Below are 57671 nucleotides of genomic sequence, written 5' to 3' on the forward strand. Positions count from 1 at the left end.
TTCAAAGCCTTCTATGCTGCACTCGCGGCTCGCTCCGGATCAAAGAAACTCGCCATCGTCGCTGTCGCCAGAAAACTTCTGATCACTCTCAACGCCATCATTCGAGACAAAACCGCATTCGCATGAACACAGTTGCCATGCCGTGACGTTGACGTGTCGCAACGGTGGAGACGCAGCTCCTGCGCGACCCCCTTGGTAACTATCGGGCAACTCGCCGCGATGTTGTCCTGAACCGCAGCATTCTTCGGCTAATGTTACGGCATGGATCCCAGGGTCTCCGCGACGGAGCTTCGCTCCTGCTCTGCCCAGGGATGACAAAGTTGGGGAGGCTTCGGCCAATCTCGAAGGTTTGCGACAGCGCCGTACAGCCGCGGATGGATTGATCTTACCGCCTCTTGTTATCGGCTCGGGCGTCGGCGTCCCGATGTCCCGCAATGCTCCCCAAGCAAGCTGATTTGCCTGCCGTGTGGACCTCCTCTCCTGATCTGAATCCTGCAGCATCCGTCGAAATGCTGGTTGAAATATTTTTCAAATGGAAATAGGAATGTTCAAAGGATGATTGCGACGCAGCGGCGCGTCAGGAACTGGAGGAAGCGACATGTCCCATCCGCAATTCGCAGCGGAACTCTTGCAGCGCGCTGAGAAGCAGGGGCCGATCACCATCGGCCTGGCCGGCGCCGGGCAGATGGGCACCGACATCGTCGTCCAGGTCGCGTTGATGCCGGGGATGCGCATCGGCGCCATCTCCGAAGTCCGGCCGCAGGCGGCGATCGACGCGGCACTGCTTGCCGGCCATGACCGTTCCGACATCGTCCAGGCGCCCAATGCCGCGGCCATCGACCGCGCCATCGAGGCCGGCAAGATCGCGGTGACCGAGGACCTGCATGCGCTGGCCGCCGCCGGCCGCATCGACGTCATCATCGACGCCACCGGCAATCCCAATATCGGCACGCTGTTCGCGCTCGAAGTGATGAAGAACGGCAAGCATATCGTCATGCTCAATGTCGAGGCCGACATCACAATCGGGCGCTTCCTGAAAGAGGAAGCGCGCAAGGCCGGCGTCGTCTACACCGGTGCGGCCGGCGACGAACCAGCCTGCACGCTGGAGATCATCGGCTTTGCCAAAAGCCTCGGCTTCAACATCATCGCCGCCGGCAAGGGCAAGAACAACCCGCTGAAGATCGACGCCATGCCCGCCGACTACGAGAAGGAGGCCAGCGAGCGCAACATGAATGCGCGCATGCTGGTCGAGTTCGTCGACGGTTCGAAGACGGCGATCGAGATGGTGGCGATCGCCAACGCCACCGGCCTGGTGCCCGACGTGCCGGGCATGCACGGCCCGACGGCGACGCTCGAGGAACTGGCCAGCGTGCTCTGCCCACGCGAGGATGGCGGCGTGCTGCACCGCAAGGGCGTGGTCGACTATTCGATCGGCAAGGGCGTGGCGCCCGGCGTGTTCTGCATCATCGAGACGAAGCATCCGCGCGTGCTGGAGCGCATGGTCGACCTCAAGGTCGGCAAGGGTCCCTATTTCACGATCTTCCGGCCCTACCACCTGACCAGCCTTGAAGTGCCGCTCTCGGCGGCGCGCGCCGTGGTCTACAAGCGCGCCGACATGGAGCCACTCGACCATCCGGTGGCCGAAGCGGTGGCGGTGGCCAAGAGCGACCTCGGCACCGGCCAGTCGCTCGGCATGATCGGCGAGAACGACTATCGCGGCTTCGCCATGACCTGGGAGGGCGCGCGCGCCAAGGGAGCGCTGCCGCTCGGCCTCGCCGAACGCGCCAAGGTGGTGAAGCCTGTGAAAACCGGTGAGTTCCTGACCTATGAAAATTGTGTACCCGACGATTCGATGGTGATAACCCAGATCCGCCGTCGTCTCGACCAGTCGGACGGACGGTTCGTTACCAACGCCGCCTGATCTCCACCGGATTCTCGCCTGATGGACGATGTCGTAATCGGGATCGACGCCTCGACGACGGCCGTGAAGGCGATCGCCTTTGCGCGTGACGGCGCTGAGCTTTTTCAGGCGCGCGAGATCTATCCGCTTTCCAATCCGAAGCCCGGCCATTTCGAGCAGGATGCGGAGCACTGGTGGACAGCGCTTGTCACTGCGCTGAAGCAGGTCGCCGACAAGGTCGGCGCCGAGCGCGTGGCGGCGATTTCGATCGCCCATCAGCGCGAGACCTTCACGCTGATCGACGGCCCCGGCAAGCCGCTCATACCGGCGATCCTGTGGCTGGACGAACGCGCCCGCCCGCAGGTGGCGCGGCTTTCAGCGGAGCTTGGCCGCGAGGCGATCCGCGACTGGAGCGGCAAGCCGCCGGACCCGACGCCGGCGCTCTACGCCGTCGCCTGGCTCGCCGAGCACCAGCCCGAGGTCTTGGCCAAGGCGGCGGCACTTGTCGACGTGCATGGCTTCTTCGTGCACCGGCTGACCGGTCGGCTGGTCACCAGCACGGCAAGTGCCGATCCGCTCGGGCTGCTCGACGTCGCGACAGGCGCCTGGCATCCCAAGCTCATCGAAGCCGCCGGGCTTCAGCCGGATCAGTTGCCGGAGTTGATCGGACCGGGCGAAATCTGCGGCGGACTGGCCGAGAGCGTTGCCGGGCTGACCGGCATGAGGGCCGGGACGCCCATCGTCGCCGGCGCCGGCGATGGCCAGGCGATGGGCCTGGGCATGGGCGTCTACGGTGCAGGCAAGAGCTATCTCTCGCTTGGCTCCGGCGTCGTCAGCGGCTGCTATTCCGGCGCCGTCACCACGTCGGACGCGTTCCGCACCCTGGTCTCGCCGACCGGATCCGGCTTCATGCTGGAGACGGTGCTGCGCTCGGGCATGCAGCTGGTCGACTGGATCGTGCGCACCACCGGTTCGGCCTCGGCGGCGGTGCTGGAGAAAGCGGCGGTCGATGTTACTGCCGGCAGCGACGGGCTGCTGGTCATGCCCTATTGGGCGGGCGTCATGAGCCCCTACTGGGACGGCGCTGCGCGTGGCGCCATCGTCGGCCTGTCGCTTGACCATGAGCCCAAGCATCTTTTCCGCGCGGTGCTGGAAGGCATTGCCTTCGAGCAGGCCATCGCCAGCGAGGCGATGGAAGGCCAGACCGGCGGCAAGCCGGTGGCAATGATCGCGGCCGGCGGCGGCACCAATTCGGCGCTGCTGATGCGGATCATGGCCAGCGTGCTCGAGCGGCCACTCTCCGTGTCGCCGGTCAACGAAGCGGCGGCGCTAGGTGCCGCGATGCTGGCGGCGTCGGCCGTCGGATGGTTTGCCTCGCCCGAGGCCGCGGACGAGGTGATGACCGCGGCGCCGACCAGACATGTCGATCCCGTCGACAAACTGGTCCCGGGCTACCGCGCCCGCAAAGCGATCTATCGCGACCTCTATCACGCGACGCGTGACATCCACGCACGGCTCGCCAACGCTTCGGCGTAGAGTCGACGGCGCTAGTTTTCCAGATCCAGAACTTCCGGTGTTCTGTCTGCCAGCGGAGCCACTTTTGCGTCTTGTCCGGCCAATGCTAGATTTGCGGCCATGAAGACTGCATCTCATCTCGCGGCCCTGTCCTGGATTGTCGCCTTTGCCACAATCCCGATGTCCGCGTTGGCCGAGAGCGAACCTACCGAACCGCCATTCGAGGCTGCGCTCGACATCGACTCTGACGGCCAAATGGATCGAGCCGTGATCGCGCAGGATGCCGACAACGGGCAAGCGGAGCTCTCCATCTATCTGGCTGCGGGCGACGGAAAGCTCGACCCTTCGCGCAAGCCGAGCTTCGTCAAGAAGTCGCTTACGGAGGACCGGATTCTCGCGCTCGAAAGCAAGGGCAAGGGATCGCTTGTCATCACCTCCTGCTTCGGCTGCGGCGCCAACAAATCGACGGAAGCCACGCTGACGATCGTCTATCGCCAAGGCAAATTCCTGGTCGCCGGCTACAGCCGCAACTGGGACTGGAACGTGCAGAAATCCGATGGCACGGTCGAGACGACGCTCGGCGGTTGCGACATCAATTTTCTCACCGGCAAGGGTGTCGCCTCGCAGGATCTGAACGACGGCAAGCCGGTCGAAGGAACGTTCGCGCCGATCGCCCTCGCGGACTGGTCCGACGACAGCCGCCCCAAACCCTGCGAGTTTTGACCGGCTGAGCCACTTGCCGAGACCTAAATCAGTGCCAGACCTCAGCGACCAAGCAGGCCCTTGGCCGCGTCCTCATCGGTGATCAGTACCGATATCTTGGTGTTGGCGAGCGCAGCTCGCATGATGGCCACCTTCTCCTGCCCACCCGAAACCAGGATGATGTTCGGAATGTCCGACAGCTCCTGCAGCGGATAGGCGCAGACGCGGCGGTTGACCTCATGGTCGACCGGGCGACCCTCGGCGTCGATGAAATGGCAAAGAATATCGCCGACGGCGCCGGCCGCCTGCAACTCCTCGAGCTCGCTCGGCTTGATGAAGCCGTAATTGGCGATCGGGCTGTCGTTGGAGAACGAGCCGACGCTGAGCACGGCGATGTTGGCGCGGCGCGCCCGGAAGACGACGTCCTGGACGCTGCGCTGGCTCATGAAGGCGTCGCGCTGCTCCGGCTTGTCGGCATAGACCGGCACCGGCAGCAGGAAACATTCGGCGCCGATCTTTTCGGCGAACTCCCAGGCGCTTTCGGTCGGATTGAGCGGCTGGGCATGGGTGAGGCCGCCAAGCATGGAGACCACCGTGGTCCTGGCGATCGGCCGCCTGGGCAGTTCCTTGATGGCGAATTTCAGCGTGCGGCCCCAGCCGAGCGCAATGACATCGCCGATGTTCACATTGTCGGCCAGGTAGGTAGCGGCGGCATGGCCGATCATCAGCGGCGCATTGCTCCTGTCGGCGGCCGAGGGCACGACCACGGCCTGGCTGAGGCCGAAGCGCTGCTTCAGGCTCTCCTCGAGTTGCACGCATTCGACGACGCTGTCGCGGATGCGGAACTGGACGACCCCCTCCTCGCGGGCGGCGGAGAGGATGCGATGCACCTTGATGCGGCCGATGCCGAGGATCTCGGAGATCCGCTCCTGCGTCAGGCCCTCGACATAATAGTGCCAGGCGGCGCGGGCCTTCAGTTCGGCGTCCGGAAAGCGCGATGCCCTCTCGTTCTCCATGGTCGCCATGTTTCTTGCCCTCCCGCAACAAGCTTCCCGTAAGGCAAACCGCATTGCCGCGCAAACCGCTGTCGAATGCGTTCGCGGCACTTGACAATTTTCTGATGAACAGTTTAGCTGAACAAAATTGCATATCAAAGATAAATTGTTCACAGGGAGGTGCCTGGTGAACAAGGGCGAACGGCAAGCCATCGCCGGTTCGCTGACGGAGGAGACGAAGTGACCGTGAGCAACGATGCAAGCGATCTGAAAGCCACGACCGGCGCTCAAGGCGCGACCGGCGCGAAGCTTTCGGCGCTGTTCGCCGGAACCATGGGACCGCTGATCGGCCTGGTGCTGCTCTGCCTGGCGCTGACGCTGACCACCGACACCTTCCTGACGGTGCGCAACATCCTCAACGTGCTCGACCAGATCACGGTGCTGGGCATCATGGCGATCGGCATGACGCTGGTCATCCTGATCGGCGGCATCGACCTGTCGGTCGGCTCGGTGCTGGCGCTGGCTTCCATGGTGATGGGTTTTGTCGCCCATCCCGACTATCTCAATCTCGGCCTGCCCGCCGGCATCGCCGCAGCACTCGTCGTCGCCGGCTTGTGCGGCCTGGTCTCGGGCCTGCTGGTGACGCTCACCAAGCTGCCGCCGTTTATCGCGACGCTGGCGATGATGTCGGTGGCGCGCGGCCTCGCCAACATGATCACCGACGGCTCGCAGATCGTCGGCTTTTCCGACTGGTTCACCAACCTGTCGATCGTCCGCCATTTCGGCTTCCTGTCGGTCACCGTCGGGTTGATGATCGTGCTGGCGATCATCTTCGCCATCTTCCTCAACTACCGCGCCACCGGCCGCAGCCTCTATGCGATCGGCGGCAGCGCCGAGGTCGCGCGGCTGTCGGGCATTCCGGTGAAGTCGCTGACCAACTGGGTCTATGCGATCTGCGGCGTGCTGGCCGGTCTCGCCGGCATCGTGCTCGCCGCACGGCTCGATTCCGTGCAGCCGAGCTCGGGCCTCGGCTACGAGCTGGATACGATCGCGGCGGTGGTGATCGGCGGCGCCAGTCTCTCGGGCGGCGTCGGTTCGATCGGCGGCACCGCCGTCGGCGTGCTCATCATCGGCGTGCTGCGCAATGGGCTGAACCTGCTCGGCGTCTCGCCCTTCATCCAGCAGGTGGTGATCGGCGTGGTGATCGCGCTGGCGGTCGCCACCGACACCTGGCGGCGGCGAGCGCAGTGAAGAGTGGGGCGCAATGAGATTCGCCCGGCATCCGGGCGGAAACGGATCGGTCGATCCGAAACTGGGAATGTTCGGCCAAGGGGCGCTGAGCTGCGCAGGCGGGACAGATTGAATATCAACGGAGGAAAACCATGCTGACCAAACGTTCACTCTTGCTTGCCGCAGCCGCCGTCATTCCGCTGCTCGGCCTCACCGACATGGCTTCGGCCAAGGAGGCCAAGAAGCTCGGCCTCGCGGTGGCCAATCTGCAGGCCGACTTCTTCAACCAGATCAAGCAGTCCGTCGAAGCCTATGGCAAGGAGAAGGGCATCGAAGTCGTCACCGTCGACGCCAAGGGCGACTCGGCAACGCAGGTCAGCCAGGTGCAGGACCTGATCACGCAGAACATCGACGCGCTGATCTACATCCCGGCCGGCGCCACTGCCGCCACCGTGCCGACCAAGACGGCCAAGGCCGCCGGCATCCCGGTGGTCAATGTCGACCGCAACGCCGACGGCGCGCCGGGCGACACCTTCATCGCCACCAACAGCGTCGCCTCGGCCCAGGCAGTGTGCGACTACATCGCCAAGCAGGCCGGCGGCAAAGGCGAGCTGATCATCATCCACGGCCAGAAGGGCACGACGCCGGAAGTCGACCGCTCGAAGGGCTGCGGCGAAGCGCTCAAGGGCTACCCTGATATCAAGGTGGTCGGCGAGCTGTGGAGCGAAGGCTGGCACCAGGACGAAGGTTTCAAGCTGACGCAGGACCTCTTGCAGTCGCATCCCGACGTGTCGATCGTCATCGGCCAGGCCGATGCGCTGGCGTTGGGTGCCGCGCAGGCGGTCAAGGTCGCCAATCCCGGCCACAAGGTCTGGGTTGCCGGCTTCGACGGCGACGTGGCAGCGCTCAAGGCGCTGAAGGACGGTGTCTTCGACGTCACCGCGACGCAGCAGACGCAAGGCATGGGCCGGCTCGCCGTCGATGCGGCGATCAAGCTGGTGGCCGGCGAGACAATTCCCGCCGAGCAGCTGCAGGACGCGACGCTGACCACCAAGGACAATGTCGAGCAGTTCATCGCCAAGCATCCCTGAAACCCGGCATATCTGAGAGTTGACGAGCGCAACGATGTCGCCTGATCCCCGCCAAAGCGAAAGCCCCCACAACGGGCTGTTCGTCAACGGCCTCTGCAAGAGCTACGGACCGGTCCAGGTCCTGGCCGATGCGAGCTTCGAGGTGCGGCCGGGCGAGGTCGTCGCGCTGCTCGGCGAGAACGGCGCCGGCAAGTCGACCGTCTCGAACATCATCGCCGGCGCGACCAAGTCCGATGCCGGCTCCATCGTCTGGCGGGGGAGGCCTTATTCCCCCGCCAATCCCGCCGCGGCCATCGAGGCCGGCGTCGGCATGATCCATCAGGAATTGAAGCTGCTGCCGGACCTGTCGGTGGCAGAGAATGTCTATGTCGGGCGCCTGCCGATGCGCGGCGGCCGCATCGACCGCGCGACCATGAATGCAAAGGCCTCGGCGCAATTGAAGCGACTCGGCCTCGACGTCTCGCCGGAGCGCAAGGTGCGCACACTTCGCATCGCTGCCCAGCAGCAGGTCGAGATCGCCAAGGCGCTGACGCTGAATGCCGAATTGCTGATCTTCGACGAACCGACGGCAGCTCTCGGCGGCGAAGAGACGGAACTGTTGTTCCAGCAGATCCGCAAGCTCAAGGCCGAAGGCATGTCCTTCATCTATATCAGCCACCGCCTCGACGAGATCGCGCAGATCGCCGACCGCGTGGTGGTGATGCGCGACGGGCGCATCGTCGCCCGGCACGAGCGCGCCGACATCCCGGTGCGCACCGTGGTCGAACAGATGGTCGGCCGCAGCGTCGAGCGGATGTTCCCGACGCTGTCGCCGCCGGGCACCGACACCTTGCTCGAGGTCGAGAACCTGTCCTCGCCGGAGCGCAGTTTCAATGATGTCAGCTTCTCGGTGAAATCGGGCGAAATCCTCGGCATTGCCGGGCTGATCGGCGCCGGCCGCACGGAACTGGTGCGGGCGATCGCCGGCGCCGATCCGATCTCGTCGGGCTCAGTGCGTGTCGCCGGCAAGACGGTGCATCTCAGCGGCCCGGCAGCGGCGATCAAGGCCGGTGTCGTGCTGGTGCCGGAAGACCGCAAGGCGCAAGGCGTGGTGCTCGACCAGACCATCGGCGAGAACCTGGCGTTCGGCAATTTCGACCATGTCGCGCCGAAGGGCTGGGTGTTTCCCAAGGCGGTGCAGAAATTCGCCGAGGCCGGCATTTCCAGGCTTGGCGTCAAGGGCCGGCCGAACCAGGCGGTCTCAAAACTTTCCGGTGGCAACCAGCAGAAGGTGATCATCGCCAAATGGGTGTCGCGTCCGCCCAAGGTGTTCATCCTCGACGAGCCGACGCGCGGCATCGATGTCGGCGCTCGCGCGGCGATCTACGATGTGATCGCCGACCTCGCCCGCTCCGGCATGGCGGTGGTGGTGGTGAGCTCCGACCTCGAGGAGGTGCTCGGCCTCTCGCATCGCGTGCTGGTGCTGAGCCGTGGCCGCCAGCGCGGCATCCTCGAGCGGAGCGAAGCCAGCAATGTCGCGGTGATGGAGCTCGCGACGAGCTAGAAAGCAATCGGAACAAAGCGCAGCAGGTGATACCCTCCCAGGCACCGGACCGCGCGGGGCGCCAGCAGACTGGCGCCCCTTCACTTCGAGGAATTCCGGCGGTTGGAGGAGAGGAACCGACGATGACACTATTCGATCTTCGTGGCGATGTGGCGCTGGTGACCGGCGCCGGCAGCGGCATCGGCCAAGCGATCGCCATCGGGCTTGCGGAAGCCGGTGCCGATATCGCCTGCTTCGGCCACACCTCCAAGGGTGGGCTGGACGAAACGGCGCAAAGGATCACCGCACTCGGCCGCAAGGCGCTGGTGCTGACCGGCACGGTGACCTCGGAAGACGATCTTGCGGCGGCGGTCGAGCGTACCGAAAACGAACTCGGGGCACTGACGATCGCCGTCAACAATGCCGGCATCGCTGGCGCCGAACCGGCCGAGACGCTGCCGCTGGAGACATGGCAGAAAATCTACGACGTCAATGTCAGCGGCGTGTTCCTGTCCTGCCAGGCCGAGGCGCGCACGATGCTCAAGCGGCGCAAGGGCTCGATCATCAACATCGCCTCGATGTCGGGGTCGATCGTCAATCGCGGCCTGACCCAGGCGCACTACAATTCCTCGAAGGCCGCCGTCATCCACATGTCGAAGAGCCTCGCCATGGAATGGGCGGATCGCGGCCTGCGCGTCAATGTGGTGAGCCCCGGCTACACGCTGACGCCGATGAACAAGCGGCCGGAAGTCGCCGACCAGGTCAAGATCTTCGAGCGCGACACACCGATGGGGCGCATGGCGATGCCGGAGGAGATGGTCGGCCCGACCGTGTTCCTGGCCAGCCGCGCTTCGAGTTTCGTAACCGGCATCGACCTGATCGTCGATGGCGGCTTCGTCTGCTGGTAGGAGAACAAGAAGTGCAGCGTTTTGAAGGAAAGACGGCGGTCATCACGGGCGCCAGCGGCGGCATTGGCGCGGCCATGGCCAAGCGTTTCGCGGCCGAAGGTGCGGCGGTCGTCGTCAGTGCCATCGACCCGCGCGTCGACGAAGTCGCGGCCAGCCTGAAGGCGGCGGGCGCGAAGGTCGCTTCGATGCGGATGGACGTGACGAAGAAGGACGAAGTCGCCGCACTTTACGATCTCGCCGAGCAGCAATTCGGCCGCGTCGACATCTCGGTGCAGAATGCCGGCGTCATCACCATCGCCCGGATCGAGGCGATGACCGAGGCCGAGTGGGACAAGGTGATGGCGGTGAACACCAAGGGCGTGTTCCTGTGCTGCCAGGAAGCGATCGCCCGCATACGCAAGCATGGCGACGGCGGCCGGCTGATCAACACGGCGTCGGGCCAGGCGCGGCAGGGTTTTATCTACACGCCGCATTATGCGGCATCGAAATTCGGCGTCGTCGGCATCACCCAGAGCCTGGCCAAGGAGGTGGCCAAGGAGAAGATCACCGTCAACGCCATCTGCCCCGGCATCATCGACACCGACATGTGGGCCTACAACGATGCCGCCTGGGGCAGGCTGATGGGCGACTACAAGCCGGGCGAGTTGATGGCGGAATGGGTGAAGAACATCCCGATGGGCCGCGCCGGCAGCGGCGAGGACGTCTCCGGCCTGGTAAGCTTCCTGGCAAGCGACGATGCGACCTACATCACCGGCCAGACCATCAATGTCGATGGCGGCCTGATTATGTCGTGAGCAGGCTGATCGTGCCTTGAGCAACCGCCGGTCGGCAAGCCAGTGACGGGTCGCCAATCGCACCCCTAGCTTTTGTTTATCTCTGCCGCCATCATCGTGGCATGCGCATCGAGGACGACATCGCCAGGGTCGAGCAGTACATCCGCGAGCTCGAACAGCGGATAGAGCATCAGCAAGAGGTAATCGCCCAGGCAGAGGCGAGCGGCCTGTCAACAGACAGGGCGCGCGTGTTCCTATTGTTTCTCAAGCAAACGTTGGGCATGAGCCGCGACCATCTTGCGAGGCTTCTGACGGATGAGATTCTGGCGAGCAGATCGCGGGACGGCGGCACCGACCTGGGTCAGTGAATTTCAAACCGAGACACTACCGAGGGGCTTTATGCGTTGCGCGGCATGAACGTTGGTATATATAATTTCATCCTATGAAACTGGTGCGGCAAGCCGGACGGCGTGCGGTGCTGGTGGCTGGGGATTGTGGGACCATCTCGATGGTTGGGACGTTTCGGAGCGCCGCGGGAGTGGCGATCGACCCGTTGATGACTGCTTCGGCAGCAGCCCGCCGGCAGTCATGACGGCGTCCCTCGGCATGCTCCGGAATCCAATTTTCACCAATCCCCGCGCCTGCCCGACAATCGATGCATCGGTGCCTTGCGCGCCTGCCGCTTTTGCCAACACAATGAAATCAAAACACAAGAAGACGGGAACGAGCGATAATTTCCACACGGCTTGACAGGAGAACGAGCATGTTACTTCGCAGCGTGATTTCGAAATTCTCAATGGGAGCACTTGCGCTTGCCGCGGCAAGCGCGCTGACACCACCGGCCCAGGCAGCGGCGCCGGAATCCAACGACCCGATCAAGATCGCGCTGTTCGACTGGACCAGCGTCAACCTCAACGCCAAGATCCTTGGCGGCATCCTCGAAAAGCTCGGCTACACGGTCGAATATCCGACCGCCGACTACCTCTCCAGCCTGACCACCGGCCTGACCAATGGCGATCTCGATGTCGGCCTGGAATTCTGGGACACGACCGCCGGCGAGGCCATGAAGGCCTCCGACGCCACCGGCCAGACCGAACGCCTCGGCGCGCTCGGCCCCAAGGCCAAGGAAGAGTGGTGGTTCCCCGAATACATGAAGGAGAAATGCCCGGGCCTGCCGAACTGGGAAGCGCTGAAGGACCCGAAATGCGCCGAGGCCTTTTCGACAGCCGAGACGACGCCGAAGGGGCGCTATCTCGGCGGCCCGGTGACCTGGGAAGGCTTTGACGACGAACGCGTCGAGGCGCTGAAACTGCCCTTCACCGTCATCCATGCCGGTACCGATGCGGCGATGTTCGCCGAGCTGGACTCGGCCTACCAGCGCAAGGCGCCGATCATGCTGTGGATCTATTCGCCGCACTGGGCGCCGGCCAAGTACAAGGGCGAATGGGTGCAATTCCCCGAAAACACGCCGGAGTGCTACACCGACCCGAAATGGGGCACGAACCCGGACGCCAAATATGATTGCGGCAAGCCGCATGGCGAGATCTGGAAATATTCCTGGGCCGGCATGAAGGACAAATGGCCGGTCGCCTACAAGGTGGCCAAGGCCTACACGGTCGACACCGACGAACTCAACAAGATGAGCGGCGAGATCGATCTCGGCGGCAAGACGCCGGAAGAGGTCGCCGCTGCCTGGATCGCCGCCCACGAAGCCGACTGGAAAGCCTGGGCGCAGTGATCGTTCCAACTGGAAGCCACGGGACCCGGCCCTAGCGGCCGGGTCTCTGTCCCATTTTCCAGAAGGACCATTGGATGACGGAAGCGACTGAACCGCAGGCGGTTGGCGTGCCGAAGGATGCCCGTCCAATAAAACTTGCCTGCCGCAATGTCTGGAAGCTGTTCGGGTCGAACGCGGCCGATTTCATTCGCCAGCGCGACGGCAAGGCCAGCCCTGCCGACATTGCAGCGGCCGGCCTGGTCGGCGCTGTGCGCGCCGTCGATCTCGAAATACGCCAGGGCGAGATCTTCATCATCATGGGGCTTTCGGGGTCGGGCAAGTCGACGCTGGTGCGCTGCATGTCGCGGCTGGTCGAGCCGACCCATGGCAAGGTCGAATTCGAAGGCAAGGATCTGCTGAAGATTTCGGACGCGGCGCTGATCGAGCTCAGGCGCCACCGCATGGGCATGGTGTTCCAGAATTTCGCGCTGCTGCCGCATCTCAATGTGCTCGACAACATCGCCTTTCCCTTGAGCATTCAGGGTCAGGATCGACCGACGCGCGAGAAACGGGCGCAGGAAGTCATCGAGCTTGTCGGTTTGCGCGGCCGCGAACATTTCTATCCACGCGAACTCTCCGGCGGCCAGCAGCAGCGTGTCGGCATCGCCCGCAGCCTCGCCACCAAGCCGGAGATCTGGTTCCTCGACGAGCCGTTCTCGGCGCTCGATCCGCTGATCCGCCGCGAGATGCAGGACGAGCTGATGCGGCTGCAGACGATGCTGCACAAGACCATCGTCTTCATCACCCATGATTTCGACGAGGCGATAAGGCTCGCCGATCGCATTGCCATCATGAAAGACGGCGAGGTCATCCAGATCGGCACGCCTGAGGAGCTGGTGGTCAATCCGGCGACCGACTATGTCGCCGAATTCACCCGCGACGTCGACCGCGCCAAGGTGATCTCGGCGCGAAGCCTCATGCGCGCCTGCGATGGTAGCGAGCACGGCGGCACGGTTTCGCCCGAGGCCAAGATATCGAGCTTTTCGGCAAGCATCGTTTCCGCCGGCAAGCCGTTCGCGGTGGTCAACGGCACCGGCAAGCCGATCGGCGAAGTGACGCCGCAAGCGGTGATCGATCTGCTGGCCGGCATCGAGCACAAGAGAGCCGGCGCATGACGGTGACGGCAAGCGCCAGCGCCGCTAGGCCGCCGGTCCAACGCTGGCTGGCGATCTGGGCGCTCGCGCTGATCGCCGTGCTTGTGGTGTTCCTGCTGCAGGACAGAATGCCCTGGGCCGTCAACTATCCAACCGAAGCGGTTGTCCCGGTCGCCGACTGGGTCAGCGCGCTGATGCGCTGGATAAAGTCGAACCTGTCCTGGTTGACGCGCTCGATCACCGCGGTGCTCGGCGTACCGCTCGATTTCGCGCTCAATCTTCTGGCCAAGAATTTCAAGATCGGCCACGGCGCGGAAGCTTTTGCGCTGCCCCGCCTGTCGTGGGTCGGCGTCTGCGCCGCCGCATACCTGGCCGGGCGCGCCGCCGGCGGCTGGAAGCTTGGCGTGCTGGTCGGCGGCTGCTTTGCCTACATCGCGCTGTTCGGCCAATGGACCAGCGCCATGCTGACGCTCGGGCTGATCTCGATCGCGGTACCGTTCTGCATCGTCACCGGCCTGTTCGTCGGCATTTGGGCCTGGCGCAAGCCTTGGGCCGAGCGGCTCATCGTCTCCCCTGCCCTCGACCTCATGCAGACCATCCCGACCTTCGCCTATTTGATCCCGATGCTGCTTCTGTTCGGCAACAGCCCGGTGTCGGCGATGATCGCCACCGCCATCTTCGCCACGCCGCCGATGGTGCGGGCGACGATGCTGGGGCTGGCGCGCGTGCCGTCGGAGATCGACGATTTCAGCGAGATGGCCGGCTGCACGGCGCGGCAGAAACTGTGGCGGGTGCTGCTGCCCTCGGCGCGGCCGACGCTGATGGTCGGCGTCAACCAGGTCATCATGCTGGCGCTGAACATGGTGATCATCGCGTCGATGATCGGCGCCGGCGGCCTCGGCTATGACGTGCTCCTGGCGCTGCGCGCGCTGAAGGTCGGCGAGGCGATGGAAGCGGGCCTTGCCATCGTGGCGCTGGCGATCGCGCTCGACCGGCTGAGCCAGGCCATCGCCCACAATCATGCGCAGGGCCAGATCTATCAGGCGGCAAGCCCGGACTTCTGGCGCCGCTATCCCAATCTGACGCTGGCCGTCGCCATCCTTGCCGCGACCACCTTGCTCAGCCTGTTCGTGCCGGCGTTCGCCGCGGTGCCGAAGGCGATCACCTTCACCACCGCGCCTTTGTGGAAGGCGGCGGTGAGCTGGGTGACGATCAACTTCTTCGACACGATCGAAGCGTTTCGCGTGGCGCTGATCCTCAACGTGCTGAATCCGGTGCGCGCCTTCTGCGAGGGCTTTCCGTGGCTGGGCGCCGTATTCCTGCTCGGCCTTGCCGGCTACCAGCTGTCCGGCCTGCGCCTGGCCTTCCTGGTTGCGGCGCTGACCGCCTTCTGCGCCATCACCGGGCTGTGGGAAAAGACCATGGCGACGGTCTATCTCTGCGGCCTCTCGGCCTTCATCTCGTGCCTGATCGGCATTCCGATCGGGCTGATGGCGTCACGCAGCGATCGTTTCGAAAAGACCGTGACGCCAATCATCGACACGCTGCAGGTGCTGCCGTCATTCTGCTTCATCATTCCGGTGGTGATGCTGTTCCGGGTCGGCGACGTCACCGCCATGATCGCCACTGTCGCCTTCGCCGTGGTGCCGGCCATCCGCTACACCAATCACGGCATCCGCCAGGTGCCGCCGGCACTGATCGAGGCGGCCAAGGTTTCGGGCTGCACGCCGCGCCAGACCTTCTTTCGCGTGCAACTGCCGCTGGCGCTGCCCGAGATCATGCTCGGCGTCAACCAGACCATATTGATGGCGCTGGCGATGATCATCATCTGCGCCATGGTCGGCACGCGCGATCTCGGCCAGGAGGTGTTCATCGCCCTGTCCAAGGCCGATTCCGGCCGCGGCATAGTCGCCGGTCTCGCCATCGCCTTCATCGGCATCGTCGCCGACCGGCTGTTCAGCGCCTGGACGGCAAAGGCCAGGGCAAGGCTGGGATAGGCCGCTGGGCGCGACGGCTATTCCGCCGCCACGCCCTTCACCTCGAGATAGCTTTCCATCGAATCGTCCAGCGCCTGCAGCCAGGGCGTATGGTGCAGCGGCGCCATCGTGCCGGTCATCAGCGAGCGGTAGGCGTGGTCGCGGAAGCTCATAATGTCTTCCATCTTGTGGTGCTCCCACTCCATGAAGGTGTGGTTGACCGCCTCGACGTCGAAGCCGGGATAGTCGGTCTGGTCCATCAATTCCTTGGTGTAGTCGCCCTGGAACCAGATCATCTGCTCGGCGTCTTCGAGCGTTTCCTCGCGAGCGCGCCATTTCGCGCCATGCGCCGCCATCGCCTCGGCCGAGGGCAATTTGATGCGGCCCATGATCACGTCACGCGCGAACCAGGCCTGCGCGTCGAACATGTTGAAGGTGTAGAACTGGTCCTGCATGCCGATGTAGGAGAGCTTCGGGTTCTTCTCCCAGACGACACCCTCATAGATACCGTCCGGCCACATGCGGTTGGCGGTCTTGAGTTTCAGATCGTCCGTGAGGAACGGGAAGGAATGCAGATAGCCGGTGCACAGGATGATGGCATCGACATCCTTGGTGGTGCCGTCCTTGAAGTGGGCCGTCTTGCCGACGACCTTCTGCAGCAGCGGCACTTCCTTCCAGTTCTCCGGCCATTTGAAGCCCATCGGCTTGGAGCGGTAGCTGGAGGTGATCGATTTGGCGCCGTATTTGTAGCACTGCGAGCCGATGTCCTCGGCCGAGTACGAACGGCCGATGATCAGTATGTCCTTGCCCTTGAATTCCATGGCGTCGCGGAAATCGTGGCTGTGCAGGATGCGGCCGTTGAAGGTCGAAAAGCCTTCGAAATAGGGAACGTTGGGAACGGAGAAGTGTCCTGAGGCGACGACGACGTTGTCGAACTCTTCCGAGTAGGTGACGTCGTTGGTGCGGTCATGCGCGGTGACGGTGAATTTCTTGGTTTCGTCCGAGAAGGTGACCATGCGCACCGGGCTGTTGAAGCGCACCCATTGGCGCAGGCCTGACTTCTCGACGCGGCCCTTGATGTAGTCCCACAGCACGGCGCGCGGCGGGTAGGAGCCGATCGGCCGGCCGAAATGCTCCTCAAACGTGTAGTCGGCGAATTCGAGGCATTCCTTCGGCCCGTTCGACCAGAGGTAACGGTACATCGAGCCATGCACCGGATCGCCATGCTCGTCGAGGCCGGTACGCCAGGTGTAGTTCCACAGGCCGCCCCAGTCGGACTGTTTTTCGAAACAGACGACTTCGGGGATCTCGGCGCCCTTGTCGGCGGCCGACTTGAAGGCCCTGAGCTGCGCCAGGCCGGACGGCCCTGCTCCGATGACGGCAACGCGACTTTTCATGGCGGACCTCCCGTTCCTGATTTCGACTTTTGTCTGACGCAATTCCGGACGGAAAACCGTTTCACACTTTTCCTGGAATTGCTCTTACGAAACAAATTTCACTCACAGGACAGTAATTGGCCCTTCGGTGCTGTCAACAGGCCTTGTGTGGAAAGCGCGTCCGCACAGGCAAGTTCCGGTGAAAAGGCTATCGGTCGAGCGGCAGGCCGGCAACGCACAATTCGGCCGTGGATGGCTTGCCGTGGTGGTTGCTCTTCCATATCGGCAGCGAATATGTTCACCTTGAGTGAAATAAATCCGCGAGGGGCGACATGGCGAAGAAGAGTTCCGATCCCAAGCCTCGTGTCGCGGCGGCCAAGCCGGTGCCGAAGGCCGGCGACGGGCGCGCGATCCGCACGCCGCTGACCCAGAACCCGCACGCCATTCGCGACACACGCGAAAAGGTGCTGGAAGTGGCGATCGGCCGCGAGGTGCGGGCGTTCCGCAAGAAGCTCGGCATCACCGTTGCCGATCTGGCGGTCGCCACCGACATTTCGCTGGGCATGCTGTCGAAGATCGAGAACGGCATCACCTCGCCGTCGCTGACGACGCTGCAGGCGCTGTCCAGGGCGCTCGGGGTTCCCGTCACAGCGTTCTTCCGCCGCTTCGAGGAGGAGCGCAGCGCCGTCTTCGTCAAGGCCGGCGAAGGGCTCGATGTCGAGCGCCGCGGCACGCGCGCCGGCCACCAGTACAATCTGCTGGGACATATCGGTTCCAACACCAGCGGCGTCGTGGTCGAGCCCTATCTGATCACGCTGACCGAGGATTCCGACGTGTTCCCGACCTTCCAGCATGAAGGCATGGAGTTCCTCTACATGCTCGAGGGCGAGGTGGTTTACCGGCATGGCAGCAACCTCTACCCGATGAAGCCGGGCGACAGCCTGTTCTTCGACGCCGACGCGCCGCACGGGCCGGAACAGTTGACGCGGCTGCCGATGCGCTATCTGTCGATCATCTGCTATCCGCAGAGCAGCGCGGGTTAGAGGTTTCTTCCGAACGCTTGCGCCGCCCCTCATCCGCCTGCCGGCACCTTCTCCCCGTAAGAACGGGGCGAAGGGATAAGCTCCAGCGCTGGCGCCCCCCTCTCCCCGTTCTTACGGGGAGAGGGTAAGGGTGAGGGGCAGCGCAAACATCAGTAGGAAAACTCAGTCCGGCCCAAACCCCGGCGACGTCGCACTGCCGTCATCCAGCTTCGACAGCCATTCGACCAGCGTCGGTCGATAGCGCGTCAGGCCCTTGTAGGTGGCGAGTTCCTCGGGCAGGTCGCGGATGACGCGGTGCAGGCGCCGTGCCCATTTCGGCTGCGTCACCAGTTCGTCCATCTTGATCAGATAGCAGCGGATCGGGAAGACGATGCCGTTCGAACGCGGCAGCCTCCAGAAGCTCTGCAGTTCGACGCGCAGATGGACCTTGTCGCCGACATTTTCCGACGTCACCGTGGTCCGGTCCGGACCCCATTTGTGGTAATTCTCCGGGCTGGTGTCGAGACGCGGATTGATGGTCATCGTCCAGTTGAGGCGCCTGGCCGGCTTGCCCTGCTGGATGTTGGTGAGGAACTTCAGCGCACGGATAAAGATCCCCTTCTCATGCGCCAGCGGCACCGGCGCGTGCCATTCGAAGAAGTTCATGCCGATGTCGAAATCGAGCGACCAGTCGGCCTGGGTGGTGACCATGCCGGCATCCATCCACAGATTGCCGTCGCGCTGGTCGAGGATGCAGAAATCGCCCTGGCTCTGGCGGGTGATGTATTCCATCGGGCCGTAAGGCAGCGTGGAGGTGTCGCCGAAGGTGAAGGTGTCGTCGATGCCGAGCGGCCGGTTGATCCAGCGCCAGCGGTCGCCGTCGCGGGTCAGCGTGAAATGCTCGGGATAGCCGAGCGCCTGCTGCTCCATCAAAAGCTCGAGCAGATCCCAGCCGGCCAGCGTCATGTGCGGCAGCGACTGGCAGCGCAGCGGGTCTTCGACCAGCACCAGAGCGCGGTCCTGCATCTCGGCGACATAGTGCTCGTCGACGTCGATCAGGTTTTCGAGCACGCTGCCCTTCGGCCCGACGACATGCGGCTCGATGTTGACGGCGTACATGTAGCTGTCTTCGTGGAACGGGAACGGAAACCGCCTGATGTGCTCCGGGCTGTTCCTGAAGGTGAAATCGTCGCGGAAGGTTTCCTTGCGAAAGGTGATGCCCAAGCTCGCCTCCTATCTTTCCAAGACCAGCGATTTGCCCTCGAAGCGCGACACGCAGGGCATGATCTTGCAGCCGGAGCGGTGGTCTTCCTCGCTCAGCCAGTGGTCGTTGTGGATGAACTTGCCGTCATGGGAGACGACATTGGTCTCGCACTGGCCGCAGACGCCGCCGCGGCAGAGATAGGGTGGATCGACGCCGGCCGCCTCGATCGCCTCCAGGAGGCTCTGCTGCGAGCCGACGCGGATCGTCTTGCCGGTGACGGCCAGCGTCACGTCGAATGGGGCGCCGGGCTGAGGGGCCGCGAAATGCTCGAAATGCACGGTCTCAGACGGCCAGCCAAGTGCGGCCGCGCGGTCGCGCACCCAGTTGATCATGCCGGCCGGGCCGCAGACATAGAGATGCGTGCCGAGCGGCTGCGAGGACAACAGCCGGTCGAGATCGATGCGCTCGTCAAGGTCGTCGTGGTAGAGCCTGACCCTGCGGTCGTAGCGCTGCTGCAGCACATCGGCGTAAGTGCCGAGCGAGGCGGTGCGGCAGGTGTAGTGCAGCTCGAAATTGCCGCCCGACCCCGCAAGCTGCGAGGTCTGCGCCATGAACGGCGTGATGCCGATGCCACCAGCCAGCATCAGATGTTTCCTGGCGCGCAGGTCGAGCGAGAAAAGATTGACCGGATAGCTGATCACCATCTCCAGGCCGGGCTTGACGCTCCGGTGCATGAACAGCGAGCCGCCGCGCCCGACATCGTCGCGGCGCACCGAGATCGTGTATTCGCGCGTGTCGAGCGGCGAGCCCATAAGCGAATAGGGATTGAGCCTGGTGCGCTCGCCGTCGCGCATCTCGACCACGACATGGGCGCCGCCGGAGAAAGTCGGCAGCAGCTCGCCGTCGCGCCGGCGGAAATGGAAACGGGTGACCAGTTCGTTGACCGAGACGACGTCGCTGACCACGACATCGAGTTTTGTTGTGCCGGTGCTCATCGAAAAATCTCCTCCATCGGAGGAATCTCGCTGCGGTCCTCGGCGTTGATGCAGACGCCCTGGAAGGCGGCGAGGCGCCGTGAATAGTGGTCGCGCACCAGAAGCAGCAGGCCGCAATGCGAACAGGTCGCCGGCTGCGTCGTCACGTTCTCGGTGATGCCTTTACAGTGCACGCACTGCATGCGCCGCGCCAGCGAGCCACGATGCTCGGTCTGCATCGAGGTGTGGTCGATGCCGGCTTCCAGCGCCACCTGCATGGCCTGGCCGATCAATCCTTCGGTGCCGGAGAGATAGAGGCGCAGGCCCATATGCGCATTGGTCAGCGTCTGCTTGAGCCTCGGCAGCAGGCTGGCGAAGGACGGGGCCAGATGGAATTGCGCCGGCTTCAGCGCTTCGAGGCCGCCGACATGTTTGCCATCAGGGCCAGGAATGAAGACTATTTCCGCTCCGTCGAAAAAGCCGGCCGGAGCGTTCTTGGCCATCCCAACTATCGCGAGCGCGCCTTCCGCATCCGCCACGAAAAGATGATGCTTGCCGGCCTGTGGAGACAGGGTTCCGTAAACCGGCCGGCTGATGATGCTTTTGGCTGCCATTCTGTCTTTATGCCTCGAGCCCCTCGCTGTTGATCGTGCCTCAGCCTTTGGCGGTGCGCTTGGTCTTCTTGGGGTCGTCGAACGGAAGCGGCTGCGCTGTGGCCTTGATCGAGCCGCTCTTGTTGCGGATCTCGAGCTTGGTGTCCTTGACGGCGCAATCCACGTCGAGCCGGGCAATGCCCATCGATTTCTTGACCAGCGGAGAATACATGGCGCAGGTCACCACGCCAACCTTCTTGCCGTCACGGTAGACCGGCGCACCCTCGTCGGCCGGCTCCTTGCCGTCCAGCAAAACGCCGTAGATCTTGAAGCGCTCCTTGCCCTTCAGGCGGTAGTGCTCCTCGGCGCCGCGGAAGCCGGTCTTGCCGGGGCTGACGGTGAAGTCGAGGCCGAGTTCCCACAGCGTATCGCCGGGGCCTTCATTGTCGAACGGATATTTTTGGGAATTGTCGTAAGGATAGAAAAGCAGGTAGCTTTCGACGCGCAACATATCGAGCGTGGTGAAACGGCAGGGAATGATGCCGGCGCCCTTGCCCTCGTCGAGGATCCTGTCCCAGATCGTGCCGGCATCCTGGCCGCGGCAGAAGATCTCGTAGCCGCGCTCGCCGGTGTAGCCGGTGCGCGAGATCATCACCGGAAGACCGAACAGCTGCGTCTGCATGTGGTGGAAATAGTTGAGGTCGCGAATGCCCGGCACATGCTTGGCCAGATAGTCGACTGCGGTCGGACCCTGCAGCGACAAATCGTGCAGATTGTCGTCGAAGCGCAGCGACACGTCGCGCCCAACCGAGGCACGCTGCAACTCCTCATGGCCGGTGCCAGAGCCGTGCACGACCATCCAGCTATTGGGGCTGATGCGGTAGATGATGCAGTCGTCGGTGAATTTTCCCGCCTCGTTCAGCATGCAGGCATAGGCCGACTTGCCGGGATAGATCTTTTCGACATCGCGCGTCGTGGCGAGGTCGATCAGATGCGCGGCGTGCGGCCCGGTGATGTGTACCTTTTTCAGGCCGGAGACATCCATCAGCCCGGCCTTGGTGCGGATGGCGACGTATTCCTCGTCGGCGTCCTTGTCGTAGGTCCAGGCGGTTCCCATGCCGCTCCAGTCCTCGAGCTTCGAGCCGAGCGCGCGATGGCGATCAGCCAAGGTCGAAAATCTCCAGGATGCCGTCATCCGCTCGTCCTCCGTTCAAAAGTCATTGATGTTCCCTGCTCCTTGCGCGGTGGCCGGAGCTTTGGCCGAATATTGATCGCAAACGCCCGAGCCCTGCAATACCCGCAAGCAAATAATTTCATTGTCAGGCAAAATTCGGAGCACCAAACTAGCGGTTAACCAAACGTAAAACCGTCTTGACAATTCGGCAAATCGGACAGAACTTATGAAAAAAATTTCACTCTCTTGAAAGAACGAAAAGCGCGGCCGATTCGGAAGCCGGCGTGAAAAAAGGGAGAAACCGATGTCCGACCTGCAGCAGCGCATCGAAGCGCTGTACCGTTCCGACGTGCGTGGTTCCGTGCTCCTGATCGTCTGCCTGTGGGCGACGATCCTCTTCGTCCTCGTGATGACATGGCCATACATCCCCCACGGCGGGATCAAGCTCGTCGTCGCGGTCGCCGCCGCCGCGGTGCTGATCTTCAACACGGCTGCCATCCTGGCGATGGTCAACCATTACAAGGAAGACAAGGACTTCATCTACGGGCTCGATATCAAGAACGCCGACGCGTACCGCAACCGCAAGTCCTGAGGGGTAGAAGAGATGTCCCGCTATAGACCGCCGGAGCAAAGCAAGGCCGGACAGGTTTTCGATATCGTCGTGGTGGTGGTCGCCATCTTCGTGGCGCTATGGCTGCCGCTCAAGCTCGGCCTGGCCGGCGCGGCAAAATCCATCGACGCGCTCGACGCCAAGACCTGGGAAGCGTTGGGCCAGAACCCGACCATGGCGTCGATCTGGGAGAAACTCGGCTACACGCCCGAGACCGCGCACGACATCATCCAGAACCGCTTCCACTATATCATCGACTGGCCGACGCTGATCATCATGGCGGCCGTCCTGATCGGCTATTTCGTCTTCCTGTTCCGCGCATCCGACCGCGAATACCGCGACGTCATCAACGAAAAGTTCGACGACAAATAACGAAAAGTTCGACGACAAATAACCGGGGAAGCACGCTCATGTGGATGGCAATCTCTTACGCATGCTGGGGCATCTCGATCGTGCTCGCGCTGTGGATGCTCTACGACTGGTTCAAGGTCGACACGACCTTCTCCGAGGATGTGCTGACCTCATCGCGCGAAGGCGAGCTTGAAGCCGTCTCCGAAAAACACCGGATCTGAGTGTGAGGATTGAACGATGACGGTCGCGGTTGAAACGGCGGAAACGGCAATCCACGGAGACAGGGTTTCGCTGCTTAGGGTGCTCGGGCCCGCCCATGTCTGGGCGCTCGGTGTCGGCATCGTTCTGGTCGGCGAATTCACCGGCTGGAATTTCTCGGCGGACAAGGGCGGTGCGCTGGCAGCGCTGATCGTCTGCTGGATCGTCGGGCTGCTCTACACCTCGGTGGCGATGATCGATTCCGAGGTGACGTCGACGGTTGCCGCCGCCGGCGGCCAGTATGCGCAGGCCAAGCACATTGTCGGGCCGCTGATGGCCTTCAACGTCGCGCTGTTCCTGGTGTTTGCCTACACGATGCTGGAGGTTTCCGATGCCATCCTGCTCGGCGACACGATCGTCGCCAAGGCAGGCGTCGAGGGACTCACCCACAATTCCTTCATTGCCGCCACCATAGTTGTGCTGGCGTGGCTGAATTACCGCGGCGTGCTGATGACGCTCAACGTCAACTTCATCATCACCGCTATCGCCTATATCTCGATCGTCATCCTGTTCTTCTCCGTCAGCCCGTGGACCCAAGGGGCGGTGCTGAAACTCAACGAGCTGGTCACACCCGGCAATGCGCTGCCCTATGGCTGGATCGGCGTGATCGCCGCCTTCCAGTTCGGCATCTGGTATTATCTCGGCATTGAGGGCACGACGCAGGCCGCCGAGGAAGTGCGCTCGCCGGCCCGTTCACTGCCCTACGGCACGATGGCCGGCATGATCACACTTCTGATCGCCGCCGCCATGACCTGGTATGTCTGCGCCTCGATGATGCCGTGGGAATATCTGGGGATTACCTATTATCCGCTGTGGGACGCGGGCAAACTGACCGGCAGCCCGCTGCTCGAGAACCTGCTGTTCATCGCGACGCTGCTGGCCGCACTCGCCTCGGCCAATGGCTGCATCAACGACGCGGCGCGGGCCTGGTTCTCGCTGGGACGCGACCGCTATCTGCCGAGTTGGTTCTCGGCGGTGCATCCGAAATACCGCACGCCCTACCGCTCGATCCTGTTCCTGCTGCCGATCGCGCTGGCCTTCGCCTTCATAGCCGACCTCAACCAGGCGATCACCTTCTCGATCCTGTCGGGCGTGCTGCAGTACACTTTCATGAGCATCAACATCGTTATGTTCAGGAAGAAGTGGCCGTTGGGCTCGATCCGCCGCGGCTACACGCACCCTTTCCACCCGCTGCCGGCGATCGTGCTGTTCTGCCTGTGCGTGGTGACGTTTTTTGCGATCTTCCTCGGCTTCGGCTCGCAGTTGATCGCCATGGTCGCCTTCTATTTCCTGATCTCACTGTGGTTCCACTTCTACCGCTACAAATTCGTGCGCCGCGGCGACCAGTTCACCATGCCGTGGCCGAAGCCGCAGGGCTATTGATCGAGACAGGACAGGCTCGCCCCAAGGCAGGGCGAGCCTTTGCATGACGGGATGTCTGAAGTGACGTCAGCATGGCTCGCCGGGGTGCTCGCCCTGGCTCTCGTTGTTCACATCGCCTGGCTTGCGCGCGCCAGCCGCAACAGGGCCTCGGCAGCACTTGCCGCCGACACAGTCAGCATCCGCACAATCGTCACCGATGCCGTCGACGTGTCGGACGGCACGGCCGGGGTCATCACCTGGGCGGGTTCGTGGACTGGCCAACGGGTGCAGATCCGCACCATCGTCGACACGCTGGCAACGCGAAAACTTCCGGCGCGCTGGCTGAGTGTCTCGATCACCGAGCCGGTCGCGGTACCTGCTACTTTCGACATGATGATGCGGCCGGGATCGCCGACGACATTCTCCAATTTCGATCATCTCGACCATACATTGCCCAAGGTCGCCGGATTTCCCGCCGAGGCGGTGCTGCGGACGGACCGCAAGGGTGTGTCCTTCCCGCAGGATATTATTGCCGGCCATCTCGAACTCTTCGCCGAGGGCCGCGCCAAGGAGTTGCTGATCACGCCGAAAGGCGTGCGCATCGTCTGGCTGCTGGCCGAGGCCGAGCGGGCACGCTACGGCGTGTTCCGGCAGGCCGAATTCGGCGCGACCGGCATTGATCCCAATCTGATCGCGAGACTGCTTACAGCCGCGTCGGCGCTTCGGGATGCCATCAACCAGAGTGAACGGCAGGCCGCATGACCAGTTCGACGACTTCAGCCGCGCCTGCAAATCCGTATCTCGTGCTCGGCGCGGCGATCGTTTTGCCGGCAAGCGGTCATGTCATTCTGGGCGTGCCGGTGCGCGGCCTGCAGTTCCTGTTCTTCTTGATCATCCTGGCCTGGGTGACGGCCAAGATTGCACCAGCCGACGCCAGCTTCATCGGCCGCCATGCCGGCGGCTTCCTGATCTATGCGCTGTCGATCCTGGATGCCTACAAATTGGCGCGCATCCCCCATGCGCAATGGCTTCACAGTACCCGCCGCGACGGCGATGATGCGCAGAGCGGCATTGAGCCGCATACGTAACTAGAGGAAAATTTTTTTCATATGATTGAATTTCGGCAACGCATTCGGTACATCATCTTCTAGCTGCAAACGTCGGAGGCTGACATGTGCGGAATCGTCGGACTTTTCCTTAAGGACAAGGCGCTGGAACCGAAGCTCGGCGCGATGCTGTCGGAGATGCTGATCTCGCTCAGCGACCGCGGTCCCGATAGCGCCGGCATCGCCATCTATGGCGCGCCGTCCGGCAACGAGGCCAAGATCACCATCCAGTCGGCCAAGCCCGAGCGCGATTTCCGCGGCCTCGACGCCGAAGTCGCCAAGGCCATCGGTGCGCCGGTAAGCATCGCGGTGAAGTCGACGCACGCCGTCATCAGGACCACGCCGGCCAAAATCGACGAGGCGCGCGAGACCATCCAGACGCTGCGCCCCGACATCCGCATCATGGGCGCCGGCGACGTGGTCGAGATCTACAAGGAAGTCGGCCTGCCGGAAGCCGTCGTCGATCGCTTCGACGTGCGCTCGATGACCGGCACGCACGGCATCGGCCATACCCGCATGGCGACGGAATCGGCGGTGACGACGATGGGCGCGCATCCGTTCTCGACCGGCGCCGATCAGTGCCTGGTGCACAATGGCTCGCTGTCCAACCACAACAATGTCCGCCGCGAATTGATCCGCGACGGCATGAAGTTCGAGACCGAGAACGACACCGAGGTGGCAGCCGCCTATCTCTCCTCCAAGATGGCGCATGGCAAGAATCTGGGCGAAGCGCTGGAAGGCACGCTCTCCGACCTCGACGGCTTCTTCACCTTCGTCGTCGGCACCAAGAACGGTTTTGGCGTGGTGCGCGACCCGATCGCCTGCAAGCCTGCCGTGATGGCCGAGACCGACCAATATGTCGCCTTCGGCTCCGAATATCGTGCGCTCACCAAACTGCCCGGCATAGACAATGCAAGGGTCTGGGAACCGGAGCCCGCAACCGTCTATTTCTGGGAGCATTGAGCTGATGCCGGCAACCAACGTGTCCAAGGCAACACGCGACCAAAGCCATGCGAGGGTGTTCGACCTCGCCGAACTGTCGCTGCGCGAGCTCAACCAGGCGCTCCACCAGCTGACCCCAGGCTCGAACGAAACGGCCTGGGAAGTGCTCAATCCGAAAGGCAGCCATTCGGTCGCCGTCGGCGTCGACCAGCCGGTCGCCATCGATGTGCGCGGCAGCGTCGGCTATTATTGCGGCGGCATGAATGCCGGCGGCGCCATCACCGTGCACGGCTCGGCCGGTCCCGGCGTGGGCGAGAACATGATGTCGGGCTCGATCACCATCAAAGGCGACGCCAGCCAATATGCCGGCGCTACCGGCCGCGGCGGACTGCTGGTCATCGAAGGCAACGCCTCGTCGCGCTGCGGCATCTCGATGAAAGGCATCGACATCGTCGTGCACGGCAATATCGGCCACATGTCGGCCTTCATGGCGCAGTCCGGCAATCTGGTGGTGCTGGGCGATGCCGGCGATGCGCTCGGAGATTCCATCTACGAGGCGCGGCTGTTCGTGCGCGGCAAGGTCGAGAGCCTAGGTGCGGACTGCATCGCCAAGGAGATGCGGCCCGAGCATATCGAGCTGCTGCAAGGCCTGCTCGACCGCGCCGGCGTCACTGGCGTCAAGCCGTCAGAGTTCAAGCGCTACGGCTCGGCGCGCACGCTCTACAATTTCAATATCGACAACGCCGACGCGTATTGAGGCAAGATGACCTATCGCAACCCGCCGACGACGCCGCGCAAATCCGCGACCTTCGACGACTACACGCTTTCCGAAATCCGCCGCGCCGCGGCGACCGGCATCTATGACATCCGCGGCGCCGGCGCCAAGCGCAAGCTGCCGCATTTCGACGACCTGCTGTTCCTCGGCGCTTCGATCTCGCGCTATCCGCTGGAAGGCTATCGCGAACGCTGCGACACCAGCGTGGTGCTCGGCTCGCGCCATGCCAAGAAGCCGATCGAGCTGAAGATCCCGATCACTATTGCCGGCATGAGTTTTGGCTCGCTCTCCGGTCCGGCCAAGGAGGCGCTCGGCCGAGGTGCTACGCTTTCCGGCACCTCGACCACCACTGGCGACGGCGGCATGACCGAGGAAGAGCGCGGCCATTCGAAGCAACTGGTCTATCAATATCTGCCGTCGCGCTACGGCATGAATCCGCGCGATTTGCGCCGGGCAGACGCGATCGAGGTGGTCGTCGGCCAGGGCGCCAAGCCCGGCGGCGGCGGCATGCTGCTCGGCCAAAAAATCTCCGATCGCGTCGCCGAGATGCGCACGCTGCCGAAAGGCATCGACCAACGCTCGGCTTCGCGCCATCCCGACTGGACCGGACCAGACGATCTCGAGATCAAGATCCTCGAACTGCGCGAGATCACCGACTGGGAAAAGCCGATCTACGTCAAGGTTGGCGGCGCCCGCCCCTATTACGATACCGCCCTTGCGGTGAAGGCCGGCGCCGATGTCGTCGTCGTCGACGGCATGCAGGGCGGCACCGCGGCGACGCAGGAAGTGTTCATCGAAAATGTCGGCCAGCCGACGCTTGCCTGTATCCGACCGGCGGTGCAGGCTCTGCAGGACCTCGGCATGCACCGCAAGGTGCAGCTGATCGTCTCCGGCGGCATCCGCAACGGCGCCGACGTCGCCAAGGCGCTGGCGCTCGGCGTCGACGCGGTGTCGATCGGTACGGCAGCCCTTGTCGCGCTCGGCGACAACGACCCGCGCTGGGAGGCCGACTATAACGAGCTCGGCACCACCGCCGGCGCCTATGACGACTGGCATGAAGGCCGCGATCCGGCCGGCATCACCACGCAGGACCCCGAACTGATGAAGCGGGTCGACCCGATCGCCGCCGGGCGGCGCCTGGCCAATTACCTGAAGGTGATGACGCTGGAGGCGCAGACGATTGCCCGTGCGTGCGGCAAGAACAGCCTGCACAATCTCGAGCCCGAGGATCTCGTCGCGCTCACCATCGAAGCCGCCGCCATGGCCGGCGTGCCGCTCGCCGGCACCAATTGGATACCGGGGAAGAACGGCTTCTAGACACCATCCAAAAATACCATAAGCGAGGAACTATAATGGGGAACGATCTCGCCGCATTCGCCAAGAAGCACGGCGTCAAATATTTCATGATTTCCTACACCGACCTGTTCGGTGGGCAGCGTGCCAAGCTGGTGCCGGCGCAGGCGATCGCCGACATGCAGAAGGACGGCGCCGGCTTTGCCGGTTTCGCTACCTGGCTCGACCTGACGCCAGCGCATCCTGACATGCTGGCGGTGCCGGATCCGGATTCGGTCATCCAGCTGCCGTGGAAGCCGGAGGTGGCCTGGGTCGCCGCCAACTGCATCATGGACGACAAGGAGGTCGACCAGACGCCACGCAACACGCTGAGGCGGCTGATTGCCGAGGCCGCCGGCGACGGCATGCATGTCAAGACCGGCGTCGAGGCAGAATTCTTCCTGATCTCGCCGGACGGCAGCGTGATCTCCGACCAGTACGACACGGCCTCAAAACCCTGCTACGACCAGCAGGCAGTGATGCGCCGCTACGATGTCATCGCCGAGATCTGCGACCATATGCTGGCGCTCGGCTGGGGCCCCTACCAGAACGACCATGAGGACGCCAATGGCCAGTTCGAGATGAACTGGGCCTTCGATGATGCTTTAGCCACCGCCGACAAGCATTCGTTCTTCAAGTTCATGGTCAGGTCCGTGGCCGAAAAGCACGGGCTGCGCGCCACCTTCATGCCAAAGCCCTTCCAGGGCCTGACCGGCAATGGCTGCCATGCGCATATCTCGGTGTGGGACAAGGCCGGCAAGACCAATGTCTTCGCCGACAATGCGATGGAGCTCGGTCTCTCGGCCAAGGGCAAGAACTTTCTCGGCGGCATCATGAAGCATGCCTCGGCGCTGGCCGCGATCACCAACCCGACGGTCAATTCCTACAAGCGCATCAACGCGCCGCGCACCATTTCGGGCGCCACCTGGGCGCCCAACACGGTGACCTGGACCGGCAACAACCGCACCCATATGGTGCGCGTGCCTGGCCCCGGCCGCTTCGAGCTGCGCCTGCCGGATGGTGCGGCGAACCCCTATCTGCTGCAGGCGGTCATCATTGCCGCCGGCCTCGACGGCATCCGCTCGAAGGCCGATCCCGGCAAGCGCTACGACATCGACATGTACCAGTTCGGCCATACGGTGAAGGGCGCGCCGAAGCTGCCGCTCAACCTGCTTGACGCGCTGCGCGAGTTCGACAAGGACAAATCGCTCAAAGCGGCGCTGGGTGAGGAATTCTCGTCGGCCTATCTAAAGCTGAAGCACCAGGAATGGAATTCCTATGCTTCGCACTTCACGCAGTGGGAGCGCGACCACACGCTGGATATTTAGCAGTCCCAGCGGTGTGAGCGGCCTCGGAATGATTTTATGAAATACTCGATCTTCTCGCTCGCCCGCGCCGCCCTTTCCGGCCACAAGAACTGGCAGCGCACCTGGCGCGACGCCACACCGAAGGATCGCTACGACGTGGTGGTCATCGGCGGCGGCGGCCATGGGCTGGCGACCGCCTGGTTCCTCGCCAGTGAGTACGGCATCAAAAATGTCGCCGTGCTGGAAAAAGGCTGGATCGGCTCCGGCAATGCCGGCCGCAACACCACCATCATCCGCTCCAATTACGGCCTGCCCGGCAATACCGGCTTCTACGAATTGTCGATGAAGCTGTGGGAGCGGATGGAGCAGGATCTCAACTACAACACGATGGTCAGCCAGCGCGGCGTCATCAACCTCTATCATTCCGACGCCCAGCGCGACGCTTATGCGCGACGCGGCAACACCATGCGCATCAACGGCATCGACGCCGAACTGCTCGACCTCGCCGCGGTCAGGAAGATGATGCCGTTCCTGAACTTCGACAATGCGCGCTTTCCCGTGCAGGGCGGGCTTTTGCAGCGACGCGGCGGCACGGCGCGGCATGACGCAGTCGTCTGGGGCTATGCCCATGCGGCAAGCGCGCTCGGTGTCGACATCATCCAGAATTGCGAAGTCACAGGTTTCACGCGCGATGCCAACGGCAAGGTGACCGGCGTCGAGACCTCGCGCGGCAGGATCGGCGCCGGCAAGGTCGGCATGGCGGTGGCCGGCTCTTCATCCCGTGTCGCAGCGATGGCCGGCTTGCGTTTGCCGATCGAAAGCCACGTGCTGCAGGCCTTCGTCTCCGAGGCGATCAAGCCGCTGCTGCCCGGCGTCATGACCTTCGGCGCCGGACACTTCTATGTCAGCCAGTCCGACAAGGGCGGGCTGGTCTTCGGCGGCGACATTGACGGCTACAACTCCTATGCCCAGCGCGGCAATCTGCCGGTGATGGAAGACGTCTGCGAGGGTGGCATGGCGCTGATGCCGATGATCGGCCGCGTGCGGCTGCTGCGCCAATGGGGCGGCATCATGGACATGTCGATGGACGGCTCGCCGATCATCGACAAGAGCCCGGTCGACGGGCTCTATCTCAACGCCGGCTGGTGCTATGGCGGTTTCAAGGCGACGCCCGGCTCCGGCCTGGTCTTTGCTCATCTTCTCGCCCGCGACACGCCGCACAAGGAGGCGGAAAAATTCCGCCTCGACCGCTTCCAGCGTGGCGCGATGATCGACGAAAAGGGCCAGGGCGCCCAACCGAACCTGCATTGAAGGCGGCTGAGAGAGCATGCGTATTGTCTGTCCCTTCTGCGGCGAACGCGAACTCGGCGAGTTCAGCTATCTGGGTGATGCCAGGCCGGCGCGGCCGGCGGCAGATGCCGGCGAAGACGCCGTCTTCGACTACGTCTATCTGCGCGACAATGTTGCCGGCGCAATGAGCGAGCACTGGTATCATGGTGGCGGCTGCCGGGCCTGGCTGAAGGTCACCCGAAATACGCTGACGCATGAGATTTCGGCGGTCGAGCCGGCGGCCGGCGCCGGCGCCGCCAAGGTTGGTGCGTGATGGTCGGCGGCCCACAGACACATCGGCTGAGCGGCGGTGGACTGATCGACCGCTCGGCGCCGCTGAGCTTCCGTTTCGACGGCAAGACCTTCGTCGGCTACCAGGGCGATACGCTGGCTTCGGCGCTTGTCGCCAACGGCGTCAAGCTGGTCGGCCGCTCGTTCAAATATCATCGCCCGCGCGGCATCCTGACCGCGGGCTCGGAAGAACCCAACGCGCTGGTCGAGTTGCGCACAGGCGCCAGACGCGAGCCGAACACCAAGGCGACGACGGCCGAGCTCTATGACGGGCTTGAAGCCGCCAGCCAGAACCGCTGGCCGTCGCTGCGCCACGATTTCATGGCGGTCAACCAGCTGTTCGCGCCGATCTTCGTCGCCGGCTTCTACTACAAGACCTTCATGTGGCCGGCGAAATTCTGGGAGGCGATCTACGAGCCGGCGATCCGCCGCGCCGCCGGCCTTGGCCGCGCCGCCGGCATTGCCGACCCCGATCATTACGACAAGGCCTGGGCGCATTGCGATGTGCTGATCGCCGGCTCCGGCCCGGCCGGGCTGGCGGCGGCATTGGCCGCCGGCCGTTCAGGCGCTCGCGTCATCCTGTGCGAAGAGGATTTTGCTCTCGGCGGCCGGCTGCTTGCCGACGGCGGCACCATCGATGGCCTGCCGGCGGCCGACTGGATTTCGCGGACGCTGGCTGAACTCGCAGCCCTCCCCGATGTCCGCATCATGACCCGCACGACGCTGTTCGGCGTCTACGACGGTGGCACCTACGGCGCGATCGAGCGGGTCAACGATCATGTGCTCTCCCCGCCGGAGCATCAGGTGCGGCAGCGGCTGTGGCGCATCGTGGCCAAGCGCTGCGTGGTCGCCGCCGGAGCCATCGAGCGGCCGATCGTCTTTGCCGGCAACGACACGCCGGGCGTGATGATGGCGTCGGCCATGCGGACCTATGTCACGCGCTATGCGGCGACGCCGGCAAAGCGCTTGGCGCTGTTCACCAACAACGAGCATGGCTGGCGCACGGTCGAAACAGTGCTCGACGCCGGATTGCAGATCGCGGCCGTGATCGATGCCCGGGCGGAGGTCTCGCCCGCCCATCGTTCGCTTGCTTCCAGGAACGGCTTCACCGTGTTGCACGGTTCGGTCAGCAGCGTCGACGGTGGCAAGGATGGCGTCCGCAAAATCGCCGTGTCGCTGACCGGCGGCGCGCGCGCCGAAGTCGAAGCCGACGGGCTTGCGGTTTCCGGCGGCTGGAACCCGGCGGTCGGACTCACCTCTTACCATCGCGGCCGGCCGAAATGGCGCGAAGACATCGCCGCCTTTGTGCCGGATGGCGCGCCTCCGGGCATGGTGGCGGCGGGTGCGGCCAACGGCGACTTTGGCCTTGGCGCCTGCCTTCGCGAAGGTTTTGCAGCCGGCGCTTCGGCCGCACGCGATGCCGGGCGTACTGGCAATTCGGGTACGGCGCCGAGCGCTGACGACGAGGCCTTTTCGCTGACCCCGCTCTGGCATGTCGCCGGCAAGGGCAAAGCCTTCGTCGATTACCAGCATGACGTCACCGCTTCCGATGTCGAGCTGGCGCAGCGCGAGGGCTTTGAATCGGTCGAGCATCTGAAGCGCTACACGACGCTCGGCATGGCGACCGACCAGGGCAAGACTTCGAACGTTGCCGGTCTCGCCATCATGGCCGCGGTGTCAGGCAAATCCATTCCCGAGACCGGCACGACGATCTATCGGCCTCCTTACGTGCCGGTCGCCATCGGCGCCTTCGCCGGTCACCACCGTGACGAGACTTTTCATGCGACGCGGCTGACGCCGTCGCATCACTGGGCGGCCGAACTGGGCGCCATCTTCGTCGACACAGGGTTGTGGAAGCGGGCGCAATGGTATCCGCGCGCCGGCGAGAAGGACTGGCTGGAATCGGTGACCCGCGAGGTCAAGGCGGTGCGCGGCGGCGTGGGCTTCTGCGATGTCTCGACGCTCGGCAAGATCGATGTGCACGGACCGGACGCCGGCGCCTTCCTCGACCGCGTCTACATCAACACCTTCTCCAACCTTGCCGTCGGCAAGGCGCGCTACGGGCTGATGCTGCGCGAGGATGGCCTGGTCTATGACGACGGCACGACGTCGCGGTTGGCCGAGGACCGTTATTTCCTGACCACCACCACCGCCAAGGCCGGGCTGGTGATGCAGCATCTCGAATTCTGCCGCCAGGTGCTGTTCCCCGAGCTCGACGTGCAGCTGACCTCGGTCTCCGACCAGTGGGCGCAATTCTCCGTCGCCGGACCGAAGACCCGTGATCTGCTCAAGGAAATCGTCGATCCGGCCGAGGACCTGTCGAACGAAGGCTTCCCGTTCATGGGCGCACGCGAAGTGGCGCTGCGTGGCGGCATCAAAGCCAGGCTGTTCCGTATCTCCTTCTCCGGAGAGATGGCGTTTGAGATTTCGGTGCCGGCGCGTTACGGCGAGGCGCTGGTGCGCAATCTGATGCAGGCCGGAAAGCAATTCGGCGTGACCCCGTACGGCACCGAGGCGCTCGGTGTCATGCGCGTCGAAAAGGGCCATGTCGCGGGACCGGAACTGAACGGCACGACGACCGCCGCCGATCTCGGGCTCGGCAAGATGATGTCGACCAAGAAGGACTTTATTGGCCGCGTCATGGCCGGCCGCGAGGCGCTGATCGCGCCGGACCGGCAGGTCGTGGTCGGCATCAAGCCGACGGACAAGGCGCGCCGCCTGCGCTCCGGCGCGCATATCATTCCGAAGGGCCAGAAGCCTGGCCCGGACAACGACCAGGGCTATGTCACCTCGGTCTGCTTCTCGCCGATGCTCGACCAGTGGATCGGGCTCGGCCTGGTCGAACGCGGCCGCGAGCGCATCGGCGAAATCGTCCATGCGCATGATCCGCTGCGCGGCGAAGATTACGATGTCGAGCTCTGCAATCCCGTCTTCTACGATCCGGATGGAGGGCGCCAGCGTGGCTGAGTTTTCCTGGGAAGTCCGCAGCCCGCTCGAACGGGCGCTCGTCGCAGGGCCGTATGGCGTGCGCGGCGATGCCGGCGTGTCGCTGACCGAGATCCGCAAATTCGACCTCGTCCAGGTAATGGCGCGGCGCGGCAAGGCGGCTGACATGGCAGGGGCTGCGAGGGCCCGCTTTGGTGTCTCTGCCCCGGACAGGCCCAAGGCCGTCAGCGCGGCGGATGCAATGCTGATCTGGTCGGGACCCGACCAGATCCTCGCGCTGTCGAAAGGCGGCAAGCATGCGATGGACGCACTGGGGCAGGCATTCGTGGCCTCGACTTCGCTATCGGACCAGTCGCATGCGCGCGTGCTGATCAGTGTGTCGGGCGCCAAGGCGCGCGCCATGCTCGCCAAGCTGACGTCGATCGATCTTCACCCGGCGACATTCCCGATTGGCGCCGCAGCCGCGACCTCGATGGATCACACCAGCGTCACGCTCTGGCGCGGCGATGACCGTGACGGACAGGCAGTGTTCAACCTTCTGGTGTTCGCGACCTTCGCCGAGAGTCTGTGGCACACGATGCTGGATTCTGCTGCGGAGTATGGCGTCAACATCGGCCATTCCGATGAACTTTAGTTCGATAATTGCAGATCTCCGCGCCGCCCCTCATTGCCCTGCCGGGCATTTCTCCCCGTAAACGGGGAGAAAGACGCTGGCCGCGACGCCGCGCCATCTCTACGACGTTAGAGATTGGCGAAAGCCATGGCGACGTCGTCCTTCGCCCCGTTTACGGGGAGAAGATGGCGGCGGCCAGATGAGGGGCAGCGCCGACGATCGCGAAGCTGATTGGTGAAATTCAACCTGGCCGACCGCGTCCAAAAGGCCACCTCCACCTTGCCAAATCCAACCGCACTGCTATTCTTGCTGCTAAAATAATTTCACACACAGGCAAACTTGTTTCTCGAACCGCAAGGCTGAGATGAGCCAGTCGCCCTACCCTGCCGTGACCGCCGGACCGCCACGGCCGAGCCTGATCCTCAGGCCCGGCCAGATCGCGCTGCCGCCCGGCATGGAGCGCTATACGATCCATGGCAATGGCGCGGTGTTCATCGAGGTCGAGGCCGGCGACACGATCAGCGTGCGCAATGTCGAGGGCGGACAAGCCTGCGAGCTGCTGGCCTGGGACAGAACCGGCGCGACCGATCCCGCTATTCTCGGTGAAAAATCCAACAGCAATGCCGCCGGCATCAAGGCGTTGCTGGTCGACGGCGACGACAGTCTTTCGGCTGTGCGTCGCGGACTCGAGCGCCGTCAGGTGCAGCTCGACCAGGCGAAGGCGGTGCGTGTGTTCGGCGGCGCCACGCCGGCCGGCACCGAGCAGAGTTTTGCCGTCTCCCGCGATGGCGCGATGCTGATTGCCGCGCCCGGCGGGCCGATGCTGGTCGACGGCCATGACACCGCGACGCCGCTGACCGTGATTGTTCGCCGCGCTACGATCCGCCCGGCAGCGAAATCGCAACTGGCCGATCCGCTCGCCGATCCCGTGCTCGACCTGCGCGTCCATTCAGCGACGGCGGAATCCTATTTCGTCAAGGCCGGCGACTATCTGCAGATCATCGACGTCGACGGCCGCCAATGCACCGACTTCCAGTGCTTCTCGGCGCGCAAGCTCGACAAGGGCCGCGATCATCCGCTCGACGTGACGACGACCCGCACGCTAATGGGATCGAGCTATCCGATGCCCGGCCTGCATTCGAAATATTACGACCAGGACATGGACCCGCTGGTCGAGGTGGTGCAGGACACATGCGGCCGGCACGATGCCTTCGCGCTCGCATGTGCCGCCAAATATTACGACGACATCGGCTATCCCGGTCACACCAACTGCTCGGAGAATTTCAATCGCGCACTGTCGGACAAGGGCGTCACCCCACGCGCCGGCTGGATGGCGATCAACTTCTTCTTCAACACGGCGATCAACGCGCATGGCATGATGGTGTCCGACGAGCCATGGTCTCGCCCCGGCGACTATGTGCTGCTCAGAGCCCTGACCGACATCGTCTGCGTGTCCTCCGCCTGCCCCGACGACACGACGCCGGCCAATGGCTGGAACCTCACCGACATCCATGTGCGGACCTATTCCGGCCAGCACAAATTCTCGCGAGCGATCGCCAGACGGATGACGCCCGATTCGGAACCGAAAATGACCCGCGAGACATCCTTTCATTCGAGCTTTGCCAAACACACGCGCGACTTCGTCGAGTACAGGGGCTACTGGCTGGCCAATTCCTTCGCCAAGGAGGGGCCCATCGCCGAATACTGGGCCTGCCGGCAGGATGCCGTCATCATGGACCTGTCGCCGCTGCGCAAGTTCGAGGTCACCGGCCCGGATTCCGAGGCGCTGCTGCAATACACGTTGACCCGCGACGTGAAGAAACTCGGCGTCGGCCAGGTGGTCTATTCGGCGATGTGCTACGAGCATGGCGGCATGATCGACGACGGCACGCTGCTTCGGCTCGGCAAGGATAATTTCCGCTGGGTCGGCGGCGACGATCTCTCCGGCGAATGGCTGCGCGAGACGGCCGAAAAGCTTGGCCTCAATGTGCTGGTGCGCTCGTCGACCGACCAGATGCACAATGTCGCCGTGCAAGGGCCGAAGAGCCGCGACATTCTCCGCGAGGTCATCTGGACCTCGCCGCTGCAGCCGTCGATCGAAGAGCTCGAATGGTTCCGCTTCGCCGTCGCGCGCATCGGCGGCGGCAATGGCATTCCAGTTGTCGTCTCGCGCACCGGCTACACCGGCGAGCTCGGCTACGAGGTCTGGTGCCATCCGCGCGACGCCGAAAAAGTCTTCGACGCGATCTGGGAGGCCGGCCAGCCACATGGGCTGAAGCCGATGGGGCTGCAGGCACTCGACATGGTGCGTATCGAAGCCGGGCTGATCTTCGCCGGCTACGAGTTCTCCGACCAGACCGACCCGTTCGAGGCCGGCATCGGCTTCACCGTGCCGCTGAAGACCAAGACCGACGACTTCATCGGCCGCGAGGCGCTGATCCGCCGCAAGGAACACCCGCAGACGAAACTGGTCGGCCTCGACATCGACGCCAACGTTCCGGTCGGCCATGGCGATTGCGTCCATGTCGGCCGCGCCCAGATCGGCGTCGTCACTTCGGGCATGCGTTCGCCGGTGCTGAACAAGACCATCGCGCTGGCGCGGCTCGACGTCACGCATTCGGCTGTCGGCACCGAGGTCGAGATCGGCAAGCTCGACGGCCATGCCAAGCGGCTGCCGGCGCGAGTCGTGGCCTTTGCTCATTACGACCCGCAGAAGACCAAACCGCGCTCCTGACGGCTGCATCAGGCCCGGAAAATCAGCCCGCCATACGGGATCGCACCGGCGTCGAGGTGGGTGCATGCTCACAGTGATGTGCACATGTCCACAAAACGCTTGACGTGAAAGCGCGCCGGATCAATCTTCACTGTTAAGAAAAAAATACGACTGAGTGGAAACACTGACAGTCGTCGATATCATGTCGGGGGAAGCTTCGCGAAGCCGAGGCGTCGCCGGCGGGGACAACAAAAAGGGGAACACAGACACATGAGCACGGTAACCACTGCCCTGGTGCAGCCTGCCGAAGGGCAGCTGCACCGGAACATCGACTGGCGCGGCGCCTTCTGGGTGGCCAGCGGCGTTCCAGCCCTCGTCCTGTTTTCGATCGGCGGCATTGCCGGCACGACCGGAACGCTGGCCTTCGCGATCTGGACCGTGTCCATGATCATGGGCTTCCTGCAGTCCTTCACCTATGCGGAAATCGCCGGCCTGTTCCCGAACAAGTCCGGTGGCGCCTCGATCTACGGCGCCACCGCCTGGCTGCGCTATTCGAAGTTCATCGCGCCGCTGTCGGTGTGGTGCAACTGGTTCGCCTGGTCGCCGGTGCTGTCGCTCGGCTGCTCGATCGCTGCCGCCTACATCCTCAATGCGCTGGCGCCATTGCCGGTGTTCAGCGAGACCTCGCCGGAAGTCGTCGCCTATATCGCGGCGCATGTTGGAACAGCTCCCGCCGACGCCATCGCGGCGGTGACCGCTGCCGCAACACCGGCGATCCGCACCTGGTCGCTGTGGAGCCACACGCTGGGCCCGGTCTCCTTCACCTTCAATTCAACCTTCTTCATCGGCGCGGTGCTGATGCTGATCATCTTCTCGATCCAGCATCGCGGCATTCTCGGCACGGCCAATGTGCAGAAATATATCGGGCTGCTGGTCATCATCCCGATGCTGATCGTCGGCGTTGTGCCGATCTTCACCGGCCAGATCAACTGGGCGAATTTCTCGCCGCTGGTGCCTTTGGCCGCCGCCTACGCCCCCGAGCCCGGCGCGTGGAACATTGCCGGCTGGACGCTGGTGCTTGGCGGCATGTTCATCGCGGCATGGTCGACCTACGGCTTCGAGACCGCCGTCTGCTACACGTCGGAGTTCAAGAACCCCGGCACCGACACCTTCAAGGCGATCTTCTATTCCGGCCTGCTCTGCATGCTTTTGTTCATCCTGGTGCCCTTCACCTTCCAGGGCGTGCTTGGCTTGAACGGCATGCTGGCGACCCCGATCGTCGACGGCTCCGGCGTTGCCGATGCGCTGGCCGGCATGGTCGGCGGCGGACAGCTGATCCACAGCCTGCTCGTCATGCTGATGATCCTGGCGCTGGTGCTCTGCATCATGACGGCGATGGCCGGCTCCTCGCGCACGCTCTACCAGGGCTCGGTCGATGGCTGGCTGCCGCGCTATCTCAGCCACGTCAACGAACATGGCGCGCCGACGCGGGCGATGTGGACCGACCTCATCTTCAACCTGATCGTGCTGGCGATCGCCTCGGCCGACGCGACGAGCTTCTTCTTCATCCTCGCCGTGTCGAACTGTGGCTACATCATCTTCAACTTCCTCAACCTCAATGCCGGCTGGATCCACCGCATCGACAACGGCCATATCGCACGGCCGTGGAAGGCACCGAGCTGGCTGCTCGGCGTTGGCGCGATCTTCGCCTATGTCAATGCGATCTTCATGGGCGCCGGCGCCAAGGTCTGGAACCCGATGGCGCTGTGGGCCGGACTGATCACGGCGGCGCTGATCATCCCGGTGTTCTGCTTCCGCCACTACATCCAGGACGGCGGCAAGTTCCCGGACCACATGCTGGCCGATCTCGGCATGTCGTCAGCCGATCTCAAGGTCAAAAAGGCGGGGATGCTGCCCTATTTGACGCTGGTCGCCGGCGTTGCGGTGATGCTGCTGGCCAACTGGCTGTTCGTCATCTGACCTCAGCCTCCGACCGGGCGCTGGTCGCAGCGCCCGACTGACCCAAAAGAGATTGCCGGCCGGTCGAGACATCGACCGGCCGGCATTTTTTTCATTCCGCCGCCAGCGCCAGCGCCAACTGCGGCTGTTCGGTGTTTTCCGGCACGGCGTCGGCCGGTTGCTCCTCGGCTCCACGCTTCTTGGGCTCGCGGCCGAAGAACAGAGCGTAGGCTGCCGGCAGCACGAGGATGGTGAGCACAGTCGCGACGAGGATGCCGCCCATCATGGCGTAGGCGAGCGGCCCCCAGAACACGGCGCGCGAGATCGGGATCAGCGCCAGCACCGCCGTCATCGCCGTCAGCACGATCGGCCTGAAGCGGCGCACGGCCGAGCCGATGATGGCCTCCGAGCGTTCCATGCCTCTGGCTATGTCCTGGTCGATCTGGTCGACCAGGATGATCGAGTTGCGCATGATGATGCCGAGCAGGGCGATGACGCCAAGAATGGCGACGAAGCCGAACGGCGCGCCGCTGATCAAAAGCGCCGCCGCCGCACCGATGATGCCCAGTGGGCCGGTGGCCAGCACCAGCATCGCCTTTCCGAAATGCTGCAGCTGGATCATCAAGAGCACGACGATGACGGCCAGCATGATCGGCGCCTTGGCGGCGATCGAAGCCTGGCTCTCGGCCGAATCCTCGGCGCCGCCCTGGATCTCGATCTTGTAGCCGGGCGCGAGGCCATCGCGCAGGCCCTTGATGTCGTTGTACATCTTGGTGACGACATCGTTGGACTGCACGCCGTCCGGCAGCGTGCCGCGCACCGAGATGGTCGGCAAGCGGTCGCGGCGCCATTCGACGCCCTGCTCGAGTACCGGAACGACCTTGGCCACCTGCGACAGCGGCACGAAGCCACCGAAGTCGGTCGGGATATAGACCGAGTCGACTGAGGACAGCAGCTTGCGGCCCGCCTCCGGCTCACGGGCGACGATGGAGACGGTCTCCTCGCCGTCGCGGAAGTCGTCGAGCGGCGCGCCGGACATGGTCGCCTGCAGCATCTGGCGGATGCGCTGCGAGCTGACGCCGAGTGCACGGGCGCGGTCCTGGTCGATGACCAGCTTCATTGCCGGCACCGGCTCCAGCCAGTCGTCGTGGACGGCGCCGAGCAGCGGATTGGCCTGGAATTTCGCCTTCACCTCATCGGCAATGCGACGCACCTCCTGGCGATCCGGACCCATGACGCGCATCTGCACCGGCCAGCCGGTCGGCGGGCCGAGGAACAGGCGGTCGACCTTGGAACGGATCGAAGGGAAATCCTGCGCCAATATGGTACGCAGCTTGACGATCAGCCTCTCGCGGGCCGGCTCGTCCTTGGCCATCACCAGAAGCTGGGCGAAGTTCGGATTGCGCAGTTGCTGGTCGAGCGGCAGGAAGAAGCGCGGCGCGCCCTCGCCGATATAGGTGGCGATGAAGCGCTTGTCCTGGTCGTCCATCATCCTGGATTCCAGCGCCTTGGCCTGCGTCTCGACCTCCTTGATGCTGGTGCCTTCCGGCAGCCAGAGATCGACGAGGATTTCCGGACGCGAGGACTGCGGGAAGAAATTCTGCGGGATGAACTGGAACGCCCACAGGCTGCCGGCAAAGGTCATCAGCGTCATTGCCAGCACGATGATGCGGTGGCGCACGGCCCAGCCGACGGTGGCGCGCAGCCGCCGGTAGAAGCTGGTGTCGAAGGCATCGTGATGATTGCCGGCATGCTTGCGCTGCTTGAGGATCATGTGGCCGAGCCACGGCGTGAAGTAGACCGCGACGAACCAGGACACGACCAGCGCGATGCCGACGACGTAGAACAGGGTGCGCACATATTCGCCGGCCGTCGAGGCGGCGAAGCCGACCGGGATGAAACCGGCGGTGGTGATCAGCGTGCCGGTCAGCATCGGGAAGGCGGTCGAGGAGTAGGCAAAGCTCGCCGCCTCGATCTTGACCAGCCCTTCCTCGAGCTTTCGTTCCATCATCTCGACGACGATCATGGCGTCGTCGACGAGCAGTCCGAGCGCGATGATCAGCGCGCCGAGCGAAATGCGCTGCAGGTCGATGCCGATCTCGTACATGATGGCGAAGGTGGCGGCGAGCACCAGCGGAATGGCGATCGCGATCACCAGACCGGAGCGCCAGCCGATCGACAGGAACGAAACGACGAGCACGATCAGCAGCGCCTCGCCAAGCGCCTCCATGAACTCGTTGACGGCGTCCTTGACGACCTCAGGCTGGTCGGAAATCTGGTCGACCGCAACGCCATAAGGCAGCCCTTCCTCGAAGCGCTGATAGGTCGCCTCGACGTCCTTGCCGACGTCCTTGACGTTGAAGCCCTTGGCCATGACGACGCCGACCTGGACGCTCTCGTGGCCGTTGAAGCGATATTTGCGCTGGTAGGGGTCCTCGAGACCGGAGGTCACGGTGGCGATGTCGCCCAGCCGCGTCACCTGGTTGCCGGCGCGCAGGCGAAGCTCGCGGATGTCGGCAGCCTTGGTCACGTCGCCCTCGACCGAGATGCGCACCGAACGCAGACCGGTGTCGACCGAACCCGCCGGATCGACATTGTTCTGGCCCTTGATGGCGTTCTGCAGGTCGGTGAGCGTCAGGCCGCGCTCGGCGAGCGCCTTGGACGAGACGTCGATATAGAGTTTTTCCGGCTGGTCGCCGATGATGACTGCCTTCTCGACGCCGGGCGTCGTCAAGAGCATGTCGCGCGCCTGGATGGCGAATTTCTTCAGCTCGGGATAGCTGTAACCGTCGCCGCTGATCGAATGCAGCGTGATGAAGGTGTCGCCGAACTCGTCGTTGAAATAGGGACCGAGCAAGCCTTGCGGCAGATCGCCGGCGATATCGCCGACCTTCTTGCGCACCTGGTAGAAGGCATCCTTCACCTGGTCGGCGTTGGTGTCGCCCTTGATCTGGACGGTGATGATGGCACTGCCGGCACGGGTGTAGGAGCGCACGAAATCGAGGTGCGGCGTTTCCTGCAGCTTGCGCTCAATCTTGTTGACGACCTGATCTTCCATCTCCTTGATCGAGGAGCCTGGCCAGACCGCCTGGACGACCATGACGCGGAAGGTGAAATCCGGATCTTCCTTCTGGCCCATGCGCATCAGGCCGAGCGCGCCGGCGATGATGATCAGGCCAAACAGGAAGCGCGCAATGCTCGGGTGTCCGATCGCCCAGCGCGAAAGGTTGAACGGCTTTTTTTCATTCGTGTCGGTGGTCATCGGCGTCAGTCCAATCCAATTGATTGTCGGCGCATGCGCGCGGCATGCTCACGGAATTTCCGATGCTGGCTTCCGGGCGACGAGGCTTTCCGAGCGGAGAGACACTCGTCGCGGTGGGACGCGAGGACGGATGTGGGGGTTACATCGACCTGACGTCTCGACAATCGGGCACTCGTCGCCCGGAAACCGTGACCCACTAAACCCTGAGGCTTTCCGCCTAAGGTGATGACAAGTGGGTTTTCATTTTGCCTGGGCTTCAGCGCAGGCTGCTGGTGGTCTCGCCATCATTCTGCGCCGATGCGGCCTGCTGCGCTGCATCGCCGGAGAGCTTGACCTTCAGGTTCTCGGTCATGAACTGGGTGCCAGCGGCAACCACGACGTCACCCTGCTTCAGACCGTCGGCGACATTGACGCCGTCGGCGGTGAAGTCGCCGACCTTGACCGGGCGTGGATGAACCGTCTCGCTGCTGCGGTCGACGGTCCAGACGATCTTCTGGCCGTCCTTCTCGGCGAGCGCGCTGAGCGGGACCGACACCATCTGCTGCCGGCTCGCCACCGAGGCTTCGATATTGGCGGTCATGCCAAGCAGCACGCGCGGGTCGTTGGGCAGCGAGACGCGAACGGCAAAGGTACGCGACTGCGGATCGGCGCTGCCGGCAACCTCCCGGACCTTGCCGGCAAGCGTCAGCGCATCGTCCGACCAGAAGCTCGCCTTGACGTCCTTGCCCGGCTTGAATTCAGCGATATCCATTTCCGGAACGGCGATCAGCACTTCCTTCTCGCCGTCGACGGCGACCGTCATGACAGGCGTGCCGGCGCCGACCACCTGGCCGACATCGGCAGTGACGGCCGTGACGATGCCGTCCTGGCTTGCCTTGAGATCGGTGTAACCGACCTGGTTGCGGGCCTGGGCAAGGGTCGAGCGAGCCGCATCGCGCGTCGCCACCGCCTGGTTGTAGGTCAGCGTCGCCTGCTCAAGCTGCGACTTGGACGCGAAGTTCTTGGCGTAGAGCTGCTCGGCGCGCTTCTTGGTCAGATCGACTGTCTCGACCTGCCGCTCGGCGGCATCAAGGCTCGCCGCCGCACTCTTGACCGACAAGTCGTAATCGGAGGGGTCGATGCGGGCCAGCACGTCGCCAGAAGTCACATGCTGGCCGATGTCGACGAGGCGCTCGGTAACCTTGCCGGCGACCCGGAAGCCGAGGTTCATCTCGGTGCGGGCGCGCACCGAGCCGGAATAGTCGAGCTCGCGGGTGGTCCGCGCCTGACCGATCTCGACCACCTTGACCGGCCGGATGATATCCTTGACTTCGGCCTTCTCCTGGCTGCAGCCGGCAAGCCCGAGCACCGCGACGACGAGCACGGCCGGACCGACTGCCGGAAGCCTGCTCATGATGGAATTGGACAAAGACACCTTAGTACTCCCAAACTGGAGATGAACTGTCTTCCGGCGCCCGGCGGGCGGCGGTTATTTCTTCAAGGCCTTGATCGCGTAATCGATGAGGTCGTCGGGCATCGCCCGGTTGGTCTTGGCAAGACATTGCGCCACCATCTGCGGATGGCACAGAATGACGGTGGCGGCGCCGAAGCAGCGCGACGCGATCACCGGATCCTGCTCGGCAAACTCGCCGGCTTTGATGCCGTCGCGGATCACCTCGGCGAACAGATCGTGGATGCTGTCGATATGCTTGTCGATGACGCCCCAGTCGCGTTCGAGGGCGACGATGACCATCTCATGCACCTTCTGGTCGTCGAGCATGACCTCCATTGTCATCTTGTATTGTGCATGCACGTAGCGACGCAGCCGCTCCTCGGCGCTGATCGGCAGGCGGGAAATCTCGTAGGCCATCTGGTAGCTGGCGCCGAGCATCCGGCCGCAGACAGCCTGGTGGATTTCGACCTTGGAGGCGAAGAAGCGGTAGATGTTGGCCGGCGACATGCCGAGCTCGCGCGCAATGTCGGCGACATTGGTCTTGCCGTAGCCATAGTGGCGGAACAGGCGTTCGGCGCAGTCGAGAATGCGGGTGACATTCTCCTGGCGGGTCGGGTCGGCCACGATATTTGCGATCTCGGGCATGGCTCTCTGTCAAATTACGAGTGACGAATTTCAATTTTCATCAGTCGTAAATCGAAATTCGTGAGATGTCAACGCGGATTCGACGTACACGTATAATTGGTGACAAATGGTGACAGAGGGAGCGGCCGGCCCAGCCAGGCGCTTCGTCATCCTAGGGTGGAGCAGTCGAGAAGCGACGTCGCGGAAACCCTAGGATGACGAAGTTCCGAAGGCCCGCGGCAAATTGTCGAGGCCAGAGCGGCAGTACAGCTAAGCCTCCTTCGCCATCTCGCGCAGCCGGAACTTCTGGATCTTCCCGGTCGACGTTTTCGGAATCTCAGCGAAGATCACCGCCTTCGGCACCTTGAAGCGGGCAAGCAGCGCGCGGCAGTGCTCGATGATTTCGGCCTCGGTTGCCGTCCTGCCAGGCTTCAGTTCGACATAGGCGACCGGCACCTCGCCCCATTTGTCGTCGGCCCGGGCGACGACGCCGCAGGACGCGACGGCGAGATGCTTGTAGAGCGCGTCCTCGACCTCGATCGAGGAGATGTTCTCGCCGCCGGAGATGATGATGTCCTTGGAGCGGTCCTTGAGCTGGATGTAGCCGTCGGCGTGCATGACGCCGAGGTCGCCGGAGTGGAACCAGCCACCGGCGAAGGCCTCGTCGGTCGCCTTGCGGTTCCTCAGATAGCCCTTCATGACGATGTTGCCGCGGAACATGACCTCGCCGATGGTCTCGCCGTCGGCCGGCGTTTCCATCATCGTCTCGGGGTTCATCACGGTCAGGCCTTCGAGCGCTGCATAGCGAACGCCCTGCCGCGCTTTCTTGGCCGTCCTCGGCCCCTTCTCCAGCCCATCCCACTCATTGTGCCATTCGTTGACGACCGCCGGGCCGTAGGTCTCGGTCAGGCCGTAGAGATGGGTGACGGCAAAGCCGGCATCGGCCATGCCCGACAGCACGGCTTCCGGCGGCGGTGCGGCGGCGGTGTTGAAGGTGACCGTCTGCGGGAATTGCCGCTTGTCCTCGTCCTTCGCGTTGATCAGCACCGACATGACGATCGGCGCGCCGCAGAGATGGGTGACGCCATGGTCGGCAATTGCGTCGTAGATCGGCTTCGGCCGCACCCAGCGCAGGCAGACATGGGTGCCGGCCTGCACGGCGAGCGTCCAGGGAAAGCACCAGCCATTGCAATGGAACATAGGCAGCGTCCACAGATAGACCGCGTGCTTGGCCATGCCGGCATGGATAGTGTTGGTGTAGGCCATCAAGGCCGCACCACGATGGTGATAGACGACACCCTTCGGGTTGCCGGTCGTGCCGGAGGTGTAGTTCAGCGAGATGGCGTCCCATTCGTCATCGGGCATCGACCAGCCAAAATCCTCGTCGCCGCCGGCGACGAAATCCTCGTAGTCGAGCGTGCCGACGCGCTCGCCCTTCGGATAGGGAGCATCCGTGGCATACTCCGGATCGTCATAGTCGATGATCAGCGGCCTGGCCTTGGCCTGCGCCAGAGCCTCCTTCAGGACACCCGAAAATTCGCGGTCGACGATGAGGACTTTCGTCTCGGCATGGTCGATCTGGAAGGCGATCACCGCCGCATCGAGGCGGGTATTGAGCGAGTGCAGCACCGCTTTGGTCATCGGCACACCAAAATGCGCTTCCAGCATCGGCGGCGTGTTGGAGAGCATCACGGTCACGGTATCGCCCTTGCCTATGCCGCGCTTCGAGAGCGCCGAGGCGAGCTTCAGCGAGCGCCGCCAGAAATCGCGATAGGCGATGCGCTGGCTGCCATGGATGATGGCGACATGGTCGGGATAGGTTCTGGCCGCGCGCTCCAGATAGGTCAGCGGCGTCAGTGGCTGGTGGTTGGCGGCGTTCCTGTCGAGATCCTGTTCGTAGGGATTGCCCATCCCGTCCTCCCCAATGTCTATTATTACCGACTTTCTAATCACAGGCCTCGCGCCGCGTCACCAACAACGATGCCACGACATGGTGCATTTGGCACAATGATGATCCAGATTCAGCGGGCGAGCGAGCATCGCATGCCTCCGCTCAATTTGACTTTTGTCGAGAGCCGTGAATAATGTCAGCCGAGGAGATGGCATGGCGATCCGACCGGCAGAACAGCTTATCCACAAGGCCGCCTGGCTCTATTATGCCCATGGCCTGCGGCAGGACCAGGTGGCAAGCCAGCTCAACATTTCCCGCGCCTCGGTCGCCATGTATCTGCGCAAGGCGCGCGAGACCGGCATCGTCAACATCTCGACCTCGACCCAGCTTTTCACCGACGATGTCATGGCGCGCCGGCTCGAAGACGCCTTGAGCCTCGACGCCGTCTGGATCGCGCCGGAAAACGACTATGTCATCGACGCATCGACCGACATCGCCGTGCTCGCGGCGAGCGTCTTTCTCGAACTGGTCAGGAAGGGCGACCGCATCGGCGTCGCCTGGGGCCGAACCATCTACACCATCGCCGACATCATGTCCTACGCCGATCTGCAGGACGTCACCGTGGTGCAGCTCTGCGGCAATCTCGGTGCGCCCTATTCCTACCGGCCGGACCAGTGCACGATGGAAATCGCGCGCCGGCTCAACGCCAAGGGGCTGAATTTCTACGCGCCGCTGGTGCTGACGACGGAAGCGCTGGCGCATGGCTTGCGCGCCGAGCCGGTGATCCGCGAGCAATTGTCCGGGATAAGCGACTGCGATCTCGCGCTCTATTCGGTCGGCACGGTCGATGCCGACAGCCATGTCGTCAAATGCGGCGCGCTGAGCGTCGGAGAGATGGCTTTACTGCGCGAGGCGGGTGCGGCCGGCGTCATCGCCGGGCAGATCATCGACGCCAGCGGCAAGGCGCTCGACTGCAGCTACAATCGCCGCGTCATCTCGGCGGCGCTGTCGTCGCTGCGCCAGATCGAAAAGCGCCTGATGGTGGTGCAGGAGGACAGCAAGTTCGAACCGCTGCTCGCAGCGCTTGCCGGTGGACTGTGCACGCATCTGGTGGTCGGCGCGCGCATGGCGCGGCGGCTGCTGGAGCACGCGGGAGCGGCGACCGAAAAGGCCTCCTAGACAGACACAATCCTTGCCGCCGGCGCGTTGTCATCAAAGCGTCGCGGCATTCCTGTTCACAGCAACCAAAGACAGCAAAGCGGACGAAGCGAAATGAAGAATTTGTGGAATGACGGCGACGCCGAAAAGATGGTTGCCGACTATGCGAAGAAGGGCGTCGACCGCGATCTGGCGCTGCGCGTCTACACGACGCGCCTGCTCGGCGGCGAGCCACGCCTGGTGCTGCATGGCGGCGGCAACACCTCCTGCAAGACCAAGGCCACCGATCTCGTCGGCGACGAGTGGGACGTGCTCTGCGTCAAGGGCAGCGGTTGGGACATGGCCGTCATCGAGCCGCAGGGCCTGCCGGCGGTCAAGATGGGCGCGCTCCTCAAGGCGCGTGCGCTGGACAAGCTCGGCGACGAGGACATGGTGGCGTTGCAGCGCGCAAACCTCATCGACCCCGCCTCGCCCAACCCGTCGGTCGAGACGCTGCTGCACGCCTTCCTGCCGCACAAATTCGTCGACCACACGCATTCGACCGCCATCCTTGCCATCGTCGACCAGGCGGACAGCGAGCCGCTGGTGCGGAAGGTGTTCGGCGAGAAGATGGGCTACGTGCCGTACATCATGCCGGGCTTCGACCTGGCAAAGGCGGCGGGCGACGTCTTCGACGCCGACCCGAGCGTCGAAGGCCTGATCCTCGACAAGCACGGCATCTTCACCTTCGGCGACGACGCCAGGCAGGCCTACGACCGGATGATCCATTATGTGAATGTCGCCGAGGATTATGTTGCGAAGCACGGCAAGCCACGCAGCGAAAAAGCGGCGCTGCCGGCAAAGCTGGCAACGCCCGCCGACATCGCGCCGATGCTGCGCGGCGCGGTGGCGGTCTCACGCGGCGAAGGTCGCTTCGACCGCATGATCAGCGATTTCCGCACTTCGGATGCGATCGTCGATTTCATCAACTCGGCTGAGATCGCCGACTATGCCGGGCGCGGCGTGTCGACGCCGGACCTGTCGATCCGCATCAAGACCGGGCCGATGGCGGTGCCGGCGCCGGACGCCGACAAGATCGGCGACTACAAATCCGTCATCCGCAGCCATGTCGAGACCTTCGCCAGGGATTATCGCGCCTATTTCGAGACCAATGACGTGCTCGACGACGTTAAGCGCACCATGCTCGACCCGATGCCGCGGCTTACGCTGGTGCCCGGCCTCGGCATGTTCGGCCATGGCCGCACGCTGAAGGACGCCAGGATCGCTTCCGATGTCGGCGAGATGTGGATCGAGGCGGTGCGCGGCGCCGAAGCCGTCGGCCATTTCCATCCGCTGTCGAAGGCCGATCTGTTCCCGCTCGAATATTGGTCGCTGGAGCAGGCCAAGCTTGCCTCGAACAAGCCGAAGCCGCTGACCGGCCAGGTGCTGCTGGTCACCGGCGGCGCCGGCGCGATCGGTGCGGCCACGGCCAAGCTGTTCGCCGACAATGGAGCGCACGCCGTCATCGTCGATCTCGATCCGGCCAAGGCCGCGGAAGCGGCCAAGAAGGCCGGCAACGGCTCGATCGGCGTCGGCGCCGACATCACCAATCCGGCCGAGCTGCGCGCAGCCTTCGACAGAGCGGTCGCCGTCTTCGGCGGCCTCGACATATTGGTCTCCAATGCCGGCGCTGCCTGGGAGGGCCGGATCGGCGAGCTTGACGACGCCCTGCTGCGCAAGAGTTTCGAGCTCAACTTCTTCGCCCATCAGTCGGCGGCGCAAAACGCCGTGCGCATCATGCTGGAACAGGGCACCGGCGGCGTGCTCCTGTTCAACACCTCCAAGCAGGCGGTCAACCCGGGACCGAAGTTCGGCGCCTATGGCATTCCCAAGGCGGCGACGCTGTTCCTGTCCAGGCAATATGCGCTCGACTACGGCGCGCAGGGCATCCGCTCCAACGCGGTCAATGCCGACCGCATCCGCTCGGGGCTGTTGACCGACGCCATGATCGCCAGCCGCTCGGGCGCGCGCGGCGTGTCGGAGAAGGAATACATGTCCGGCAATCTGCTCGGACAGGAGGTGACGGCCGAGGACGTCGCCCAGGCCTTCCTGCACCAGGCGCTGGCCGAGCGAACCACCGCCGACGTGACGACGGTGGATGGCGGCAATATCGCCGCCGCGATGCGGTAGGGAAAGGACATCAGAACATCAAAAGAGCGGCCTGCGGGCCGCTTTTCTTTTTGCCAATGTGGCAAGCTGCCTTGCTCCCGCCAATCCTGCCATTGAATCCTCATACGAACGAATCCTTGGGAGACACCATGGCCGACCCCTCAAAGAGACTACTGCGTATCGCCGTGCTGTTTGGCGGGCGCTCTGCCGAACATGATGTCTCCGTGCTCTCGGCGACCAATGTCATGCGCGCGCTGGAGCCGGCGAAATACGATGCCGTTCCGGTCTTTGTCACCCGCGACGGGCAATGGCTGCTGAGCAGTTTCGAGGACGGCGAACTGGCGACACCGTCACACGGCACGGAGGTCTGCCTGGTGCCGGGCGGGCATGGACGGATGCTGGCGATCCCCGCCGGTGGCTCGCCGAACGACCTGCCTCGCATCGACATCTTGTTTCCCGTTCTGCACGGCCTGCATGGCGAGGACGGCGCAGTGCAGGGGCTGGCCGAGGTGGCGCGCGTGCCGCTGGCCGGCTGCGGCATCCTTGGTTCCGCGGCCGCGCTCGACAAGGACATCGCCAAGCGGCTGCTGAAGGCGGCAGGGCTGCCTGTCGCGCGCTCGGTGACGTTCGATGAGAGTGCAGCACCTTCCCTCGCCGAATTGGAAAAAAAACTCGGCCTGCCGCTGTTCATCAAGCCGGCGCGGCAAGGGTCGTCGGTCGGCGTCAGAAAGGTCTCGGCCAGCCAGGAATTCGCCGGGGCGCTCGCCGAAGGTTTTCAGCACGACCGCAAGCTTTTGGCCGAAGAGTTCATCCGTGGCCGCGAGATCGAATGCAGCGTGCTGGAGGACACGGAAGGCAGCCTGTTCGTCTCGCGGCCCGGCGAAATCGTGCCGGCCGAAAGCCACGGCTTCTACAGCTACGATGCCAAGTACATCGACAAGGACGGCGCGGCGCTGAAGGTGCCCGCCGAACTGCCTCAGGAGATCGAAGCCAGGATCCGCGAGACGGCGGCGAAGGCGTTCCGCGCGGTCGGCTGCGACGGCATGGCCCGGGTCGATTTCTTCGTCACGCCGGACATGGATTTCGTCATCAACGAGCTCAACACCATTCCTGGTTTCACCGACATCAGCATGTATGCCAAGGCGATGGCGGCAAGCGGCGTCAGCTACGCAGAGGTCATCGACCGGCTGGTGGCGCACGGGCTGGCGCGCGCCGGCCGATCGGGCTGAAGGCGAAGCTTCGGCTGCAAACAAAAAGAGCGGCCCGCGAGCCGCTCTTTTCCTCTGCCGATAGGCCAAAGATTACTTGGCGTTCGGGTTCGGCATCCAGGCCGGCATGGCGACATCGGCATGGGCGAACTGCGGCAGCTTGGCCGACAGGTCCTCCATGTTCTTGATGTCCTTGTCGACCAGATCCTTCTGGGTGATCAGCGTCGGCGGCACGATGACGTTGTGGCCGGGGTCTTCGCCGGCCAGAAGCTGCGCCAGCGCGCGCACCGAGACCTGGCCGACGACGGCCGGGTTGGTGGCGGCGGTGGCAGCCCAGGCGCTGTCAGGCTCGCGCATCGCGGCGATGTCGGAGGTCGAGATGTCGGCCGAATAGATCTTGATGTCCTTGTTCATGCCGGCTTCGTCGACGGCGATCTTCACGCCCTTGGCGAACTCGTCATAGGGCGCGAACATCACCTTGATGTCGGGATGCGCCGACAGCACCGAGCGCGCCTGGTTGGCGACGGAATTGGCGATCGGGTTGTCGAGCGTGCCGAACATCGCGACTTCGTTGATGCCGGAAAACTTCTTCTTGACGTCGACCCATGTCTCGTTGCGGCGGTCGAGCGGTGCGATGCCGGCGACATAGACATAGCCGGCCTTCCAGCTCTCGCCATTGTCCTTGACCGCCTGCTCGAGCGCCAGTCGCGCCAGGTCGCGGTCGGACTGTTCGATCTGCGGGATCTTGGGATTTTCGACATTGACGTCGAAGGCGACGACCTTGATGCCGGCATCGACGGCGCGCTGGGCGGCGTCCTTCATCGATTCCGTCAGCCCGTGCTGGATGATGATGCCTTGCACGCCGAGCGCGATGGCCTGGTCGACCATGTCGGCCTGCAGGGCCGCATCCTGGCGGCTGTCGAGCACGCGCAGGTCGACGCCGAGCGCCTTTGACTGCGCCTCGACCCCGGAGAGATAGGCCTGGAAGAAGTCGCCGGTCGAGAGGTAGCGCACCAGCGCGATCTTGACGCCGGGCTTGTCGAACGGCGCCGGCTTGTCCGCGGCAAGAGCCGGCGCCTGCATCAGCATCGTGGCGCCGGCAAGCCCGAGCGCCAGCTTTCCTAGAAGTCTTCTTGTGATGTTCATGTCGTTTTCCTCCACTGTTTTGACCGGTCGAAATCCTATTTCCTGCCCCTGCCGGAAAGGGCGAAGGTGAAGACAAGGGCGACGACGAGAACCACGCCCTTGACGAAATCCTGCGTGTAGTAAGGCGCGTTCATCATCGTCAGCCCCTGCAGCAGCACGCCGACGAACACGGCGCCGACGGCCGTGCCGAAGGCGTTGGGCTTGGCGGCCCCGAGGACCGCGTAACCGATGAGCGCTGCCGCCACCGCGTCGAGCAGCAGATTATTACCCGAGGCGATGTCGCCGCGTCCAAGCCGGGCAGCGAGCAAAATCCCGCCTATCGAGGCAAAAACTCCAGAAATCACATAGGCCCAGATTTTGTATGCCTTGACAGGCGCGCCGGCGAGTTCGGCGGCGCGCTCATTGCTGCCGACGGCATACATCATGCGGCCGAAACGGGTGTATTCGAGGAAGAACCAGATCAGCACGGCGAGCACGAGCAGCACGACGACCGAAACCGGAATGAGGTTCGGGATGAAAAAGTCGAAGCGGTGGCGGCCGAGCGCCAGGAAGGCATCGCCGAACTTGCCGTTGGCGACCGAGCCGTCGGGCATGGTCATGCCGGTGGCGATCGAGCGGCCTTCGGTCGGGATGCGCTGCAGGCCGACCAGCAGGAACATCATGCCGAGCGTCGCCAGAAGGTCCGGCACGCGCATATAGACGATCAGCCAGCCATTGATGAGGCCGACGAGAACGCCGATCAGCAGGCAGGCGACGACCGCGACGACGGCGTTCTGCTCAAGCACCACCATGACATAGGAGGCTGCCATCATGGCGCTGGTGGCGACGGAGCCGATCGACAGGTCGAAGCCGCCGACGACCAGGGTGGCGGTGACGCCGAGCGCCAGCACGCCGGTGATGGCGACGGACTGGAAGATGAAGACCGCACTCTGCGGCGAGACGAAACCGTCGGCGGCAATGGCGAAATAGGCGATCAAGCCGAACAGAAGGACGATGAAGCCATAGCGGATGGCATGGTCGCGCAGCATCATCCGGCGCACCCGCGCACTGCTGTCGTCCTAGTCCAACTCATGCCTGCTCCATTCCAGTCCTTGGTTCATGCCGCACTGTGCAGCGGGCCGCCCGCCACTTCGGCGAGCAGCCGCTCGAGATCGATGTCGGAATTCCGGTGCTCGCCGACGATCGCCTGCTCCGACATCACCAGAATGCGGTCCGCCGTCTCCAGCGCCTCGTCGAGTTCGGTGACGAAGAGCAGCGTCGCGCGGCCGTCGGCGCTTGCCCTCAGCTTGGCGGCGATATCGCGTCGGGCCGAAATGTCGACGCCCTGGAACGGTTCGTCGAGGATGAACAGTTTTGCATCCTGCGCCATCCAGCGGGCGACCATCACCTTCTGCTGGTTGCCGCCGGAAAGGGCCGACATCTCGTCCTTCTCGGAGCGGCAGACGATGCCGAGCTCGTCGATCTGCCGGCGTGCGACGGTACGTTCGATGCGGCGCTTGAGAACACCGAAACGCGACATGCGCTTGTGGAACGGCAGGCTGATGTTTCGCTCGATGTTGAAGCCGCCGACGATGCCGTTTTCGCCACGGTCCTTGGCGACGAGGAACACGCCGGCCGCGATCGCCTCGCCCGTGGATCCCGGCGCGTAGGGCTTGCCGTTCAACGTCATGGTGCCGGACAGCGGCCTGCGCACGCCAAAGAGTGTCTCGGCCAGTGCCGTCTTGCCTACGCCGACGAGACCGGTGACCGCAACGACCTCGCCGGCGCCGAGCATCAGTGAGATCGGCCGCGCGCCGGGCGTAAGGCGCAAACCTTCGACCGTCAGAACGGGGTGCGCCGAATTCCGGGCGACGATGCGATCGAGCTGGATCTTGCGACCGAGCATGGCGTTGACCGCACCCTCATAGTCGAGCGGCTTCCGGTCGAACACGCCGCTGACCACACCGTCGCGCATCGAGATGATGCGGTCGGCCAGCCGCCTGATGTCCGACATGCGGTGCGAGATGTAGAGGATCGCCACAGCCTGCTCACGCAGCCGGTCGATCAGCGCGAACAGCCGGTCGGCCTCGGCGCTGGACAGAGAGGACGTCGGCTCGTCGAGGATCAGCACTTTCGGCCGATGCGCCATGGCGCGCGCAATGGCCACCATCTGGCGGTCGGCCAATGACAGATCGCTGACGCGGGCCTTGAGGTCGATGGCCAGGCCCATGCGGTCGGCGACGGCCTTGGCCTCGCGGCGCACGCGCGCTGGATTGAACAATGTCGGCACACCGCTGCCGCTCAGCCGGTCCAGCGTCAGATTGGTGGCGACATCGAGATCGGCGACGACGCCGTCATTGATGTTCTGATGCACGGTGACGACGCCGGCGCGGATCGCTTCCGCCGGGGTTTTCGGCGCGAAGTCCTCGCTGGCGAGGCTCATCGTGCCGGCGCCGCGCTCGTAGACGCCGCTGATGATCTTGACCAGGGTGGACTTGCCGGCGCCGTTGGCGCCCATCAGCACGGTGACCTCGCCCGCATGCAGCTCGACCGAGATGCCGCCAAGCACCTCGTTCTGGCCAAAGGATTTCCTCAGGCCGTCCACACGGAACACGGCATCAGCGCCCATTCGTTCCTCCCTGACAGTGACGCTATGGGCTGCATCGGCAATTGTCAACACGATTGACAATTGCCAGACGGCTTCCTAGCTTGGCCCGGCCGCCATGCCTCCGTTATGTTCGGAGCGCATATGCGGGAGGATGACGATGACGCAGAAACTGCCGTTCGAAGCACTAACGGTCGAGACGCTGCCGACGCGCCTTGGCGCTAACGACGCGCTCACCGCGAAGATCGGAAAGGACACAAGTCGCTGGAAAGTGCGCGAGGTCGGCGACGGCAATCTGAACCTGGTGTTCATCGTCGAAGGCGCGACAGGCGCGGCGGTGGTCAAGCAGGCCCTGCCCTATGTCCGCCTGGTCGGCGACAGCTGGCCGCTGCCGCTGAAGCGCTCCTTCTTCGAGTATCATGCGCTGACCAGGCATGAAGCGCGGGCGCCGGGTTCCGTGCCGGCGATCTACCATTTCGACGAAGGCCAGGCGCTGATCATCATGGAGTATCTGTCGCCGCACATCATCTTGCGGCGGGCGCTGATCGAAGGCCGGCAATTGCCGAACATCGCCAAGGACATCGGCCTGTTCATGGCGAGAACCTTGTTCCGCGGCTCCGACCTCTCGATGGTGGCCAAGGATCGCAAGGCGGATCTGGCGCTGTTCGCCGACAATGTCGAACTTTGCGACATCACCGAGAACCTGGTGTTCTCCGACCCCTATTTCGACGCCAGGATGAACCGGCACACCAGCCCGCAGCTCGACAGCCTGGTGGCCGAGCTGCGCGCCGACCGCGACCTCAAGGTCGAGGCGCAGCGGCTGAAGCATCTCTTTGCCGCCAACGCCGAGACGCTGCTGCATGGCGATTTGCATTCGGGCTCGATCATGGTCACCGACCAGGAAACCCGGATGATCGATCCGGAGTTCGCCTTCTACGGCCCGATGGCCTTCGACGTCGGTATGCTGCTTGCCAATTTCTGGATGTCCTTCTTATCGCAAAGCGGCCATGAGCAGAACGGCAAGCGCGACGCCATGCGCGCCTATCTGCTCGATGTCGTCGTCGAGACATGGGCCGTGTTCCGCACCGAATTCTCGCATCTATGGCGGACCGAGCGCAGCGGCATGCTCTACCAGAAGAGCCTGTTCGAGGATCAGGGTGACCTGCTCGGCGCCGAACAGGCGCTCGACCATGTGCTGCATTCGATCTGGACCGACCTTCTGGGTTTCGCCGGCATCGAGGTTCACCGGCGCATCCTCGGCCTTGCCCACAATGCCGATTTCGAGACCATTGCCGACGAGGACATGCGCGCCAGATGTGAGGCAAAGGCGCTGAAATTCGGCCGTCACCTCGCCGTCAACCGGCGCCATATCCACAGCATCGACGAGGTCAACACTCTGGCCGAGCTGATCGAACGGGAGAGCAGGATTTGAACGTCGGCGATCGCCATTACCGCACCATCTGGCTGAGCGACGACAAGCGTTCGGTCGAGATCATCGACCAGCGCTGGCTGCCGCATGATTTCCGCATCGAGAAGATCGGCACGGTCGCCGGCATCGCCACCGCGATCCGCGACATGTGGGTGCGCGGCGCGCCGCTGATCGGCGTCACCGCCGCCTACGGCGTCGCTATCCAGATGACTGAGGACCCGTCGGATGCGGCGCTCGATGCCGTCTGGGAGACCTTGCACGAGACGCGCCCGACGGCGATCAACCTGCGCTGGGCGCTGGACGAAATGCGGCGCTTCCTCAAGCCACTGCCGGTAGAACAACGCGCCGAGGCAGCCTACCGCCGCGCCGCTGAGATCGCCGACGAGGATGTCGGGCTGAACCGCGCCATTGGCGCAAACGGGCTTGAGATCATCAAGGCGATCGCGGCACGCAAGCAGCCGGGGGAAACCGTCAACATCCTGACCCATTGCAATGCCGGCTGGCTGGCGACAGTCGACTACGGCACCGCCACGGCGCCGATCTATCTGGCGACCGAGGCCGGCATTCCCGTCCATGTCTATGTCGACGAGACGCGGCCGCGCAACCAGGGCGCCCAGCTGACCGCCTGGGAGATGGCCGGCCACGGCGTGCCGCACACGCTGATCGTCGACAATGCCGGCGGCCACCTGATGCAGCGCGGCCAGATCGATATGGTCATCGTCGGCACCGACCGCACGACTGCCAGTGGTGACGTCTGCAACAAGATCGGCACCTATCTCAAGGCGCTGGCCGCCGCCGACAATGACGTGCCGTTCTATGTCGCACTGCCCTCGCCGACCATCGACTGGACAGTCGGCGACGGTCTCGCCGAAATCCCGATCGAGGAACGCTCCGGCGACGAGGTGTCGCTGGTCTGGGGCAAGACCGCGTCCGGCGAGATCGCTCAGGTGCGTGTCTCACCGGAAGCGACGCCGGCGGCGAACCCCGCCTTCGACGTGACGCCGGCACGGCTGGTCACCGGCCTGATCACCGAACGCGGCATCGCCAAGGCCTCGCGCGAAGGGTTGAG

Annotated in this window: 47 protein-coding genes and 1 pseudogene (1 of these 48 running past the window's edge); 35 read left to right on the forward strand and 13 right to left on the reverse strand. The window is 63.9% G+C overall.

Annotated elements, in window-relative coordinates; all coding sequences use genetic code 11:
• The 4 genes and pseudogenes from AC04SI_RS19430 to AC04SI_RS19445 form a co-directional block, all read left to right on the forward strand.
• Positions 1–126, forward strand: a pseudogene (locus AC04SI_RS19430) (IS110 family transposase); the annotation flags it as partial.
• Positions 127–598: 472 nt separating this feature from the next.
• Positions 599–1921: an NAD(P)H-dependent oxidoreductase gene (locus AC04SI_RS19435; RefSeq protein ID WP_488474714.1), complete on the forward strand. Its 1323-nt coding sequence runs from the start codon at positions 599–601 to the stop codon at positions 1919–1921.
• 21 nt (positions 1922–1942) lie between these two features.
• Positions 1943–3436, forward strand: a complete 1494-nt coding sequence (locus tag AC04SI_RS19440) for a xylulokinase (RefSeq protein ID WP_488474715.1) — start codon at positions 1943–1945, stop codon at positions 3434–3436.
• A 99-nt stretch (positions 3437–3535) separates the two neighbouring features.
• Positions 3536–4138 carry a hypothetical protein gene (locus AC04SI_RS19445; RefSeq protein WP_488474716.1) on the forward strand — a complete coding sequence of 201 codons (603 nt, stop codon included), beginning with the start codon at positions 3536–3538 and terminating at the stop codon, positions 4136–4138.
• A 41-nt stretch (positions 4139–4179) separates the two neighbouring features.
• On the opposite strand, the gene AC04SI_RS19450 is transcribed toward AC04SI_RS19445, so the two are convergent.
• Complete coding sequence (locus AC04SI_RS19450) at positions 4180–5142, reverse strand: sugar-binding transcriptional regulator (RefSeq protein ID WP_488474717.1); 963 nt, start codon at positions 5140–5142, stop codon at positions 4180–4182.
• Between the two features lie 237 nt (positions 5143–5379).
• Between AC04SI_RS19450 and AC04SI_RS19455 the strand changes: the two genes are divergently transcribed.
• The 9 genes from AC04SI_RS19455 to AC04SI_RS19495 all read left to right on the forward strand — a co-directional run bounded on the left by AC04SI_RS19455 (position 5380) and on the right by AC04SI_RS19495 (position 15504).
• Complete coding sequence (locus tag AC04SI_RS19455; protein WP_488474764.1) at positions 5380–6363, forward strand: ABC transporter permease; 984 nt, start codon at positions 5380–5382, stop codon at positions 6361–6363.
• A 131-nt stretch (positions 6364–6494) separates the two neighbouring features.
• Positions 6495–7433, forward strand: a complete 939-nt coding sequence (locus AC04SI_RS19460; protein ID WP_436248023.1) for a sugar ABC transporter substrate-binding protein — start codon at positions 6495–6497, stop codon at positions 7431–7433.
• A gap of 34 nt (positions 7434–7467) precedes the next feature.
• Entirely contained in the window at positions 7468–8976 is a 1509-nt protein-coding gene (locus AC04SI_RS19465) for a sugar ABC transporter ATP-binding protein (RefSeq protein WP_488474718.1), read from the forward strand.
• Between the two features lie 122 nt (positions 8977–9098).
• Positions 9099–9863: an SDR family oxidoreductase gene (locus AC04SI_RS19470; protein WP_488474719.1), complete on the forward strand. Its 765-nt coding sequence runs from the start codon at positions 9099–9101 to the stop codon at positions 9861–9863.
• An 11-nt stretch (positions 9864–9874) separates the two neighbouring features.
• Positions 9875–10657: a glucose 1-dehydrogenase gene (locus AC04SI_RS19475; RefSeq protein WP_488474720.1), complete on the forward strand. Its 783-nt coding sequence runs from the start codon at positions 9875–9877 to the stop codon at positions 10655–10657.
• A gap of 101 nt (positions 10658–10758) precedes the next feature.
• Positions 10759–11004 (forward strand): hypothetical protein, encoded by a 246-nt coding sequence (locus tag AC04SI_RS19480; RefSeq protein ID WP_488474721.1) that lies wholly within the window; start codon positions 10759–10761, stop codon positions 11002–11004.
• 395 nt (positions 11005–11399) lie between these two features.
• Positions 11400–12374: an ABC transporter substrate-binding protein gene (locus tag AC04SI_RS19485; RefSeq protein ID WP_488474722.1), complete on the forward strand. Its 975-nt coding sequence runs from the start codon at positions 11400–11402 to the stop codon at positions 12372–12374.
• Positions 12375–12448: 74 nt separating this feature from the next.
• Complete coding sequence (locus tag AC04SI_RS19490) at positions 12449–13528, forward strand: quaternary amine ABC transporter ATP-binding protein (protein ID WP_488474723.1); 1080 nt, start codon at positions 12449–12451, stop codon at positions 13526–13528.
• Positions 13525–15504 carry an ABC transporter permease gene (locus tag AC04SI_RS19495; protein ID WP_488474724.1) on the forward strand — a complete coding sequence of 660 codons (1980 nt, stop codon included), beginning with the start codon at positions 13525–13527 and terminating at the stop codon, positions 15502–15504. The genes AC04SI_RS19490 and AC04SI_RS19495 overlap by 4 nt, the downstream gene beginning before the upstream one ends.
• Before the next feature lie 17 nt (positions 15505–15521).
• On the opposite strand, the gene AC04SI_RS19500 is transcribed toward AC04SI_RS19495, so the two are convergent.
• Entirely contained in the window at positions 15522–16880 is a 1359-nt protein-coding gene (locus tag AC04SI_RS19500; RefSeq protein WP_006204497.1) for a trimethylamine monooxygenase, read from the reverse strand.
• A gap of 311 nt (positions 16881–17191) precedes the next feature.
• Here AC04SI_RS19500 and AC04SI_RS19505 point away from each other — a divergent pair, with 311 nt between their 5' ends.
• The gene (locus tag AC04SI_RS19505; RefSeq protein WP_488474725.1) at positions 17192–17902 is read left to right on the forward strand and encodes a helix-turn-helix domain-containing protein; all 711 of its coding nucleotides are present in this window, start codon (positions 17192–17194) and stop codon (positions 17900–17902) included.
• Between the two features lie 162 nt (positions 17903–18064).
• Here the strand turns inward: AC04SI_RS19505 and AC04SI_RS19510 are convergent, their stop codons facing one another.
• Genes AC04SI_RS19510 through AC04SI_RS19525 form a run of 4 tightly spaced genes read right to left on the reverse strand, consistent with a single transcriptional unit; the run spans position 18065 to position 21847 of the window.
• A complete protein-coding gene (locus AC04SI_RS19510) occupies positions 18065–19105 on the reverse strand; it encodes a heme-dependent oxidative N-demethylase family protein (RefSeq protein ID WP_488474726.1) in 1041 nt (346 codons plus the stop codon).
• Positions 19106–19114: 9 nt separating this feature from the next.
• Positions 19115–20080: a PDR/VanB family oxidoreductase gene (locus AC04SI_RS19515; protein ID WP_404279565.1), complete on the reverse strand. Its 966-nt coding sequence runs from the start codon at positions 20078–20080 to the stop codon at positions 19115–19117.
• Positions 20077–20673 (reverse strand): dimethylamine monooxygenase subunit DmmA family protein, encoded by a 597-nt coding sequence (locus tag AC04SI_RS19520; RefSeq protein ID WP_404279563.1) that lies wholly within the window; start codon positions 20671–20673, stop codon positions 20077–20079. Before AC04SI_RS19520 ends, AC04SI_RS19515 begins: the two co-directional genes overlap by 4 nt.
• Positions 20674–20713: 40 nt before the next feature.
• On the reverse strand, positions 20714–21847 hold the full coding sequence (locus AC04SI_RS19525) for an aminomethyl transferase family protein (protein WP_404279561.1): 1134 nt from the start codon (positions 21845–21847) through the stop codon (positions 20714–20716).
• Positions 21848–22130: 283 nt separating this feature from the next.
• On the opposite strand from AC04SI_RS19525, the gene AC04SI_RS19530 reads away from it, so the two are divergent.
• From AC04SI_RS19530 to AC04SI_RS19605, 16 genes are all read left to right on the forward strand, one after another.
• A complete protein-coding gene (locus AC04SI_RS19530) occupies positions 22131–22418 on the forward strand; it encodes a hypothetical protein (RefSeq protein ID WP_006204491.1) in 288 nt (95 codons plus the stop codon).
• 12 nt (positions 22419–22430) lie between these two features.
• Positions 22431–22808, forward strand: coding sequence for a hypothetical protein (locus AC04SI_RS19535; RefSeq protein WP_006204490.1), 378 nt, complete (start codon positions 22431–22433; stop codon positions 22806–22808).
• Positions 22809–22846: 38 nt separating this feature from the next.
• Positions 22847–23008, forward strand: coding sequence for a hypothetical protein (locus AC04SI_RS19540; protein WP_404279559.1), 162 nt, complete (start codon positions 22847–22849; stop codon positions 23006–23008).
• A 16-nt stretch (positions 23009–23024) separates the two neighbouring features.
• Positions 23025–24428 (forward strand): APC family permease, encoded by a 1404-nt coding sequence (locus tag AC04SI_RS19545; RefSeq protein WP_404279557.1) that lies wholly within the window; start codon positions 23025–23027, stop codon positions 24426–24428.
• A gap of 51 nt (positions 24429–24479) precedes the next feature.
• Positions 24480–25169, forward strand: a complete 690-nt coding sequence (locus tag AC04SI_RS19550) for a hypothetical protein (protein WP_404279555.1) — start codon at positions 24480–24482, stop codon at positions 25167–25169.
• On the forward strand, positions 25166–25495 hold the full coding sequence (locus tag AC04SI_RS19555; RefSeq protein WP_404279553.1) for a hypothetical protein: 330 nt from the start codon (positions 25166–25168) through the stop codon (positions 25493–25495). The genes AC04SI_RS19550 and AC04SI_RS19555 overlap by 4 nt, the downstream gene beginning before the upstream one ends.
• Positions 25496–25579: 84 nt before the next feature.
• On the forward strand, positions 25580–26476 hold the full coding sequence (locus AC04SI_RS19560) for a class II glutamine amidotransferase (RefSeq protein WP_404279551.1): 897 nt from the start codon (positions 25580–25582) through the stop codon (positions 26474–26476).
• Between the two features lie 4 nt (positions 26477–26480).
• Complete coding sequence (locus AC04SI_RS19565; RefSeq protein WP_404279549.1) at positions 26481–27212, forward strand: GltB/FmdC/FwdC-like GXGXG domain-containing protein; 732 nt, start codon at positions 26481–26483, stop codon at positions 27210–27212.
• A 6-nt stretch (positions 27213–27218) separates the two neighbouring features.
• Complete coding sequence (locus AC04SI_RS19570) at positions 27219–28547, forward strand: FMN-binding glutamate synthase family protein (RefSeq protein WP_065518184.1); 1329 nt, start codon at positions 27219–27221, stop codon at positions 28545–28547.
• 35 nt (positions 28548–28582) lie between these two features.
• Positions 28583–29890: a type III glutamate--ammonia ligase gene (gene glnT, locus AC04SI_RS19575; RefSeq protein WP_006204475.1), complete on the forward strand. Its 1308-nt coding sequence runs from the start codon at positions 28583–28585 to the stop codon at positions 29888–29890.
• Positions 29891–29926: 36 nt separating this feature from the next.
• Complete coding sequence (locus tag AC04SI_RS19580) at positions 29927–31180, forward strand: sarcosine oxidase subunit beta family protein (protein ID WP_404279546.1); 1254 nt, start codon at positions 29927–29929, stop codon at positions 31178–31180.
• Between the two features lie 16 nt (positions 31181–31196).
• Positions 31197–31472 (forward strand): sarcosine oxidase subunit delta, encoded by a 276-nt coding sequence (locus tag AC04SI_RS19585; protein WP_404279544.1) that lies wholly within the window; start codon positions 31197–31199, stop codon positions 31470–31472.
• Positions 31472–34456 (forward strand): sarcosine oxidase subunit alpha, encoded by a 2985-nt coding sequence (locus AC04SI_RS19590; RefSeq protein WP_404279541.1) that lies wholly within the window; start codon positions 31472–31474, stop codon positions 34454–34456. The genes AC04SI_RS19585 and AC04SI_RS19590 overlap by 1 nt, the downstream gene beginning before the upstream one ends.
• Entirely contained in the window at positions 34449–35069 is a 621-nt protein-coding gene (locus AC04SI_RS19595; protein ID WP_404279539.1) for a sarcosine oxidase subunit gamma, read from the forward strand. Before AC04SI_RS19590 ends, AC04SI_RS19595 begins: the two co-directional genes overlap by 8 nt.
• Before the next feature lie 343 nt (positions 35070–35412).
• A complete protein-coding gene (locus tag AC04SI_RS19600) occupies positions 35413–37782 on the forward strand; it encodes a trimethylamine N-oxide demethylase (RefSeq protein ID WP_404279537.1) in 2370 nt (789 codons plus the stop codon).
• Positions 37783–38031: 249 nt separating this feature from the next.
• Positions 38032–39741: a trimethylamine N-oxide permease gene (locus tag AC04SI_RS19605; RefSeq protein WP_404279535.1), complete on the forward strand. Its 1710-nt coding sequence runs from the start codon at positions 38032–38034 to the stop codon at positions 39739–39741.
• Between the two features lie 91 nt (positions 39742–39832).
• On the opposite strand, the gene AC04SI_RS19610 is transcribed toward AC04SI_RS19605, so the two are convergent.
• From AC04SI_RS19610 to AC04SI_RS19625, 4 genes are all read right to left on the reverse strand, one after another.
• The gene (locus tag AC04SI_RS19610) at positions 39833–42982 is read right to left on the reverse strand and encodes an efflux RND transporter permease subunit (protein WP_404279533.1); all 3150 of its coding nucleotides are present in this window, start codon (positions 42980–42982) and stop codon (positions 39833–39835) included.
• Positions 42983–43238: 256 nt separating this feature from the next.
• Positions 43239–44375, reverse strand: coding sequence for an efflux RND transporter periplasmic adaptor subunit (locus tag AC04SI_RS19615; protein ID WP_404279531.1), 1137 nt, complete (start codon positions 44373–44375; stop codon positions 43239–43241).
• Positions 44376–44450: 75 nt separating this feature from the next.
• Entirely contained in the window at positions 44451–45059 is a 609-nt protein-coding gene (locus AC04SI_RS19620) for a TetR/AcrR family transcriptional regulator (RefSeq protein WP_404279529.1), read from the reverse strand.
• A 249-nt stretch (positions 45060–45308) separates the two neighbouring features.
• Positions 45309–46949 carry an acyl-CoA synthetase gene (locus AC04SI_RS19625; protein WP_488474727.1) on the reverse strand — a complete coding sequence of 547 codons (1641 nt, stop codon included), beginning with the start codon at positions 46947–46949 and terminating at the stop codon, positions 45309–45311.
• Between the two features lie 193 nt (positions 46950–47142).
• Between AC04SI_RS19625 and AC04SI_RS19630 the strand changes: the two genes are divergently transcribed.
• The 3 genes from AC04SI_RS19630 (at position 47143) to AC04SI_RS19640 (ending at position 51464) form a co-directional block, all read left to right on the forward strand.
• Positions 47143–48108, forward strand: coding sequence for a sugar-binding transcriptional regulator (locus AC04SI_RS19630; protein ID WP_488474728.1), 966 nt, complete (start codon positions 47143–47145; stop codon positions 48106–48108).
• Positions 48109–48201: 93 nt separating this feature from the next.
• On the forward strand, positions 48202–50256 hold the full coding sequence (locus AC04SI_RS19635) for a bifunctional aldolase/short-chain dehydrogenase (RefSeq protein ID WP_488474729.1): 2055 nt from the start codon (positions 48202–48204) through the stop codon (positions 50254–50256).
• Positions 50257–50384: 128 nt separating this feature from the next.
• The gene (locus tag AC04SI_RS19640) at positions 50385–51464 is read left to right on the forward strand and encodes a D-alanine--D-alanine ligase family protein (RefSeq protein WP_488474730.1); all 1080 of its coding nucleotides are present in this window, start codon (positions 50385–50387) and stop codon (positions 51462–51464) included.
• 72 nt (positions 51465–51536) lie between these two features.
• On the opposite strand, the gene AC04SI_RS19645 is transcribed toward AC04SI_RS19640, so the two are convergent.
• From AC04SI_RS19645 to AC04SI_RS19655, 3 genes are all read right to left on the reverse strand, one after another.
• Positions 51537–52589, reverse strand: coding sequence for a substrate-binding domain-containing protein (locus AC04SI_RS19645; RefSeq protein WP_488474731.1), 1053 nt, complete (start codon positions 52587–52589; stop codon positions 51537–51539).
• 35 nt (positions 52590–52624) lie between these two features.
• On the reverse strand, positions 52625–53620 hold the full coding sequence (locus tag AC04SI_RS19650; protein ID WP_488474732.1) for an ABC transporter permease: 996 nt from the start codon (positions 53618–53620) through the stop codon (positions 52625–52627).
• Positions 53621–53685: 65 nt separating this feature from the next.
• Positions 53686–55197 carry a sugar ABC transporter ATP-binding protein gene (locus AC04SI_RS19655; RefSeq protein WP_488474733.1) on the reverse strand — a complete coding sequence of 504 codons (1512 nt, stop codon included), beginning with the start codon at positions 55195–55197 and terminating at the stop codon, positions 53686–53688.
• A 136-nt stretch (positions 55198–55333) separates the two neighbouring features.
• Between AC04SI_RS19655 and mtnK the strand changes: the two genes are divergently transcribed.
• A complete protein-coding gene (gene mtnK / locus AC04SI_RS19660) occupies positions 55334–56605 on the forward strand; it encodes an S-methyl-5-thioribose kinase (RefSeq protein ID WP_488474734.1) in 1272 nt (423 codons plus the stop codon).
• Positions 56602–57671, forward strand: partial view of an S-methyl-5-thioribose-1-phosphate isomerase gene (mtnA, locus tag AC04SI_RS19665; RefSeq protein ID WP_488474735.1) — the 5' portion only. Its footprint extends 25 nt past the window's final position; only the first 1070 of its 1095 coding nucleotides appear in the window; its start codon is at positions 56602–56604; its stop codon lies beyond the right edge, outside the window. The genes mtnK and mtnA overlap by 4 nt, the downstream gene beginning before the upstream one ends.

The organism is Mesorhizobium sp. CNPSo 4689 (assembly GCF_057784325.1).

Bases quoted from the DNA above. Each gene is read 5' to 3' on its own strand.
- AC04SI_RS19435 (WP_488474714.1), top strand. From the start codon at position 599: ATGTCCCATCCGCAATTCGCAGCGGAACTCTTGCAGCGCGCTGAGAAG.
- AC04SI_RS19440 (WP_488474715.1), top strand. From the start codon at position 1,943: ATGGACGATGTCGTAATCGGGATCGACGCCTCGACGACGGCCGTGAAG.
- AC04SI_RS19445 (WP_488474716.1), top strand. From the start codon at position 3,536: ATGAAGACTGCATCTCATCTCGCGGCCCTGTCCTGGATTGTCGCCTTT.
- AC04SI_RS19450 (WP_488474717.1), bottom strand. From the start codon at position 5,142: ATGGCGACCATGGAGAACGAGAGGGCATCGCGCTTTCCGGACGCCGAA.
- AC04SI_RS19460 (WP_436248023.1), top strand. From the start codon at position 6,495: ATGCTGACCAAACGTTCACTCTTGCTTGCCGCAGCCGCCGTCATTCCG.
- AC04SI_RS19465 (WP_488474718.1), top strand. From the start codon at position 7,468: ATGTCGCCTGATCCCCGCCAAAGCGAAAGCCCCCACAACGGGCTGTTC.
- AC04SI_RS19470 (WP_488474719.1), top strand. From the start codon at position 9,099: ATGACACTATTCGATCTTCGTGGCGATGTGGCGCTGGTGACCGGCGCC.
- AC04SI_RS19480 (WP_488474721.1), top strand. From the start codon at position 10,759: ATGCGCATCGAGGACGACATCGCCAGGGTCGAGCAGTACATCCGCGAG.
- AC04SI_RS19485 (WP_488474722.1), top strand. From the start codon at position 11,400: ATGTTACTTCGCAGCGTGATTTCGAAATTCTCAATGGGAGCACTTGCG.
- AC04SI_RS19490 (WP_488474723.1), top strand. From the start codon at position 12,449: ATGACGGAAGCGACTGAACCGCAGGCGGTTGGCGTGCCGAAGGATGCC.
- AC04SI_RS19495 (WP_488474724.1), top strand. From the start codon at position 13,525: ATGACGGTGACGGCAAGCGCCAGCGCCGCTAGGCCGCCGGTCCAACGC.
- AC04SI_RS19500 (WP_006204497.1), bottom strand. From the start codon at position 16,880: ATGAAAAGTCGCGTTGCCGTCATCGGAGCAGGGCCGTCCGGCCTGGCG.
- AC04SI_RS19505 (WP_488474725.1), top strand. From the start codon at position 17,192: ATGGCGAAGAAGAGTTCCGATCCCAAGCCTCGTGTCGCGGCGGCCAAG.
- AC04SI_RS19515 (WP_404279565.1), bottom strand. From the start codon at position 20,080: ATGAGCACCGGCACAACAAAACTCGATGTCGTGGTCAGCGACGTCGTC.
- AC04SI_RS19520 (WP_404279563.1), bottom strand. From the start codon at position 20,673: ATGGCAGCCAAAAGCATCATCAGCCGGCCGGTTTACGGAACCCTGTCT.
- AC04SI_RS19525 (WP_404279561.1), bottom strand. From the start codon at position 21,847: ATGACGGCATCCTGGAGATTTTCGACCTTGGCTGATCGCCATCGCGCG.
- AC04SI_RS19530 (WP_006204491.1), top strand. From the start codon at position 22,131: ATGTCCGACCTGCAGCAGCGCATCGAAGCGCTGTACCGTTCCGACGTG.
- AC04SI_RS19535 (WP_006204490.1), top strand. From the start codon at position 22,431: ATGTCCCGCTATAGACCGCCGGAGCAAAGCAAGGCCGGACAGGTTTTC.
- AC04SI_RS19540 (WP_404279559.1), top strand. From the start codon at position 22,847: ATGTGGATGGCAATCTCTTACGCATGCTGGGGCATCTCGATCGTGCTC.
- AC04SI_RS19545 (WP_404279557.1), top strand. From the start codon at position 23,025: ATGACGGTCGCGGTTGAAACGGCGGAAACGGCAATCCACGGAGACAGG.
- AC04SI_RS19550 (WP_404279555.1), top strand. From the start codon at position 24,480: ATGTCTGAAGTGACGTCAGCATGGCTCGCCGGGGTGCTCGCCCTGGCT.
- AC04SI_RS19555 (WP_404279553.1), top strand. From the start codon at position 25,166: ATGACCAGTTCGACGACTTCAGCCGCGCCTGCAAATCCGTATCTCGTG.
- AC04SI_RS19560 (WP_404279551.1), top strand. From the start codon at position 25,580: ATGTGCGGAATCGTCGGACTTTTCCTTAAGGACAAGGCGCTGGAACCG.
- AC04SI_RS19565 (WP_404279549.1), top strand. From the start codon at position 26,481: ATGCCGGCAACCAACGTGTCCAAGGCAACACGCGACCAAAGCCATGCG.
- AC04SI_RS19570 (WP_065518184.1), top strand. From the start codon at position 27,219: ATGACCTATCGCAACCCGCCGACGACGCCGCGCAAATCCGCGACCTTC.
- glnT (WP_006204475.1), top strand. From the start codon at position 28,583: ATGGGGAACGATCTCGCCGCATTCGCCAAGAAGCACGGCGTCAAATAT.
- AC04SI_RS19580 (WP_404279546.1), top strand. From the start codon at position 29,927: ATGAAATACTCGATCTTCTCGCTCGCCCGCGCCGCCCTTTCCGGCCAC.
- AC04SI_RS19585 (WP_404279544.1), top strand. From the start codon at position 31,197: ATGCGTATTGTCTGTCCCTTCTGCGGCGAACGCGAACTCGGCGAGTTC.
- AC04SI_RS19590 (WP_404279541.1), top strand. From the start codon at position 31,472: ATGGTCGGCGGCCCACAGACACATCGGCTGAGCGGCGGTGGACTGATC.
- AC04SI_RS19600 (WP_404279537.1), top strand. From the start codon at position 35,413: ATGAGCCAGTCGCCCTACCCTGCCGTGACCGCCGGACCGCCACGGCCG.
- AC04SI_RS19605 (WP_404279535.1), top strand. From the start codon at position 38,032: ATGAGCACGGTAACCACTGCCCTGGTGCAGCCTGCCGAAGGGCAGCTG.
- AC04SI_RS19610 (WP_404279533.1), bottom strand. From the start codon at position 42,982: ATGACCACCGACACGAATGAAAAAAAGCCGTTCAACCTTTCGCGCTGG.
- AC04SI_RS19615 (WP_404279531.1), bottom strand. From the start codon at position 44,375: ATGAGCAGGCTTCCGGCAGTCGGTCCGGCCGTGCTCGTCGTCGCGGTG.
- AC04SI_RS19620 (WP_404279529.1), bottom strand. From the start codon at position 45,059: ATGCCCGAGATCGCAAATATCGTGGCCGACCCGACCCGCCAGGAGAAT.
- AC04SI_RS19625 (WP_488474727.1), bottom strand. From the start codon at position 46,949: ATGGGCAATCCCTACGAACAGGATCTCGACAGGAACGCCGCCAACCAC.
- AC04SI_RS19630 (WP_488474728.1), top strand. From the start codon at position 47,143: ATGGCGATCCGACCGGCAGAACAGCTTATCCACAAGGCCGCCTGGCTC.
- AC04SI_RS19635 (WP_488474729.1), top strand. From the start codon at position 48,202: ATGAAGAATTTGTGGAATGACGGCGACGCCGAAAAGATGGTTGCCGAC.
- AC04SI_RS19640 (WP_488474730.1), top strand. From the start codon at position 50,385: ATGGCCGACCCCTCAAAGAGACTACTGCGTATCGCCGTGCTGTTTGGC.
- AC04SI_RS19645 (WP_488474731.1), bottom strand. From the start codon at position 52,589: ATGAACATCACAAGAAGACTTCTAGGAAAGCTGGCGCTCGGGCTTGCC.
- AC04SI_RS19650 (WP_488474732.1), bottom strand. From the start codon at position 53,620: ATGATGCTGCGCGACCATGCCATCCGCTATGGCTTCATCGTCCTTCTG.
- AC04SI_RS19655 (WP_488474733.1), bottom strand. From the start codon at position 55,197: ATGGGCGCTGATGCCGTGTTCCGTGTGGACGGCCTGAGGAAATCCTTT.
- mtnK (WP_488474734.1), top strand. From the start codon at position 55,334: ATGACGCAGAAACTGCCGTTCGAAGCACTAACGGTCGAGACGCTGCCG.